The sequence below is a fragment of the Rhizobium sp. NZLR11 genome (assembly GCF_019685115.1).
In the GTDB taxonomy this organism is placed as follows: Bacteria; Pseudomonadota; Alphaproteobacteria; order Rhizobiales; family Rhizobiaceae; genus Rhizobium.
The window spans coordinates 57210-113627 of record NZ_JABDWD010000006.1; the positions used below are offsets into that span (position 1 = coordinate 57210).

Annotated in this window: 51 protein-coding genes and 1 pseudogene (2 of these 52 running past the window's edge); 30 read left to right on the forward strand and 22 right to left on the reverse strand. The window is 60.3% G+C overall.

The annotated features are described in order from the left end of the window. Positions 1-136 carry the 5' portion of a Tim44/TimA family putative adaptor protein gene (locus HJB83_RS12350; RefSeq protein ID WP_207582322.1) on the reverse strand. It extends 569 nt beyond the left edge of the window, so the window shows 136 of its 705 coding nt (coding positions 1-136); its start codon is at positions 134-136; its stop codon lies beyond the left edge, outside the window. Positions 137-267: 131 nt separating this feature from the next. Between HJB83_RS12350 and HJB83_RS12355 the strand changes: the two genes are divergently transcribed. Continuing rightward, a complete protein-coding gene (locus HJB83_RS12355; protein ID WP_311044053.1) occupies positions 268-774 on the forward strand; it encodes an FxsA family protein in 507 nt (168 codons plus the stop codon). Positions 775-875: 101 nt separating this feature from the next. After that, a complete protein-coding gene (gene secB / locus HJB83_RS12360) occupies positions 876-1358 on the forward strand; it encodes a protein-export chaperone SecB (protein ID WP_054185477.1) in 483 nt (160 codons plus the stop codon). 96 nt (positions 1359-1454) lie between these two features. Here secB and dnaQ read toward each other — a convergent pair whose 3' ends face one another. Genes dnaQ through HJB83_RS12385 form a run of 5 tightly spaced genes read right to left on the reverse strand, consistent with a single transcriptional unit; the run spans position 1455 to position 5085 of the window. Further along, entirely contained in the window at positions 1455-2177 is a 723-nt protein-coding gene (dnaQ, locus tag HJB83_RS12365) for a DNA polymerase III subunit epsilon (protein WP_221131586.1), read from the reverse strand. Further along, positions 2170-2781 carry a dephospho-CoA kinase gene (gene coaE, locus HJB83_RS12370; protein WP_207582319.1) on the reverse strand — a complete coding sequence of 204 codons (612 nt, stop codon included), beginning with the start codon at positions 2779-2781 and terminating at the stop codon, positions 2170-2172. Before coaE ends, dnaQ begins: the two co-directional genes overlap by 8 nt. Further along, positions 2781-3638, reverse strand: a complete 858-nt coding sequence (locus HJB83_RS12375) for a shikimate dehydrogenase (protein WP_221131587.1) — start codon at positions 3636-3638, stop codon at positions 2781-2783. Before HJB83_RS12375 ends, coaE begins: the two co-directional genes overlap by 1 nt. Beyond that, positions 3631-4230 (reverse strand): Maf-like protein, encoded by a 600-nt coding sequence (locus HJB83_RS12380; protein WP_207582317.1) that lies wholly within the window; start codon positions 4228-4230, stop codon positions 3631-3633. The genes HJB83_RS12375 and HJB83_RS12380 overlap by 8 nt, the downstream gene beginning before the upstream one ends. A gap of 33 nt (positions 4231-4263) precedes the next feature. Then, on the reverse strand, positions 4264-5085 hold the full coding sequence (locus HJB83_RS12385) for a pyruvate, water dikinase regulatory protein (RefSeq protein WP_207582316.1): 822 nt from the start codon (positions 5083-5085) through the stop codon (positions 4264-4266). Here HJB83_RS12385 and HJB83_RS12390 point away from each other — a divergent pair. From HJB83_RS12390 to HJB83_RS12430, 9 genes are all read left to right on the forward strand, one after another. Next, positions 5053-5412: a hypothetical protein gene (locus tag HJB83_RS12390; protein ID WP_259671328.1), complete on the forward strand. Its 360-nt coding sequence runs from the start codon at positions 5053-5055 to the stop codon at positions 5410-5412. The genes HJB83_RS12385 and HJB83_RS12390 overlap by 33 nt on opposite strands. A 73-nt stretch (positions 5413-5485) precedes the next feature. Next, positions 5486-6532: a uroporphyrinogen decarboxylase gene (hemE, locus tag HJB83_RS12395; RefSeq protein ID WP_207582315.1), complete on the forward strand. Its 1047-nt coding sequence runs from the start codon at positions 5486-5488 to the stop codon at positions 6530-6532. A 2-nt stretch (positions 6533-6534) separates the two neighbouring features. Next, positions 6535-7071, forward strand: coding sequence for a protoporphyrinogen oxidase HemJ (gene hemJ / locus HJB83_RS12400; RefSeq protein ID WP_207582314.1), 537 nt, complete (start codon positions 6535-6537; stop codon positions 7069-7071). A 197-nt stretch (positions 7072-7268) separates the two neighbouring features. Further along, on the forward strand, positions 7269-8534 hold the full coding sequence (rho, locus tag HJB83_RS12405; RefSeq protein WP_207582313.1) for a transcription termination factor Rho: 1266 nt from the start codon (positions 7269-7271) through the stop codon (positions 8532-8534). A gap of 188 nt (positions 8535-8722) precedes the next feature. Then, positions 8723-10033: a tRNA uridine-5-carboxymethylaminomethyl(34) synthesis GTPase MnmE gene (gene mnmE / locus HJB83_RS12410; protein WP_207582312.1), complete on the forward strand. Its 1311-nt coding sequence runs from the start codon at positions 8723-8725 to the stop codon at positions 10031-10033. 69 nt (positions 10034-10102) lie between these two features. Beyond that, positions 10103-11980 (forward strand): tRNA uridine-5-carboxymethylaminomethyl(34) synthesis enzyme MnmG, encoded by a 1878-nt coding sequence (gene mnmG / locus HJB83_RS12415; protein ID WP_207582311.1) that lies wholly within the window; start codon positions 10103-10105, stop codon positions 11978-11980. 23 nt (positions 11981-12003) lie between these two features. Then, positions 12004-12621, forward strand: coding sequence for a 16S rRNA (guanine(527)-N(7))-methyltransferase RsmG (locus HJB83_RS12420; RefSeq protein ID WP_221131588.1), 618 nt, complete (start codon positions 12004-12006; stop codon positions 12619-12621). Between the two features lie 19 nt (positions 12622-12640). Then, positions 12641-13435, forward strand: coding sequence for a ParA family protein (locus HJB83_RS12425; RefSeq protein ID WP_207584403.1), 795 nt, complete (start codon positions 12641-12643; stop codon positions 13433-13435). Positions 13436-13461: 26 nt separating this feature from the next. Continuing rightward, the gene (locus tag HJB83_RS12430) at positions 13462-14343 is read left to right on the forward strand and encodes a ParB/RepB/Spo0J family partition protein (protein ID WP_207582309.1); all 882 of its coding nucleotides are present in this window, start codon (positions 13462-13464) and stop codon (positions 14341-14343) included. Between the two features lie 31 nt (positions 14344-14374). Here the strand turns inward: HJB83_RS12430 and holA are convergent, their stop codons facing one another. Genes holA through leuS form a run of 3 tightly spaced genes read right to left on the reverse strand, consistent with a single transcriptional unit; the run spans position 14375 to position 18567 of the window. Continuing rightward, a complete protein-coding gene (gene holA, locus HJB83_RS12435) occupies positions 14375-15415 on the reverse strand; it encodes a DNA polymerase III subunit delta (RefSeq protein WP_207582308.1) in 1041 nt (346 codons plus the stop codon). Positions 15416-15425: 10 nt separating this feature from the next. Further along, the gene (gene lptE / locus HJB83_RS12440; protein WP_207582307.1) at positions 15426-15947 is read right to left on the reverse strand and encodes an LPS assembly lipoprotein LptE; all 522 of its coding nucleotides are present in this window, start codon (positions 15945-15947) and stop codon (positions 15426-15428) included. Next, the gene (gene leuS, locus HJB83_RS12445) at positions 15937-18567 is read right to left on the reverse strand and encodes a leucine--tRNA ligase (protein ID WP_221131589.1); all 2631 of its coding nucleotides are present in this window, start codon (positions 18565-18567) and stop codon (positions 15937-15939) included. The genes lptE and leuS overlap by 11 nt, the downstream gene beginning before the upstream one ends. A 201-nt stretch (positions 18568-18768) precedes the next feature. Between leuS and HJB83_RS12450 the strand changes: the two genes are divergently transcribed. From HJB83_RS12450 to HJB83_RS12460, 3 genes and pseudogenes are all read left to right on the forward strand, one after another. Beyond that, on the forward strand, positions 18769-19428 hold the full coding sequence (locus tag HJB83_RS12450) for a YggS family pyridoxal phosphate-dependent enzyme (RefSeq protein ID WP_221131590.1): 660 nt from the start codon (positions 18769-18771) through the stop codon (positions 19426-19428). A 112-nt stretch (positions 19429-19540) separates the two neighbouring features. Further along, complete coding sequence (locus tag HJB83_RS12455) at positions 19541-21451, forward strand: propionyl-CoA synthetase (protein ID WP_221131591.1); 1911 nt, start codon at positions 19541-19543, stop codon at positions 21449-21451. Continuing rightward, positions 21444-21542: pseudogene (locus tag HJB83_RS12460) on the forward strand (flagellin); the annotation flags it as partial. The gene HJB83_RS12455 and the pseudogene HJB83_RS12460, both read left to right, overlap by 8 nt. A 79-nt stretch (positions 21543-21621) precedes the next feature. On the opposite strand, the gene HJB83_RS12465 reads toward HJB83_RS12460, so the two are convergent. Next, a complete protein-coding gene (locus HJB83_RS12465) occupies positions 21622-22326 on the reverse strand; it encodes a DUF1013 domain-containing protein (protein ID WP_007632151.1) in 705 nt (234 codons plus the stop codon). A 229-nt stretch (positions 22327-22555) separates the two neighbouring features. Here HJB83_RS12465 and acs point away from each other — a divergent pair, with 229 nt between their 5' ends. After that, positions 22556-24511 carry an acetate--CoA ligase gene (gene acs, locus HJB83_RS12470; protein WP_221131592.1) on the forward strand — a complete coding sequence of 652 codons (1956 nt, stop codon included), beginning with the start codon at positions 22556-22558 and terminating at the stop codon, positions 24509-24511. A 185-nt stretch (positions 24512-24696) separates the two neighbouring features. On the opposite strand, the gene HJB83_RS12475 is transcribed toward acs, so the two are convergent. Further along, the gene (locus HJB83_RS12475) at positions 24697-24921 is read right to left on the reverse strand and encodes a DUF1674 domain-containing protein (RefSeq protein ID WP_207582303.1); all 225 of its coding nucleotides are present in this window, start codon (positions 24919-24921) and stop codon (positions 24697-24699) included. 110 nt (positions 24922-25031) lie between these two features. Here HJB83_RS12475 and htpX point away from each other — a divergent pair, with 110 nt between their 5' ends. The 4 genes from htpX (at position 25032) to purH (ending at position 30988) form a co-directional block, all read left to right on the forward strand. After that, positions 25032-25994, forward strand: coding sequence for a zinc metalloprotease HtpX (gene htpX, locus HJB83_RS12480; RefSeq protein ID WP_207582302.1), 963 nt, complete (start codon positions 25032-25034; stop codon positions 25992-25994). Next, positions 25985-27373 (forward strand): RsmB/NOP family class I SAM-dependent RNA methyltransferase, encoded by a 1389-nt coding sequence (locus HJB83_RS12485; RefSeq protein WP_207582301.1) that lies wholly within the window; start codon positions 25985-25987, stop codon positions 27371-27373. Before htpX ends, HJB83_RS12485 begins: the two co-directional genes overlap by 10 nt. A gap of 176 nt (positions 27374-27549) precedes the next feature. Then, positions 27550-29223, forward strand: a complete 1674-nt coding sequence (locus tag HJB83_RS12490) for a heparinase II/III family protein (RefSeq protein ID WP_207582300.1) — start codon at positions 27550-27552, stop codon at positions 29221-29223. Between the two features lie 151 nt (positions 29224-29374). Further along, positions 29375-30988, forward strand: coding sequence for a bifunctional phosphoribosylaminoimidazolecarboxamide formyltransferase/IMP cyclohydrolase (gene purH, locus HJB83_RS12495; protein ID WP_221131593.1), 1614 nt, complete (start codon positions 29375-29377; stop codon positions 30986-30988). Positions 30989-31062: 74 nt separating this feature from the next. Here the strand turns inward: purH and HJB83_RS12500 are convergent, their stop codons facing one another. Next, positions 31063-32451, reverse strand: coding sequence for an MFS transporter (locus HJB83_RS12500; RefSeq protein ID WP_221131594.1), 1389 nt, complete (start codon positions 32449-32451; stop codon positions 31063-31065). 24 nt (positions 32452-32475) lie between these two features. Continuing rightward, positions 32476-37251 (reverse strand): NAD-glutamate dehydrogenase, encoded by a 4776-nt coding sequence (locus tag HJB83_RS12505; protein WP_221131595.1) that lies wholly within the window; start codon positions 37249-37251, stop codon positions 32476-32478. A 275-nt stretch (positions 37252-37526) separates the two neighbouring features. On the opposite strand from HJB83_RS12505, the gene pdxY reads away from it, so the two are divergent. The 3 genes from pdxY (at position 37527) to HJB83_RS12520 (ending at position 40844) form a co-directional block, all read left to right on the forward strand. Continuing rightward, positions 37527-38402 carry a pyridoxal kinase PdxY gene (pdxY, locus tag HJB83_RS12510; RefSeq protein WP_207582296.1) on the forward strand — a complete coding sequence of 292 codons (876 nt, stop codon included), beginning with the start codon at positions 37527-37529 and terminating at the stop codon, positions 38400-38402. Between the two features lie 71 nt (positions 38403-38473). Then, complete coding sequence (locus HJB83_RS12515) at positions 38474-39115, forward strand: carbonic anhydrase (RefSeq protein ID WP_207582295.1); 642 nt, start codon at positions 38474-38476, stop codon at positions 39113-39115. A gap of 109 nt (positions 39116-39224) precedes the next feature. Next, a complete protein-coding gene (locus HJB83_RS12520) occupies positions 39225-40844 on the forward strand; it encodes a GGDEF domain-containing protein (protein ID WP_221131596.1) in 1620 nt (539 codons plus the stop codon). 51 nt (positions 40845-40895) lie between these two features. On the opposite strand, the gene HJB83_RS12525 is transcribed toward HJB83_RS12520, so the two are convergent. The 3 genes from HJB83_RS12525 to HJB83_RS34590 all read right to left on the reverse strand — a co-directional run bounded on the left by HJB83_RS12525 (position 40896) and on the right by HJB83_RS34590 (position 43347). Then, positions 40896-41717, reverse strand: a complete 822-nt coding sequence (locus HJB83_RS12525) for a lytic transglycosylase domain-containing protein (RefSeq protein ID WP_207582293.1) — start codon at positions 41715-41717, stop codon at positions 40896-40898. A 271-nt stretch (positions 41718-41988) separates the two neighbouring features. Then, positions 41989-43023, reverse strand: coding sequence for an aspartate-semialdehyde dehydrogenase (locus tag HJB83_RS12530; protein WP_207582292.1), 1035 nt, complete (start codon positions 43021-43023; stop codon positions 41989-41991). 111 nt (positions 43024-43134) lie between these two features. After that, positions 43135-43347, reverse strand: a complete 213-nt coding sequence (locus tag HJB83_RS34590; protein WP_221131597.1) for a hypothetical protein — start codon at positions 43345-43347, stop codon at positions 43135-43137. Between the two features lie 87 nt (positions 43348-43434). On the opposite strand from HJB83_RS34590, the gene HJB83_RS12540 reads away from it, so the two are divergent. The 5 genes from HJB83_RS12540 (at position 43435) to HJB83_RS12560 (ending at position 49890) form a co-directional block, all read left to right on the forward strand. Beyond that, on the forward strand, positions 43435-45189 hold the full coding sequence (locus HJB83_RS12540; protein WP_221131598.1) for an alkaline phosphatase: 1755 nt from the start codon (positions 43435-43437) through the stop codon (positions 45187-45189). A 201-nt stretch (positions 45190-45390) separates the two neighbouring features. Continuing rightward, a complete protein-coding gene (locus tag HJB83_RS12545) occupies positions 45391-45852 on the forward strand; it encodes a hypothetical protein (RefSeq protein WP_221131599.1) in 462 nt (153 codons plus the stop codon). Positions 45853-45858: 6 nt separating this feature from the next. After that, the gene (locus HJB83_RS12550; RefSeq protein ID WP_207582288.1) at positions 45859-46551 is read left to right on the forward strand and encodes an ABC transporter ATP-binding protein; all 693 of its coding nucleotides are present in this window, start codon (positions 45859-45861) and stop codon (positions 46549-46551) included. Then, on the forward strand, positions 46548-47816 hold the full coding sequence (locus HJB83_RS12555; RefSeq protein WP_221131600.1) for an ABC transporter permease: 1269 nt from the start codon (positions 46548-46550) through the stop codon (positions 47814-47816). The genes HJB83_RS12550 and HJB83_RS12555 overlap by 4 nt, the downstream gene beginning before the upstream one ends. 187 nt (positions 47817-48003) lie before the next feature. After that, entirely contained in the window at positions 48004-49890 is a 1887-nt protein-coding gene (locus HJB83_RS12560) for an MFS transporter (protein ID WP_207582286.1), read from the forward strand. 34 nt (positions 49891-49924) lie between these two features. On the opposite strand, the gene lpxE is transcribed toward HJB83_RS12560, so the two are convergent. Both lpxE and leuB read right to left on the reverse strand, forming a co-directional pair. Then, a complete protein-coding gene (lpxE, locus tag HJB83_RS12565; protein WP_207582285.1) occupies positions 49925-50677 on the reverse strand; it encodes a phosphatase PAP2 family protein in 753 nt (250 codons plus the stop codon). A gap of 278 nt (positions 50678-50955) precedes the next feature. Then, entirely contained in the window at positions 50956-52068 is a 1113-nt protein-coding gene (gene leuB, locus HJB83_RS12570) for a 3-isopropylmalate dehydrogenase (RefSeq protein ID WP_207582284.1), read from the reverse strand. A gap of 168 nt (positions 52069-52236) precedes the next feature. Between leuB and HJB83_RS12575 the strand changes: the two genes are divergently transcribed. Next, complete coding sequence (locus HJB83_RS12575) at positions 52237-53169, forward strand: pyridoxal-phosphate dependent enzyme (RefSeq protein ID WP_207582283.1); 933 nt, start codon at positions 52237-52239, stop codon at positions 53167-53169. A gap of 61 nt (positions 53170-53230) precedes the next feature. Here the strand turns inward: HJB83_RS12575 and leuD are convergent, their stop codons facing one another. From leuD to HJB83_RS12590, 3 genes are all read right to left on the reverse strand, one after another. After that, the gene (leuD, locus tag HJB83_RS12580) at positions 53231-53839 is read right to left on the reverse strand and encodes a 3-isopropylmalate dehydratase small subunit (RefSeq protein WP_164007297.1); all 609 of its coding nucleotides are present in this window, start codon (positions 53837-53839) and stop codon (positions 53231-53233) included. A 236-nt stretch (positions 53840-54075) separates the two neighbouring features. Continuing rightward, complete coding sequence (locus tag HJB83_RS12585; RefSeq protein WP_207582282.1) at positions 54076-54498, reverse strand: glyoxalase/bleomycin resistance/extradiol dioxygenase family protein; 423 nt, start codon at positions 54496-54498, stop codon at positions 54076-54078. Between the two features lie 109 nt (positions 54499-54607). Continuing rightward, positions 54608-54841, reverse strand: coding sequence for a hypothetical protein (locus HJB83_RS12590; protein ID WP_164007301.1), 234 nt, complete (start codon positions 54839-54841; stop codon positions 54608-54610). A 140-nt stretch (positions 54842-54981) separates the two neighbouring features. Here HJB83_RS12590 and HJB83_RS12595 point away from each other — a divergent pair, with 140 nt between their 5' ends. Both HJB83_RS12595 and HJB83_RS12600 read left to right on the forward strand, forming a co-directional pair. After that, complete coding sequence (locus tag HJB83_RS12595; RefSeq protein ID WP_221131601.1) at positions 54982-55887, forward strand: CoA ester lyase; 906 nt, start codon at positions 54982-54984, stop codon at positions 55885-55887. Next, the gene (locus HJB83_RS12600; RefSeq protein ID WP_207582280.1) at positions 55887-56093 is read left to right on the forward strand and encodes a DUF1737 domain-containing protein; all 207 of its coding nucleotides are present in this window, start codon (positions 55887-55889) and stop codon (positions 56091-56093) included. The genes HJB83_RS12595 and HJB83_RS12600 overlap by 1 nt, the downstream gene beginning before the upstream one ends. A 23-nt stretch (positions 56094-56116) precedes the next feature. Here the strand turns inward: HJB83_RS12600 and HJB83_RS12605 are convergent, their stop codons facing one another. Next, a protein-coding gene (locus HJB83_RS12605; protein ID WP_164007305.1) for a metallopeptidase family protein crosses the window boundary here: on the reverse strand, positions 56117-56418 show its 3' portion. 136 nt of this gene lie beyond the right edge of the window; 302 of the gene's 438 nt are visible here — the last part of the coding sequence; its start codon lies off the right edge, out of view — the gene reads right to left on this strand; it ends in the stop codon at positions 56117-56119.

Consider the following 56418-nt stretch of genomic DNA (forward strand, 5'->3'; position numbering starts at 1 on the left):
CCGCATCCCGCGGCGTATAGAGATCGCGCGGCGGCTTCTCATTTCCTGTGCGGCGCCCGAGCACGGCGCGGAGCTGAAAGAAAATCAGCACCGCCGCCACCAGGAAGAATAATGTGATGAAGTCGTTCGAACTCATATCGTATCGCAGCCACCGTTAACATCTCTGATTTGTACTCCCATATAGTCTGCCTATACAGATGATTCAAATGATGGCTGGCATCTTCGCCAGCGCCAAGAGGAGACCGGCAAGCCCGGGACATGACGACCATGCGTTTTTCGATCCTGCCAGCTTTCATTCTGCTGCTGCCACTCGCCGAAATTGCCGGTTTCGTCGTCGTCGGCCGGGCAATCGGATTGTGGCTGACGCTCGCGCTCGTGATGCTGGGCGTCGTTCTCGGGATGGTTCTGCTGCGCCGGCAGGGCATCGGTATTTTGCGCCGCATGTCGAGCGAAGGACGAAACGGGGTGATGCCGGGGCGCGACCTGTTGCGGCCGGCGATGAACGTCGTTGCCTCGCTGCTCTTGATCATTCCCGGCTTTCTCACCGATATCATCGCGATCCTCATTCTCATCCCGCCGGTGCGCGAGTTCCTCTGGCAGGCAATCGCCAAACGCTTCGTCGTCGTCAATGCCAAGGGCGGCTTTTCTGCCGGCCCGCAACCCGATTTCCGCGACCGCAAGCCGAACTCGAAGGTGGTCGATCTCGATGACGAGGACTATCATAGGGAGCCGGACCGCAACTCGCCGTGGTCCGGCAAACATCTCGGCGATTGAGGCGCTTCGACCGATCAACCGCGGCAAGCGCCCAGGGTTGTAAGCCCCTCCCTGAAATGTTAGATGGCGGCACCATTCCCATGCCCCTCGAGGAAAAGCCAATGGCAGACGATAACAACAGCAACGGTGCGGCCAGCCCCACCCTTTCGATCCTTGCGCAATATACCAAGGATCTCTCCTTCGAAAATCCGGGTGCGCCGCGTTCGCTGCAGGCCCGCGACAAGGCCCCGACGATCAACATCAATGTGAACGTCAACGCCAACCCGCTTTCGGATACGGATTTCGATGTCGTGCTGTCGCTGAATGCCGAAGCCAAGGACGGCGACAAGACGGTTTTCCATACCGAACTCGCCTATGGCGGCGTCTTCCGCGTTGCCGGCTTCCCGCAGGAACACATGCTGCCGGTTCTCTTCATCGAGTGCCCGCGCATGCTCTTCCCGTTTGCCCGCCAGATCATCGCCGACGTCACCCGCAACGGTGGTTTCCCGCCGCTGATGATCGACCCGATCGACTTCACGCAGATGTTTGCCCAGCGCGTTGCCGAAGAACAGGCCCGCGCCAAGGTAGAAGCGGTTCCGAACTGAGCGGATCTTTCATCTTGGAAATGTCGATGCCCGGGCTGGTCCCGGGCATTTTCAATTGAGGCTGGTTCAATTGAGGCCGGTTTAATTGAGGCCGGTTTAATTGAGGCTGGCGTATTTCGCCCAGATGCCTTTTTCACCAAGCTTGGCGACAAGCGCCTCATGCGCCTGCGCCTCGGATGGGCTCAGGCGGGGGCCAAGCGGGCGGGGCCGCTCAAGCACTCCGGCAATCACCACACCGTCTTCCTCCGCCCCATCGCCGCGGCCGTTCTGACCAGATGTAGCGCTCATGCTCAGGCCGAAAGCTGCCTGCCTGCCGCCGATCATCTCGATATAGACTTCGGCGAGCAGTTCGGAGTCGAGCAGCGCGCCGTGTTTGGTGCGGTGCGAATTATCGATGCCATAGCGCCGGCAGAGCGCGTCCAGCGAATTCGGCCCCATCGGATTCTTGCGCCGGGCCATCGACAGCGTATCGACGACCCGCTCCGGCAGGATCGGCGGCAAACCGATCCGCGCCAATTCGGCATTGATGAAACCCATATCGAAGGTGGCGTTGTGGGCAATCCACTTCGCATCGCCGAAGAAGGTAAGGATTTCTTCGGCGACCTCAGCGAAAGGCTTCTTGTCCTTCAGGAATTCATCGGTGATGCCGTGCACGGCGAGCGCATCCGGGTGAACCTTCTGATCGCCGGGATTGATGAAGATATGGATCACGTTGCCGGTCGGAAAATGGTTGAAGAGCTCGATCCCACCGATTTCGATGATACGGTCGGCGCGGTTGTCGAGACCGGTGGTTTCCGTATCGAAGATGATCTCACGCATTCCGGAAATCTCCCTTGGCAATCCGCGTTTTCAGGTCGGCGACGATATCGAGCACCCGTTTTTTCGTGACCGCGATCCTCTGGCTGCTGTCGATCAGATAATCCGCCCGGTGGCGTTTTTCCGTGTCCGGCGTCTGGCGTGAGAGAATCATCTCGAATTTTTCCTCGGTCATGCCTTCCCGCGCAAGCACCCTCTCGCGTTGAATCTGTGGATCGGCGCTGACGACGACGATGACATCCACTCTTTGCTCAGCGCCGGTTTCGAAGAGCAAAGGAATATCGAGCAATACCATCTCCGCGCCGGCAGCGCGCTGCCGCGCCAGAAATTCCGCCTCACGCTTGCGAACCAGCGGATGGACGATCGCTTCCAAGCGCTTGAAGCCATCCGGATCGAGAGCAAGCTGGCGGCCGAGTTCATGTCGGTCGACCGCTCCATCCTTCATCGTTCCAGGAAAAGCAGCATCCACCAGCGGTGCGGCCTCGCCGGTATAGAGATCGTGGACCACCGCATCAGAATCGTTCAACGGGATTCCCGCCTCGGCGAAGAGCTTTGCCGCCGTCGATTTTCCCATGGCGATGGAGCCGGTAAGACCAATCGTCAGCATCAGTGAGCTTCCATATCGGCGATGATGAGTGCACGCAGTGCCGCGTCGACGACGGGACGCCGGCCGAACCATTTCTCGAAGCCGGGCACGGCCTGATGCAGCAGCATGCCGAGACCATCGACGATGGAAAATCCCTGCTCTTCCGCCTGTGCCAGGATCGGTGTTTTCAAAGGGACATAGACGATGTCGGTCACGACGGCATCGTCTGAAAGCGGCGTGAAGTCGAGTTGTGGCGCCGGCTCGCCGTCCATGCCGAGCGAGGTGGTGTTGATGAAGAGGCCGGCACCCTTCATGACTTCGGCAAGTGCTGCGGCCGGGTGGGCATAAACCTTCGGGCCAAAACGATCTGCCAGTTCACGCGCCCGTTCGACGGTGCGGTTGACGACGTGGATCTCTCTGAAACCGCGGTCACGGACCGCCTGGATGATCGCCCGGCTGGCGCCGCCGGCGCCAAAGACGACCGCCGTCTCATGCCGGTCCCAGCCCGGATGGCGTTCGTCGAGATTGGCGATAAAGCCGCGACCATCGGTGTTCGTCGCGTGCAGGGCGCCATCCTCCAGCCAGAGCGTGTTTGCGGCGCCGAGCTCACGCGACAGCGCGTCGGGTTTATCGGCAAGCCGGAATGCCAGTTCCTTGTGGGGAATGGTGACATTGCCTCCGGCAAAGCCGGAACTGCCATCCTTCAGCGAACGGATGAAATCGGCAAAGGCCTCGGGGGCTACTTCATGCGCGCAGTAGCTGCCTGGCAGGCCGAGCGTCTTTAGCCAATATCCGTGGATCAACGGCGAGCGCGAATGCTTGATGGGAAAGCCCGTGACAAACGCTTTCGGCCCGAATGTTTCACGTGAATCACCCATCGATCGCTCCGAGGTCTCGCAATTTTTCCAGAAGCGGCAGCATCGGCAGGCCGAGAATGGTGAAATAATCCCCCTCGATCTTCTCGAACAGCTGAATGCCCTCCCCCTCCAACTGATAGGCGCCGACGCTGGAAAGCGCCCGTTCGCCGACCCGCGCCAGATGTCTGGCGATGAAATCCGCCGCCAAGGGCCGCATCGTCAGCTCCGCATGGGCGAGATGTTGCCATAGGACCGCGCCGTTGCTGACGATCGCGACAGCACTGTTCAACCGGTGGGTTAGGCCGGACAGGGCCTGAAGGTGGTTGGCGGCGTCGACCATATCAAGCGGCTTGTGGAAGACGCGGTCGCCGAGCGACATTGTCTGATCCGAGCCGATGATCAGTCTATCCGGAAAACGGCTGCTGACATCCTCGGCCTTGGCCTTGGCCAGGACGAGGGCCACCGCATCCGGCTTGGCGCCGGCTTCTTCCAACGGCGCTTCGACTGCCCGTTCATCGATGCTTGCGGCATGCGCCTCGAAGGATAGACCGGCATTTTCCATCAGCATCCGCCGAAAGGGGCTTGACGATGCAAGGATGAGTTTCTGCGTCATGGGTTCCTCGGAGTGCCGGCTGCCGGTCAGCGCTTAGCGCAGCTTTGGGCGCAGGGCAACGATGGCCGCGGCGGTTTCCTCGATTGAGCGGCGAGTGACGTCGATCAACGGCCAGTTATGGCGAGCGCAGAGCGAGCGGGCATATTTCAGCTCCTCGGAAATCGAAGCGCGATCGGTATAGTGTTCGCGATCGAAGCCATGCGTGGCGCCGAGTATGCGATTTTCCCGCACCTGGGAAATACGGTCGGTGGTGGCGATCAGGCAGACGATCAGCGGTTTGGTGGCGATGAACAGGCTCTCTGGCAACGGCACACCATAGACGATCGGAATGTTCGCCGTCTTGATGCCGCGGTTGGCGAGGTAAATACTGGTCGGTGTTTTCGAGGTGCGGCTGATGCCGATGATGACGACATCGGCATCGTTATAATCATCCGGCATCTGACCGTCATCATGATCCATGGTGAAATTCAACGCTTCGATACGCGCGAAGTAGCCGGCATTCATCACATGCTGGGCTCCGACCCGACGGCTTGATGGGGCACCGAGATAGATCTGGAACGCATTCATGACCGGCTCCAGCACATTCACCGAGGCAACGCCCATCTCGACGCAGCGCTCATCGATCAGGCTCGCAAGCTCCCGGTCGACGATCGTATAGAGCACGATGCCCGGTGCATCGTCGATCGCCTGCAGAACCGGCAGCAGCTGCTTGCGATTACGGATCAGCGGATAGACATGTTCGATCGGCTGGGCGGATCGGAACTGTGCCGATGCGGCGCGGCCGGCGGAGATCAGAGTCTCTCCCGTTGAGTCAGAAATCAGATGCAGATGAAAGAAGTTCGTTCTGTTCTCCACGTTATTTTCCGCTGCCTGTTGAAAAGACTGGATGAAACAGAGCTAAGGCGGCGAGGCAGTGTCGGGCAAGGGAAAACATGGCTGCTTATCCACATTTCGAATTTTGCGGATCGGTTTCTGCCGGCTTTGTGGAAAACGGGGAACAGCTGGATTTGTCGAGAACAGGTCCACAGTTTATCCACAAGCATCGGGAAAATCGTCCGTCCGCAAGGATCTGAAATCATTTTCAGATTCAGCTTCTCCCCGGACTTTTGGCCAAATGACAAAATCCTTCCGATGTTTTTTGCCCGCGCGCGACAAATGGCATCGGCGGTGGATGGATTTTAATCCTTGATAGACACCGACTCTAAGAAATAGAAACCTTTTAAAATATCTTTGATTTTTTATAGGGAAGAAGCGCTTGAACGACACGCGCCGAAAGATCATGAGGGTTCTCGAGGGCGAAAGCCTCTCCCCTCCTCCCCTCTGGCTGATGAGGCAGGCGGGACGTTATCTCCCGGAATATCGGGAGACGCGGGCAAAGGCAGGAAGTTTTCTCGATCTTTGCTATACGCCCGATTACGCCGTCGAAGTGACATTACAGCCGATACGCCGCTATGGCTTTGATGCGGCCATCCTGTTTTCCGATATCCTCGTCATCCCCGATGCAATGAAGCGGAATGTGCGGTTCACGGAGGGCCGTGGCCCGGAGATGGATCCGATCGATGAAGACGGTATCGGCAGGTTGAATGGGGAAGCGGTTGTCGATTATCTCAGCCCGGTTCTGGAGACGGTGCGACGGCTGCGAGAGGGGTTGCCAGCCGAAACCACCCTGCTCGGCTTCTGTGGCGCGCCCTGGACGGTTGCGACCTATATGATTGCTGGACACGGCACGCCGGATCAGGCCCCTGCCCGTCTCTTCGCCTACAGGCATCCCCGCGCCTTCGAACATCTGCTGATGCTGCTTGCCGACGTCTCGGCCGATTATCTCGTCGCTCAGATCGATGCCGGCGCCGACGCTGTGCAGATCTTCGATTCCTGGGCTGGCGTTCTCGGCGAGAGAGAGTTCGAGGCCTTCGCGATCAGGCCGGTTGCGCGAATGATCGCTTCGGTCAAATCCCAGCGACCGCACGCCCGCATCATCGCCTTTGCCAAAGGTGCCGGCTACCAGCTGAAGACATATCGGCAGAAAACGGGCGCGGATGCGATCGGTCTCGACTGGTCGGTGCCGTTGGCCTTTGCCGCCGAACTTCAAAAGGACGGACCGGTTCAGGGCAACCTCGATCCAATGCGCGTCGTTGCCGGCGGCCGGGCTCTGGAAGACGGTATCGACGATATTCTGCAACACCTCGGCCACGGGCCGCTGATCTTCAATCTCGGTCATGGCATCACACCGCAGGCCGACCCCGAGCATGTGCGCCGGCTGGTCGATCGCGTTCGGGGCGGCTGGATGCGAGGCGGGAAGTGATGATGGAAAAGCAGACCGATCGCAGGGCCGGCAGCTACGCCCGCCGGCGTGCGCATTTTGCGCTGGCCTTCTTCGCGCTGATGGCGGTCGGACTTTTTGCCTGGAACCCGGATAATCTCTATCTCTGGATCAAGGCGCTGCATATCATCGCGGTGATTTCCTGGATGGCCGGGTTGTTCTACATGCCGCGGCTGTTCATCTATCACACCGATGCCGAACCGGGTTCGGTGCAATCGGAAACCTTCAAGGTGATGGAACGCCGGCTGCTTCGAATCATCATGACGCCGGCGATGATGTTGACCTGGATTTTCGGCCTCTATCTCGCCTGGTCTGTCTATGGATTCCAGGGCGGCTGGCTGCATGCCAAGATCGGTCTCGTCGTGCTGCTGACCGGTGTTCATATGTTCTTCAGCCGCGCCGTCAGAGCCTTCGAACGGGACGAGAACCGCCGCTCCGCACGCTATTGGCGGTTCATGAACGAGGCACCGACACTGCTGATGATCGCAATTGTGATTCTCGTCGTGGTGAAGCCGTTCTGAGGCAAACTCGCCTCCCGGTTAAATTTGCTTCATTTTAAGCAGCCCTCTTGCGGCGGCGATTGCGAGTCGCTATTTTCCGCGCATCTCATCTACGTGGCATGTGTGTAGAGTTCAGTCGTTTGCGAGCCCTTCGCAGTACCGAATACGACCCAACATCGCCTTCCCCCTTCGAAATTGAAAAGAGTATTGGTCACTTCATGGCTGAAATGAAGCTTCAGGAACTCAAGAGCAAATCCCCGACGGATCTTCTGGCTTTCGCCGAATCGCTCGAGGTCGAGAATGCCAGCACGATGCGCAAACAGGAATTGATGTTTGCCATCCTCAAAATGCTTGCTAGCCAGGATGTCGAAATTATTGGTGAAGGCGTCGTCGAAGTGCTGCAGGATGGTTTCGGCTTCCTGCGTTCCCCTAATGCAAACTACCTGCCGGGTCCGGACGATATTTATATCTCTCCGTCGCAGATCCGCCGTTTCTCGCTGAAAACGGGCGATACGGTCGAAGGCCCGATCCGCGGGCCGAAGGAAGGCGAGCGCTATTTCGCGCTGCTCAAGGTCAACACCATCAATTTCGATGATCCCGAAAAAATCCGTCACAAGGTTCATTTCGACAATCTGACGCCGCTCTATCCGAACGAGCGCTTCAAGATGGAACTCGATATCCCCACCACGAAAGATCTGTCGCCGCGTGTGATCGACCTGGTGGCGCCGCTCGGCAAGGGTCAGCGCGGATTGATCGTCGCACCGCCGCGCACCGGTAAGACCGTGCTGCTGCAGAACATCGCCCATTCGATTACCGCAAACCATCCGGAATGCTATCTCATCGTTCTGCTGATCGATGAACGCCCCGAAGAAGTGACCGACATGCAGCGCTCCGTCCGCGGCGAGGTCATCTCCTCGACCTTCGACGAACCGGCTGTGCGTCACGTCCAGGTGGCCGAGATGGTCATCGAGAAAGCCAAGCGCCTTGTCGAACATGGACGCGACGTTGTCATCCTGCTCGACTCGATCACCCGTCTGGGCCGTGCCTACAACACCGTCGTTCCCTCCTCAGGCAAGGTGCTGACCGGCGGTGTGGACGCCAACGCACTCCAGCGGCCGAAGCGCTTCTTCGGCGCGGCGCGTAACATCGAGGAAGGCGGTTCGCTGACGATTATCGCAACGGCGCTGATCGATACCGGCAGCCGCATGGACGAAGTGATCTTCGAAGAATTCAAGGGTACCGGCAACTCCGAAATCGTCCTCGATCGCAAGGTCGCCGACAAGCGCATCTTCCCGGCGATGGACATCCTGAAGTCCGGCACGCGTAAGGAAGACCTGCTTGTTCCACGTCAGGATCTGCAGAAGATCTTCGTGCTCCGCCGCATTCTCGCGCCGATGGGCACGACAGATGCAATCGAATTCCTGATCGACAAACTCAAGCAGACGAAGACCAATTCCGACTTCTTCGACTCGATGAATACGTAGTCCTTAGCCGGATTCATCTAGAGCGCCTCCGATTGATGCGCCTTAGATGCATGGCGTTATCCTGGAACCGGCACACGCTTCCGGATGACATGCGTTCATGAGAGCTGGAGGCATTGTCATGATGTCGCCAGCTTTTTCTATTTGAGAGGATCGATTCAGATTCCAACCGACGGAACAGCGACAAGGCCATGGCGAACGATACGATATATGCGCTCTCGAGCGGTGCCCCACCGTCGGGCGTTTCGATCGTTCGCATCAGCGGCCCGTCGACTAGGGATCTGTTGACCGAGCTTGTCGGATCGGTTCCGGCAGGCCGATATGCGACCTACCGAACGATTCGGATTCGTAACAAACAGCCGATCGACAATGGCCTGGTGCTGTTTTTTCCTGGCCCGCACTCGTTCACCGGCGAGGACGTTGCCGAGTTGCAGATCCATGGCAGCAAGGCCGTGCTGGCGGCGCTATTTCACGCCCTTGCCGATGTTCCAGGTGTTCGCATGGCGGTCGAAGGTGAATTCTCGCGCCGGGCTTTTGAAAATGGCAAACTTGATCTGGTCGAGGTCGAAGGGCTTGCCGATCTGATCGGCGCCGAAACCGAGATGCAGCGACGCCTTGCGATCGAACAGAGCGCCGGCGGGCTTTCGGCTATTTACGATTCGTGGGCGGAACGATTAACCCGTGCCAGGGCGTTGGTCGAAGCGGAACTTGATTTTCCCGACGAGGACGACGTTCCCGGTTCGGTGTCCGATATGGTCTGGACCGATATGGAGACGCTTCGGCGCGATATTGAACATCACCTGGCAGCGGCTTCGGCCGGCGAGGTTATCAGGGATGGCTTCAAGGTCGTCATTGCCGGCGCCCCGAATGCGGGAAAATCCAGCCTGCTGAACGCTCTGGCGCGCCGCGACGTGGCGATCGTGACGGAGATGGCCGGAACTACGCGCGATGTCTTGCAGGTCGATCTCGACATTGGCGGCTACCTGATAAAGCTCTACGACACTGCGGGCCTGCGAGAGGCGGATGACAGGGTTGAAATAGAAGGCGTGCGCCGCGCCCGCCTTGCACTGCGCGACGCTGACCTCGTTCTGTTGCTCGTCGACATGGTCAACCCCGTCGTCCCTGATGACTTGGACCCGGCGTCTTCGCATGTTACGGTCGGCACGAAGAAGGATCTTATTGATACCTCGGATCATTACGATCTGCAGATCTCGACGGCGACAGGCGATGGCTTGCCGGAATTGCGGCGGTTGATTGGCAACATTGTTGCCGAGCGTTTTGGCGGTCTGTCCATGGCGATCCCCAGCCGCCAACGGCATAAGGATTCGCTGGCGAAATGTTTGTCGGCGGTAGAGGCAGCGATTTCGGAAACAAACGTGAGTCTTGAGCTACGTACCGAGCAGCTTCGAATTGCCGCCGAGTTTCTTGGCAGAATTACCGGCAGAGTGGATGTCGAACAGTTGCTCGGGGTGATCTTCTCGGAGTTTTGTATCGGCAAATGATTCACGTGAAACGCTGAGGCATATATGCGCGGTTTCACGTGAAGCGCCTGCCGGGTATGGAGTTGATATATGACTGACAATGTCTACGACGTGATTGTCATCGGCGGCGGCCACGCGGGGTCAGAGGCTGCCAATGCGGCTGCGCGCCTCGGCGCAAGAACCGCCTTGGTGACGCATAAACGCGACACGATCGGTATCATGTCATGTAATCCGGCGATCGGTGGGCTGGGCAAGGGCCATCTGGTTCGCGAGATCGACGCCATGGATGGCCTGATGGGGCGTGTCGCCGATGCCGCCGGCATTCAGTTCCGGATACTGAACAAGAAAAAGGGCGCAGCTGTCCGGGGACCGCGGACGCAAGCCGATCGAAAACTCTATCGTCTGGCCATGCTGGCGGCGATCGAAGCGACACCCGGTCTGGAGATCGTCGAGGGCGACGCGTTCGATCTGGATGTGGCCGATGGGCGGGTTACCGGCGTCATCATGAAGGACGGTCGGACCTTGAGGTCACCGGCGGTCGTTCTGACAACCGGCACTTTTCTTCGCGGTCTTATTCATATTGGTTTGGAGAAGACGCCGGCTGGTCGTGTCGGGGAAGCGCCGTCGATCGGGCTATCGGCGACATTGGCCAGGCTTGGATTGCGGTTGGGACGGTTGAAGACGGGCACACCGGCGCGGCTGGACGGAAAGACCATCGACTGGCAAGCTGTCGGTCGACAAGGTGCTGACGAGGAACTGGTTCCCTTCTCCTTGATGACCGACGCGATCACCACCGAGCAGGTCGAATGCGGGGTGACCAGAACCACTGAAGCGACACACCGGATCATTGTCGATAACATCATGCGATCGGCAATGTATTCCGGCCAGATCGAAGGCGTCGGGCCTCGCTATTGTCCTTCCATCGAGGACAAGTTGGTCAAATTCGGAGAGCGGGATGGACACCAGGTCTTCCTTGAGCCCGAAGGTTTGGACGACGATACCGTCTATCCAAATGGCATCTCGACATCCCTGCCAGCTGAAGTACAGGCTGCATTCATCAAGACAATCCCCGGCTTGGAAACAGCGAGAATCATTCAACCCGGTTATGCGATCGAATACGATCATGTCGATCCAAGGGAGTTGACGCCGTCGCTCGAGGTCAAGCGGCTGAGAGGCCTATTTCTCGCCGGTCAAATCAATGGCACTACCGGCTATGAAGAGGCGGCCGCACAAGGTTTGGCCGCCGGGTTAAATGCTGCACTGCGAAGCAGCGATTCGGATCCGTTTCATTTTAGCCGCACAAATTCCTATATCGGGGTGATGATCGATGACCTCACCTCTCGTGGCATTACGGAACCGTACCGAATGTTCACATCGCGCGCCGAATATCGGCTGACTTTGCGGGCTGACAATGCCGATGTGCGCTTGACACCTCTGGCGATGCAGCTTGGATGCGTGAGCAGCGAACGAAGGCAGCGATTCACCCGTTATCAAACCGACATCGATACAGGTCGGGCGCTGTTACAGTCGCTGACGGTTACACCGACCGAGGCGCGACACGCAGGTTTGAACATCAATCTCGACGGTCAGCGGCGAAGCGCCTATGACCTGCTCTCTTATCCGAATTATGATTTCGATGCCCTTCGAAATGTTTGGCCCGAGAAGTTCGGTACGATTGTGCCTAAGGTGGCGGAAGCATTGGAAATCGAAGCGGGCTATTCCGTTTATTTGGATCGTCAGGCCGCGGCGATTGCCGATCAGCAGCGCGATGAAGAACGGCACATACCGGCCGATTTCGACTATGCCTCGCTCTCTGGCCTCTCGAACGAGCTTAAGTCGAAGCTTGGTGCTGCCCGCCCGTTTAACATTGCCCAGGCTGCAATTGTTGAAGGCATGACCCCCGCGGCAATCGCATTGCTGCTCGTGCACTTACGTCGACGCCAGCCTTTCTCGCGTCATAGCGCCTGACGACAAGATTTGAGAGTCTTAGAATGGAATTAAACGGTTTGCGTGTTTCACGTGAAACACAGGAACGGCTGCAACATTTTGCGGCGCTCTTTCAAAAGTGGGCAAAGACCATCAATCTGGTGGCGCCGTCGACGCTCGGCGACCTCTGGGACAGGCACATTGCGGACAGCAGCCAGGTGTATCAGATCCATCCCAAGCCGACGACCTGGGTCGACCTCGGGAGCGGAGGTGGCTTTCCAGGCGTCATCACGGCGATCTTTCTGGCCGAACTTCGGGATGGTTGGGTGCATCTGGTCGAGAGCAATCATAAAAAGGCGGCCTTCCTCAGAACTGCGTTGCGCGAGACACATGCGCGCGGGAGCGTGCACAGCATTCGAATCGAAGATGCGCATGCTGAGATCGGCGGATGCGGGGCTATTTCAGCTCGGGCGCTTGCCGACCTCGACGGTCTCATGGGATATTCCGCCCCGTGGATGTTGGATAAGGAAGACTGCCGCGGTTTTTTTCATAAAGGCCGGGATTACCTGAGGGAAATCGACAAAGCACGTGGTCGGTGGGAATTCGATCTGTTAGAACATAGAAGCGCCGTCGAGCATGAATCTGTTGTATTGGAAATATCGAATCTCCGGCGCTTGGTTTAACAGATCGGATATTGCGGCAATGGCTGGCGAACGACACCGGATTATCACCATCGCAAATCAGAAGGGTGGGGTTGGCAAAACGACCACCGCAATCAATCTCGCAACAGCGCTTGCTGCTATTGGCGAGCGCGTCCTGATCATCGATCTCGATCCGCAGGGTAATGCCAGCACCGGCCTCGGGATCGACCGCCGCGATCGCAAGCTTTCCTCTTATGATCTGATGATCGGCGAGCGCGGAATCACTGAGGTGACGCTCGAGACAGCCGTTCCCAATCTGTCTATCGTTCCTTCGACGATGGATCTTCTCGGTGTCGAGATGGAGATCTCCCAGCAGAGCGATCGGGTGTTCAAGTTGCGCAAGGCCCTGTCTTCGCCCGAGGCACAGGCGTTTTCGTATATTCTTCTCGATTGCCCGCCCTCGTTCAATCTGCTGACGATGAATGCCATGGCGGCCGCGCATTCGGTGTTGGTGCCGCTGCAATGCGAATTCTTTGCTTTGGAGGGATTAAGCCAGTTGCTTGAGACTGTCAGCCAGGTTCGGCGGACGGTTAACCCACGCCTGGATATTCAGGGAATCGTCTTGACGATGTTCGATGCGCGCAACAATCTTGCCCAGCAAGTGGTCAATGATGTACGCACTCATCTCGGGGAAAAGGTTTACCACACGTTAATTCCGCGCAACGTGCGGGTTTCCGAGGCGCCCTCTTACGGCAAGCCGGCTATTCTCTATGATCTGAAATGCGCGGGCAGCCAGGCCTATTTGCAACTTGCCTCGGAGGTCATCCAGCGCGAGCGCCAGAGACTGGCGGCGTGATTATCATTTCAGAGGTAATTTAGGTCATGAATGACGATGTATCGAAAAGGCGATTGGGCCGCGGCCTTGCGGCTCTGATTGGCGAAATGGATCAGCCTGTCCCGGTTGAAGCTGACCGGACGATCAGTGCCGACAGGATGATCCCGATCGAATTCGTCAGTCGTAACCCCCGCAATCCTCGTCGTTTCTTCGATGATACTGAACTGCACGATCTTGCCAGTTCCATTCGTCAACACGGCATCGTTCAGCCAATTGTCGTACGGACGATGGACCGCGATCGCTATGAAATCATCGCTGGCGAGCGACGCTGGCGTGCTGCCCAGCTTGCCGGGCTGATTGACATTCCCGTCATTGTCCGCGACGTGGATGACAAGACGGCGCTAGAGATCGCCATTGTCGAAAACGTACAGCGCGCGGATCTCAATGCTCTCGAAGAGGCGTTGGGCTATGAGCAACTTATTGCTGAGTATGGCTATACGCAGAACGACCTTGGCGAGATTATCGGCAAGAGCCGCAGCCACGTGGCAAATTCGTTGCGCCTGTTGAAGCTGCCCGATCCGGTTCGCGACCTTCTTGCAGCCGGCAGCTTGTCGGCTGGGCATGCACGGGCGCTGGTTTCGACGCCTGACCCGACAGGTCTAGCCCGTACGATCGTTGCCAAGGGCATGTCTGTGCGCGACGCGGAAAAGCTGGCGCAGAATAATATCAAGGCGCAATCGGAGCCGCAACTGGCCGTCTCTCGGCGAGATCAGAAGGATTCTGACACGCTGGCCTTGGAGCGGACCCTTTCCGATGCACTCGGCCTCGATGTTGCGATTAATCACAAGACCAGCGGCGGCCAGATCAAAATTTCCTATAAGTCGCTAGAGCAACTCGAAGAAGTCTGCCGTTTGCTTGAGAGACGCTAATGCACGCCGCACAAAATTCCTGGATAGCGCGTTAGGCAGATTTACGCCCGGATTGAAGGGTGGTGGAGAGAAGCGTTTGCATCGCAACGCTATCCTCCAGAACCTGTCGCCGTCGGCTCTGCAAGATCGCGGCCTGCAGACGATTGGATTCACGAGCGATGCTTTCCGCTGTCCATTGGCGTAGCGCCTGTTCGATGATCGGCTTGCGGCGGAAATGCAGGTGACGACCCATGGTCTGCATGATCTGGGGCGCCTGCAGGCGCTTTTCTTCCATTTCGGCGCGCATCGTATCGAGAAGCTGAAACTGTTTCAGGCATGCCTGGAGCACGAGAAAGATCGCGGTTTTCGAGCTGCTGATCTTCTGCATGGCGTGCATAAAACCGTTGAGATCGCCACTCAGGATAGCGTCGACCGCATCGTCAACGGAGATCGCACTGGCATCACCGATTATTTCGGTAACGTGATGTTCCTCGACCGTATCGAACCCGCGACAATAAAGGGCAAGCTTGCGCACCTCGTTGCGTGACGCGATGCGGTCACCGCCGATCAATGCGATCAGCGCCTGGCGCGCAGCCGGGGTGATGCCGAGCTTCTCCGCGCCGAGTTCAACGTCGATCAGGGCATTCAGGGCACGGCTGTCATCGGCGTAAGACGGGATCGTCATGATCGATCGCGCGGCCTCGGCCGTCTTGCGCAGCAAGGAGCCCTTCTTCAAGTCACCAGCCTCGACAATCAGATGGGCGGCTTCAAGTGGCTTTTCAGCCAGCAACGCTAAGGGATCGACAAGATATTTTTCATTGGCGGCGCCGCGGATCCAGATCAGCTTCTCACCGCCAAACAGCCCGATAGACTGAGCTTCGTCGAGCAGCCGTCCCGGATCCTTCTGCAGGTCGCCGATATCGAGCTTGGTCAGCGAGAAGGGATCATCGAGGGCGACACCGGTCTTGCCGGCAAGCAGAGCAGCACGCTCAGAGACGAGGCCGCGGTCGGGGCCATAGATGACGAATATCCGATAGTTCCGCACCGATTTCTGCAGGAAGGTCTCGAATTCGTGGGATTTTAACTCTGCCACATCACCGCCCTCAGCGGCTGAGCGCAGCGGCGATATCGGCTCCCACGAATTCCGCCACCTGATCCGCCGCGCGGTTCTGGGCATCACGGATTGCCCGCTGCTTGGCAAACTCCTGGTCAGGGAAATCCACCAGCGCCGTGGTTGCACGGCTGCCAGCCTTGATGACGTGATTATCGGTCGCTGCGCGCAGCGTATAGGTGACGCTGACGGTCACACGACCGGCTCGCGAGGTATCGGCCGAATCCCGAAGCAGAGTATCGGCGACAGACGAAGTTGTATGCATCTCGACCTGAAATTCCGGCTTTTCAGGTTCGCCGGCCCCACGCGAGGCTATAAAAATCAAGCGATTGCGGACTTGCTGCTCGACCCGGCTGCCTGCCGGGGAAAAGCCGACCGAGGAAAGCTTTTCGGTGAGACCGGAATTTTCCGAGTAGAGCGGCCGAACCTGGCAGGCAGAGAGAAAAGCCGTGGAGGCCAGGATCATGGCGATGCCGGCATTGCGGACCAGCTTGTAAGCGATATCAGACGACAATGTTTACAATCCTTTGGGGAACCACGATGATCTTCTTCGGTGCCTGTCCGTTGAGCGCGTTTTTCACCGCATCCAGCTCCAGCACGGCGTCGGTGACGGCATTCTGATCTGCGTCGCGAGAAATTGTCAATTCAGCGCGTTTCTTGCCGTTGATCTGTACGGGCAGGACGACATCATTTTCGATGACGAGCGTCTCGTCGTATCGCGGCCAGTCGGTTCGGGCAAGCAGCCCTTCATTGCCGAGTGCCGTCCAGCATTCCTCAGCCAGATGCGGCGTCATCGGCGCGACCAGCTGGATCAGGATCTCGGCGGCATCACGCACTGCTGCGCGATAGGTGACATCACCCTCGCCCGTCGCAACCCTGGTCATCGGCGCGGCCAGCGCGTTCACCAGTTCATAAATTCGGGCGACCGCCTTGTTGAACCAGAGCTTGTCATAATCGTTTTCGACAGCCTTCAGCGTCTTGTGAGCGGCCTGCGAAATCGACAGCGCTTCCCCCTCGGTTGCCGGCGCAGGGGCGACGGTCGAGAGTGCCTCCGCGGCTTCAGAAATCAACCGCCACAGACGTTGGGTGAAACGGTGGGCGCCTTCGACGCCGGCCTCGGACCAGATGACATCACGCTCCGGAGGGGAGTCGGACAGAACGAAGAAACGGGCGGTATCGGCGCCATAGGAGGCGATGATATCGTCGGGGTCGACGACGTTCTTCTTCGATTTCGACATCTTCTCGATCGAGCCGATCGCGACTTCTTCGTTGCTCGTCAGGAGAAAAGCCCGGCGTTTGCCGTCAAGCTCGTCGATGCGGATATCGGCCGGTGCCACCCACTCGCGGCCGGCGCCGGCGTCACGGCTATAGGTTTCATGGACCACCATACCCTGGGTGAAGAGACCCTTGAAGGGTTCGGTGGCGGCAACATGGCCGGTCTCGCGCATGGCGCGGGTGAAGAAGCGGGAATAGAGCAGGTGCAGAATCGCGTGCTCGATGCCGCCGATATACTGGTCGACCGGCAGCCAGCGGTTAGCCGCCTCAGGATCGGTCGGTTTTCCCTCCCAGGGCGCGGTAAAACGGGTGAAATACCAGCTCGAATCGACGAACGTATCCATCGTATCCGTCTCGCGGCGGGCGTCCTTGCCGCAGGTCGGGCAGGAGACGTGCCGCCAGGTTGGATGACGGTCGAGAGGATTGCCCGGCTGGTCGAAGGTGACGTCGTCGGGCAGCTTGACCGGCAGGTCCTTCTTCGGTACCGGCACGACGCCGCAATCATCGCAGTGGATGACCGGGATCGGGCAGCCCCAATAACGCTGCCGGGAAATGCCCCAGTCGCGCAGACGGAAATTGACCTTGCGCTCGCCCTGCGGCGTATTGCCCAGCGAAGCGGCCGACAGCCGGTCGGCAACAATATTGAAGGCTTCCTCAGTCGTCTTGCCGTCGAGGAAGCGCGAATTGATCATCACACCCTCGCCGTCATAGGCGGTGTCGCCGACGGAAAAGCTTGCCGCATCGCCATCCCTCGGCATGACGACAGGCACGACCGGCAGGCCATATTTCCGAGCAAAATCAAGGTCGCGCTGGTCGCCCGCGGGGCAGCCGAAGATCGCGCCCGTGCCATAATCCATCAGGACGAAATTGGCGATGTAGATTGGCACCTCCCAGGAGGGATCAAGCGGATGCCGGACGCGGATACCGGTATCCATGCCCTTCTTCTCGGCGGTCTCGAGGGCGGCGAGCGACGTGCCGGCGCGGCGGCACTCCTCGCAGAAGGCTTCGATCTCCGCGTTCTTAGCGGCGGCATCCTTTGCCAATGGATGATCGGCGGCAATTGACAGGAAGGAGGCGCCGAAGAGCGTGTCCGGCCGAGTCGTATAGACGGTGACTTCGCTTTCGCCGGCAGGTGCCGTTTCCGGCACGATCTCCCAGCGGATCGTCAAGCCTTCCGAGCGGCCAATCCAGTTCTTCTGCATCAGGCGCACTTTTTCCGGCCATTGGTCGAGCGTATCCAGCGCGTCCAGCAGGTCCTGGCTGAAATCGGTGATCTTGAAGAACCATTGCGTCAATTCGCGTTGTTCGACCAGTGCGCCGGAGCGCCAGCCGCGGCCATCGATCACCTGCTCGTTGGCGAGCACGGTATTGTCGACGGGGTCCCAGTTGACCTTCGACTGCTTGCGGTAGACCAGGCCCTTCTCCAGGAAATCCAGGAAGAGATGCTGCTGGTGCTGGTAATATTCGACATCGCAGGTGGCGAATTCGCGGCTCCAATCCAGCGACAGCCCCATGGCCTTCAGCTGCGCCTTCATCGAGCCGATATTCTGGTAGGTCCAGGAGGCCGGATGCACGCCGCGCTCCATGGCGGCATTTTCCGCCGGCATGCCGAAGGCGTCCCAGCCCATCGGATGCAATACGTTGTAGCCGCGGGCGCGTTTATAGCGGGCAACGACGTCGCCCATGGCGTAATTGCGGACATGGCCCATATGGATGCGCCCCGACGGATAGGGGAACATTTCGAGGACGTAATATTTTTCGCGCGGATCGGAATTGTCGGTCTCGAAGACCTTGTCTTCATTCCATTTCTGCTGCCAGCGGGGCTCGGCGTCGCGCGGATTATAACGTTCGGTGGCCATGGTATTCGAAATTCCGGAAAATCAGGGGAGGTTGGTCGAGACCTTCACCATGAAACCACCGTAGCGTCAAGTTTTGCAGGCGCTGCAAGCGGCCGATCTTCATCCCGGCTGGGGGATTTCGCGGGAGCGGGTCTTGGCAAGCACAGATTGGCCGGTTAGTTCATTGCCAATCCTTTCATGCTGGTATGTCGAGGCAGAACGATGGAACTTCAAGAGCGCTTGAACGACGTGCGGTCGCGGATTGCGACTGGGGAACGCCAGGCGGGTCGTCCGGCTGGTTCCGTCCAGCTCGTCGCGGTGTCGAAGACCTTCGAGGCGGAGGCGATCGGCCCGGCCATCGAAGCCGGACAGCTTGTCTTCGGCGAGAACCGGGTGCAGGAAAGCCAGGGCAAATGGCCGGCGCTGAAGGCCGAGCGGCCGGATATCGTGCTGCACCTGATCGGACCTCTGCAGTCGAACAAGGCGGCGGATGCGGTGGCGCTCTTCGATGTCATCGAGACGGTGGACCGGGCAAAGATCGCCCGCGCGCTTGCCGAGGAAATGAAGCGGCAGGGCAAGACGACGCGGCTCTACGTCCAGGTCAATACCGGGCTCGAACCGCAGAAGGCCGGTATCGCTCCTGACGACACGCCAGCTTTCGTCACCCTCTGCCGCGAAGAGCTCGGTCTTTCCATCGAGGGTTTGATGTGCATTCCGCCGGTCGAGGAAAATCCCGGGCCGCATTTCGCCTTGCTGGCAAAGCTCGCGCTCAAATGCGGGGTCGAAAAACTGTCCATGGGCATGTCGGGCGACTATGAGACGGCGATCGCCTTCGGCGCCACCAGCGTGCGCGTCGGATCGGCGATTTTCGGCGTGCGCTAAAGCAGGCCGGCCCGCCCTAAACTCATCCTGTTCCGATACGCTGCTTTGGTCGGGCTTCCCGTCCCGCCCTCCCCCGCTTAGATTGAGGCTTGCATGTCCTGGGGAGGAGCAGATGCAGAACGGCTATGATCAGGCCTATGCGGCTTGGAAACGCGATCCCGAAGCCTTCTGGCGCGAAGCAGCCGACGATATCGACTGGTTCAAACCGCCTGAACAGGTATTTTCATCCGACGAAGGCGTCTATGGCCGTTGGTTCTCAGGGGCCGAAACCAATACCTGCCACAATTGCCTGGACCGGCATATGGCGGCCGGGCGCGGCGGCGAGACGGCGGTGATCTTCGACAGTGCGATGACCGGCGAGAAGCGCCGTTTCAGCTACGACGAAGTCCTTGACGAGGTGAAGGCCATCGCCGCGACACTGATCGACCTCGGCATCGGTAAAGGCGATCGTGTCATCCTCTATATGCCGATGGTCCCACAGGCCGTGTTTTCGATGCTTGCCTGCGCCCGCATCGGTGCCGTTCACTCGGTCGTCTTCGGTGGCTTTGCCGCCAGCGAGCTTGCGGCCCGTATCGATGATTGCGGTGCGAAGCTGGTGATCACCGCGAGTTGTGGGCTCGAGCCTGGCCGCATCGTTGCCTACAAGCCTCTGGTCGACCAGGCGATCGCGATCGCGCATTCGAAGCCGGAGCGCTGTCTGGTGCTGCAGCGGCCGGAGCTTCGGGCAGATCTCGCCGGAGGTCGCGACCAGGATTTCGAGGCGGCGGTGGCGCGGCATCGCGGCGCCGAGATCGACTGTGTTCCGGTCACGGCGACCGACCCGCTCTACATCCTCTATACCTCGGGTACCACCGGGCAGCCGAAGGGCGTCGTGCGCGACAATGGCGGCCATCTGGTCGCGCTCAATTGGTCGATGCGAAATATCTACGGCTTGAAGCCGGGCGAGGTCTTCTGGACGGCTTCGGATATCGGCTGGGTCGTCGGACATTCCTATATTGTCTATGCCCCGCTGATATCGGGCGTAACCACGGTGATCTACGAGGGAAAACCGGTCGGCACGCCGGATGCCGGGGCATTCTGGCGCATCGTTTCGGAGCACAAGGTGCGTGTTCTCTTCACCGCGCCAACGGCATTCCGCGCCATCCGGCGGGAAGACGGTGACGGTGAACTGATGCGCCGATATGCGATGCCGGATTTACGGGCGCTGTTTCTTGCCGGCGAGAGGGCGGACCCGGAGACGCTGAAATGGGCGGAGCGCATGCTCGCCATACCCGTCATCGATCACTGGTGGCAGACGGAGACCGGCTGGCCGATCGCAGCCAATCCGCTCGGCCTCGGCGCCCTTCCCGTCAAGCACGGTTCGCCAGCGCTGCCGATGCCCGGCTATGACATTGCGGTGCTCGACGATGCCGGCCATTCGATCGAGGCGCGGACGCTCGGCAATATCGTCGTGAAGCTGCCCTTGCCGCCCGGCTGCCTGCCGACCCTCTGGAATGCCGACGAGCGTTTCCGATCGGCCTATCTCGACGAGTTTCCGGGTTACTACAAGACGGCCGACGCCGGTTATATCGACGAGGATGGCTATCTCTTCATCATGTCGCGCACCGACGACATCATCAATTGCGCCGGTCATCGGCTCTCGACCGGGGCGATGGAGGAAGTCTGCGCCCGCCATCCCGATGTCGCCGAATGCGCGGTGATCGGTGTGATCGATACGTTGAAGGGTCAGGTGCCGTGCGGTTTCCTGGTGCTGAAACGGAATGTTTCCCGCGACACGACGGCAATCGAATCAGAGGTCGTGGGGATGATTCGCGATTCGATCGGACCTGTCGCCGCCTTCAAGATGGCCATCATCGTCAACCGTTTGCCGAAGACCCGCTCCGGCAAAATCCTGCGCGGCACGATGCAGAAGATCGCTGATGGCATACCCTGGAAAATGCCTGCAACCATCGATGATCCAATGGTTTTAGAGGAAATTTCCGAGGCGCTGCGCCAGCGCGGTCTAGGTTCCCTGCCGATGTGAATCGTTGCAGACGCAGCAGCAGCTTGCCATCCAGTCACTCTCAATCGCCAACAGCTCGGCGCAGAACATCTTCACCCTGTTCCGCAGCTAATTCGAAACAGGCAATCCGCAACAAAAAACCCCGCCGGTCAGCTCATACCGGCGGGGTTTTTCATGAGATCGTCGATGCCTCAGTACTGATCGTCGTCTTCGTCCTTCGGCGCCGAGCGCAGCGAACTCAGCTTGCGGAAGACGGCATCGGCGTCGATTTCCTTTTCCTTTTCCTCCTCGCGCTCGTAGCTCGGGGTCAGGCGCTCGGTTTCCTGAGCCGATTGCAGCGTCGCGCCGAGCTCGGCGGCGGTCGGCAACGGACGGCCCTTGGAAGCCTTTTCCACTTCCATGTCGAGATCGATCTGGCTGCAGAGGCCGAGCGTTACCGGATCCATCGGCGCCAGATTGGCGGAGTTCCAGTGGGTGCGCTCGCGGATCTGCTCGATGGTCGATTTCGTGGTGCCGACGAGGCGGGAAATCTGCGCGTCCTTAAGCTCCGGATGGTTGCGAACGAGCCAGAGAATAGCGTTCGGGCGGTCCTGACGCTTGGACACCGGCGTATAACGCGGGCCACGGCGCTTGGATTCCGGCACCCGCACCTTCGGTTCGGAAAGCTTCAGCTTGTGGTTCGGATTGGCTTCGGCGCGGGCGATCTCGTCGCGGGACAGCTGTCCGGTCGAGATCGGGTCGAGGCCCTTGATACCCTGCGCCGCTTCGCCATCGGCGATTGCCTTGACTTCGAGCGGATGCAGTTTGCAGAACTGCGCGATCTGATCGAAAGACAGTGCCGTATTGTCGACGAGCCAGATGGCTGTCGCCTTCGGCATGAGCAGTGTTTGAGCCATGGATATAGTCCTTCTATCGTCCGCGCCGGTCGCGGTCCGTGGATTGTCACCACAATGTCCGGGAAATATGCCGCTATATAACCGCACTGTCGCAGAATTGCAATTCTTCCGAAATCAAATGACCTTTGTCTAATTGCCGTGGCGATCCGAGCTGCTATGAATTGCCGTGATTTGAATCCGGGCCCTAAAACTCACCTGGCCCGTCGCATGTCCCATGAGGAGGAGTTGCATGTCGGAGAAGATCTATCCGGTCACGAAGCCGGTGAAGGCGCGCGCCCTGATCGATAAGGAAAAGTACCTGAAATGGTACGAGGAAAGCGTCGAGAACCCCGACAAATTCTGGGGCAAACACGGCAAACGGATCGACTGGTTCAAGCCCTATACCAAGGTCAAGAACACGTCCTTCACCGGCAAGGTCTCGATCAAGTGGTTCGAGGACGGTCAGACCAACGTCTCCTACAATTGCATCGACCGCCATTTGAAGACCAATGGCGATCAGGTGGCGATCATCTGGGAAGGCGACAATCCTTATATCGACAAGAAGGTCACCTATAACGAACTCTACGAGCACGTCTGCCGGATGGCGAACGTGTTGAAGAAGCACGGTGTCAAGAAGGGCGATCGCGTCACAATCTACATGCCGATGATCCCGGAATCGGCCTATGCGATGCTTGCCTGCGCCCGCATCGGCGCGGTGCATTCGGTGGTCTTCGGCGGCTTCTCGCCCGAGGCGCTGGCCGGACGCATCGTCGACTGCGAATCCACCTTCGTCATTACCTGCGACGAAGGTCTGCGCGGCGGCAAGCCGGTGCCGCTGAAGGACAATACCGATACGGCGATCCATATCGCGGCCCGCCAGCATGTGCATGTCAGCAAGGTGTTGGTGGTGCGCCGCACCGGCGGCAAGACCGGCTGGGCGCCCGGCCGCGATCTCTGGCATCATCAGGAGATCGCGACGGTGAAGGCGGAATGCCCGCCGGTGAAGATGAAGGCGGAAGATCCGCTGTTCATTCTCTATACCTCAGGCTCGACCGGCAAGCCGAAGGGCGTGCTGCACACGACGGGCGGTTACCTCGTCTATGCGGCGATGACGCATGAATACGTCTTCGATTACCATGACGGCGATGTCTACTGGTGCACGGCCGATGTCGGCTGGGTCACTGGCCACTCCTATATCGTCTATGGGCCGCTCGCCAATTGCGCGACGACGCTGATGTTCGAGGGCGTGCCGAATTTTCCGGACCAAGGCCGTTTCTGGGAAGTCATCGACAAGCACAAGGTCAATATCTTCTATACGGCGCCGACGGCGATCCGTTCGTTGATGGGCGCCGGCGACGAGTTCGTCACCCGTTCCTCGCGAGCGTCGCTGCGCCTGCTTGGCACCGTCGGCGAGCCGATCAACCCGGAAGCCTGGGAATGGTATTACAATGTCGTCGGCGACAAGCGCTGCCCGGTCATCGATACCTGGTGGCAGACGGAAACCGGCGGCCACATGATCACGCCGCTGCCTGGCGCCACCGATCTGAAACCCGGCTCGGCGACGGTGCCGTTCTTCGGCGTCAAACCGCAGCTGGTCGACAATGAGGGCAAGGTGCTGGAAGGCGCTGCCGACGGCAATCTCTGCATCACCGATAGCTGGCCCGGCCAGATGCGCACGGTCTATGGCGATCATGATCGCTTCATCCAGACCTATTTCTCCACCTACAAGGGCAAGTATTTCACCGGTGACGGCTGCCGGCGCGATGCCGATGGCTATTACTGGATCACCGGTCGTGTCGACGATGTGCTCAACGTCTCCGGCCACCGGCTCGGCACCGCCGAGGTGGAATCGGCACTTGTCTCGCACAATCTGGTTTCGGAAGCCGCGGTCGTCGGTTATCCGCATGCGATCAAGGGCCAGGGGATCTATTGCTATGTGACGCTGATGGCCGGCCATGAGGGTACGGATGCGCTGCGCCAGGATCTGGCGAAACACGTGCGCGCCGAAATCGGCCCGATCGCGCAGCCGGACAAGATCCAGTTCGCGCCCGGCCTGCCGAAGACCCGCTCCGGCAAGATCATGCGCCGTATCCTGCGCAAGATCGCCGAAGACGATTTCGGTGCTCTCGGCGATACCTCGACGCTCGCCGATCCAGCCGTCGTCGACGATCTGATCGCCAACCGGCAAAACAAGGCGACCGCCTGAGATATCGAGCCGTTCCGGCCCAGGTTGCTGGGACGGCTCACCTTACTTCCACAATTGGATGCGTGGCCAGCCGTTCAAGAGAAAGTCGCCGGCAAGACTACGTTAGCCGGATTCTCGGCAAATGAACCAGCATTTCGCCGAGCGCATGCGCGCATCCAGGTCCCGACCGAGGCGAGAAAATTTACCTAGAAATCGATTGCCCGGCCATTGATCTCATAATCGCCGAAGCGGGCCGGCTCGGCTCCGCCGCGGCCGCCGGTCTCCGGCGGCAGCTCCGGCGGCTTCTGGTTCTTTCGCCGCTCCTCGGCTTCGGCGAGCGCACGTTCGGCAGCCGGGGACAGCATCCTGCGCGGCGGCTCCGATCCCTCGGCCGTCGGCGTTTCGCTATTGTCGTTATCGGCGTCCTGCATGGCATCTCCTGCCGGAAAATATTGAAAATGGCTGGCGAATAACCAAATCATAATGCGCCGGCGGCGGGATTGAAAGCTTGTGACGGCGAAATCGGAGATGGAGATCCGCAATGAACCTCGTTCGCACTGCCATGTTGCTTGCCTTCATGACGGCGCTTTTCATGTTTGTCGGCTTTCTGATCGGCGGTCGCGCAGGCATGATGATCGCATTCGTCATCGCCGCCGGGATGAACTTCTTTTCCTATTGGAATTCCGACCGCATGGTGCTTTCGGCCTATCGCGCCCAGGAAGTCGATGAACGCAACGCGCCGGAATTCTTTGCGATCGTGCGGGATCTCGCCCGCAATGCCGGCCTGCCGATGCCGAAGGTCTATCTCTACGACAGCCCGCAGCCGAATGCCTTCGCCACCGGCCGCAATCCCGACAACGCAGCCGTCGCCGCTTCCACCGGCCTGCTCAGCGCTTTGTCTGCCGAGGAGGTCGCGGCCGTGATGGCGCATGAGCTGGCCCACATCCAGAACCGCGACACGCTGACGATGACGATCACGGCAACGCTTGCCGGGGCGATCTCGATGCTTGGCAATTTTGCTTTCTTCTTCGGCGGCAACCGTGAAAACAACAACAATCCCCTTGGATTCGTCGGAGTTCTCCTTGCTATGATCGTGGCGCCGCTTGCCGCCATGCTGGTGCAGATGGCGATCAGCCGGACGCGTGAATATTCGGCGGACCGCCGGGGCGCCGAAATCTGCGGCAATCCGCTCTGGCTGGCTTCGGCGCTCGGCAAGATTGCCCGCGGCGCTGCCCATGTGCCGAACGCGGATGCCGAGCGCAACCCGGCGACGGCGCATATGTTCATCATCAATCCGCTCTCCGGCGAGCGTATGGACAATCTGTTTTCCACCCATCCAAACACGGAAAACCGCATCGCTGCGCTACAGGACATGGCGCAGGGCGGCATGAACGTCTCGACGCCGCCGGTTCGGGCTGCTAATCCGTCGCGCAAATCGCGCTCTGTTCCGGATACGGGTCTTGGTCGCGGTGGTTCGCAACCGCCAAAAGGTCCATGGTCTTGAATTCAGACGGCACAAAGAAACCATTCCGCAAGCATAAGCCGTCCACCGAGCGATCTGCGCCGGCCAAACCCGGAATGCAGGCGCGGGCTGCGGCGGCAAAAATTCTTGCGGCCGTCGTCGATCGCAGACTACCGCTCGACGGCGCTCTCGATCATGAACACGGCAATCCGGCCTACCGGGCGCTCGGCGAAAACGACCGGGCGCTTGTCCGCGCCATCCTGAACACGACGCTGCGCCATCTGCCGCGCATCGATGCCGCGATTGCAGCGCTGCTGGAATCGCCGCTGCCGGAAGGGGCGCGGGCGCTACACCATGTCCTTGCAATCGGGGCGGCGCAGATCCTCTATCTCGACGTGCCGGATCATTCGGCTGTCGATCTTGCCGTCGAGCAGGCCAATCAGGATCCGCGTAACCGGCGTTTTGCCAAGCTGGTCAATGCCATTCTCCGCCGGCTCGGCCGCGAGAAGGAGCAGGTGCTCGACGAGATTGGCCAGGTCGCGCCGATGCCGGCCTGGTTCATCGCCAGGCTGGAAAAAGCCTATGGCCGGGACGCGGCGCTGGCGATTTCGGAATCTCAGCTCCAGCCGGCAGCGATCGACCTGACCGTCAAGTCCGACCCCGAAGGCTGGGCAAAGCGGCTGCACGGCGCTGTCCTGCCGACTGGCAGCGTGCGGCTTGCCGCCTTCGATGGCGGCATTCCTTCGCTCCAAGGCTTCGACGAGGGCGCGTGGTGGGTGCAGGATGCGGCTGCAAGCATCCCGGCTCAGCTTTTCGGCGATCTCTCGGACAAACGGACCGCCGATCTCTGCGCCGCGCCGGGGGGCAAGACGGCGCAGCTCGTCCTTGCCGGCGGCGCAGTCACCGCCCTCGACCAATCGGAAAGCCGGCTGAGACGGCTGCGATCGAATCTCGACCGACTCGGTTTAAAGGCGGAGACGATCGCAGCGGATCTGACGACGTTCGAGCCGGCAGAGCGTTTCGATGCGATCCTGCTCGATGCCCCCTGCTCGTCCACCGGTACGACACGCCGGCACCCCGACGTGCTTTGGACCAAGGGAGCTGAGGATATCGCCAGGCTGGCGGCGCTGCAGGAACGGCTGCTGCGTCATGCGCTGACCCTGCTGAAGCCGGGCGGCACGCTGGTTTTTTCGAATTGTTCGCTCGATCCTGTCGAGGGTGAGGACGTCGTTGCCCGTGTTCTTGCCGACACCGGTGCGGTCCAGCGTGTTCCGATCGATCCCGGTAGTTGGCCGGGCCTTGAAGCGGCGATCACGCCGCTCGGTGAATTCCGCACGCTTCCGACCATGCTGAAAATGCCCGATGGCGTCGCCTCCGGCCTTGACGGCTTCTATGCCGCCGTGCTGCGGCGCGTGGCCTGATTGCGGGCTTGGGTGCCCGGTGTCAGGCAGGTCCCGTCCAAAAACCGCAGCGATCCCAGCTAAGAACGCATGAATTTGCGTATATTCTAACCTTGTCACGAATTAATTCATTGCGGACGATGAAATCGGCCACTTTTCACCTATTCTTAACCACGAGGGTCAATAGACAATAGAATATGCAGTCCGGTCGGCGTTTTGCGAGCATGTATGTTCGGGAGGCTTGGCGGCGCGCCTTGCGCCGCATCGCGTTGCTGCGCCTGAAGCTCCTCCGCCATTCGATCAACGCGCCCGAGCGTCTCATCGTCGCGCCGACCGATCTCCGCAGCATCGATTCGCATGTGGCCGACGAAATCCTCAACGGACGGTTTCTCCTGGCCGGGCGGATGTTGGAAACGAGTGGAAAGTCACCCTTCACCTTCACCCTGCCCTCGCGCCCCTTCGCCATCCGCCTTCACAGCTTCGGCTGGCTCCGGCACATGCGGGCGAACAAGACGGAGCGCAGCTCGGCTGCAGCCCGTGCGATCGTCGACAGCTGGCTCTCCATCCATGCCGGCCGCATGGAGGGGATTGCATGGGAGACCGACGTCACCGCCCAGCGCGTCATCGCCTGGCTGTCGCATTCGCCGGTGGTGTTGCAGAATGCCGACCGCGGCTTTTATCGCCGCTTCATGAAGTCGCTGGCGTTCCAGGTGAGGTTCCTGCACCGCATGGCGCCGTATACGCTTGGCGGTCTGGAGCTGTTTCGGCTGCGTATCGCGCTCGCCATGGCCTCGGTTGCCATGCCTGCCCGCGCATCCACGCTCAGAAAGGCGGCGCAGGCGCTCGACCGCGAATTCGATAGCCAGATTCTGCCGGATGGCGGCCATATCTCGCGCAATCCGCGCGTCGGCCTGGAATTGCTGCTCGATCTGCTGCCGCTAAGGCAAACCTATGTCAATCTCGGCCACGACCTGCCACAGAAGCTGATTTCCGGCATCGACCGCATATACCCGGCATTGCGGTTCTTTCGCCATCAGGACGGGGATCTGGCGCTGTTCAACGGGGCGACCTCAACGTTGGCAAACGAGCTGATCTCCGTACTGCGCTATGACGAGACCGCCGGCCAGCCGTTCAAGGCCTTGCCGCATTCCCGCTATCAGCGGCTTTCCGGGGGAAAGACAGTAATCATTGCCGATGCCGGCACGCCGCCTTCGGGAGGCGCACTTCGGACCGTACATGCCGGCAGCCTCTCCTTCGAAATGTCGTCCGGCCGTCACCGTTTCATCGTCAATTCCGGTTCGCCGAAATTTAACGGGCACCGTTATGTCCAGATGGCGCGCACGACGGCGGCGCATTCGACGGTTATCCTCAACGACACCTCGTCCAGCCGTTTTTCGCCCTCGCCGTTCCTCAATCACGCGATCACCGAGCCGGTGAGAACAGTCACCGTCGAGCGTTCCGAAACGGAGGATGGGCGCGACGGCATCAAGCTTAGCCATGACGGTTATCTCAGAGCGTTCGGGTTGTTGCATGAGCGTGAGCTGACACTCAATGCCGCAGGCTCGATCGTCACCGGCCGCGACCGGCTCGTCGTCCGGGAAGGATATGAGCATGACGAGCCGCTGAAGGCTGTCGCCCGTTTTCATATCCATCCGTCGATCGTCCTACATCAGGGTGACGGCGAGTCCGTACTGCTGACGGCGCCAGACGGTGAAAGCTGGCTGTTTTCCGCACCCGGCAATGAAGTGCTAATTGCCGAGGACATCTTCTTTGCCGACAGCTCTGGCATTTGCGGTTCGGACCAGATCGAAATCGACTTCGATCTTGCCGAGAAGACGGAAATCCGTTGGTTTTTGTCCCGTAAGGGATAGCACCTGTTTGCGCGGCGACGAAGCTGTGCTAACGCGGCCTCAGAATGCGAGCGTCCTGGAGCAGGATGGTCTTGGGCCCACGTCGGCCTGAAATCCGAATCCTGCTCTTAATTAAGCGGATGTCTCCCGAAGCCCGAATGGAGAAGGTTTCATGGCCGTCATTTCCAAGAAAATCCCCGCCCCCGACAAGATCGAAATCAAGACCGCCCTCCTCTCCGTCTTCGACAAGACCGGGATCGTCGAACTGGCCCGAGCACTGTCTGCCAGAGGCGTGCGACTGCTCTCGACCGGCGGCACCTTCAAAGCGATCGCTGCTGCCGGCCTTGCGGTCATCGATGTCTCCGAAATCACCGGTTTTCCCGAGATCATGGACGGGCGGGTCAAGACGCTGCATCCGACGGTGCATGGCGGCCTGCTGGCGATCCGCGACGATAGCGAACACCAGGAGGCGATGAAACAGCATGGCATCGAGGCCATCGACCTCGCCGTCATCAACCTCTATCCCTTCGAAGAAGTGCGCGCCGCCGGCGGTGATTATCCGACAACCGTCGAGAATATCGATATTGGCGGGCCGGCGATGATCCGGGCATCGGCCAAGAATCATGCCTATGTGACGATCCTGACCGATCCGGCGGATTATGCCGAGTTCACAGAGCAGCTTTCCGCAGATGAGGGCAAGACCGCCTATGCCTTCCGCCAGCGCATGGCCGCCAAGGCCTATGCCCGCACTGCGGCCTATGACGCGATGATTTCCAACTGGTTCGCAGAAGTGCTGTCGATCGACACGCCTCGCCACCGCATTATCGGCGGCGCGCTGAAGGAGGAGATGCGTTACGGCGAAAATCCGCACCAGAAGGCGGCCTTCTACGTCACCGGCGAGAAGCGCCCGGGTGTTTCGACGGCTGCCCTCCTTCAGGGCAAGCAGCTCTCCTACAACAATATCAACGATACCGATGCCGCCTATGAGCTGGTCGCCGAATTCCTGCCTCAGAAGGCGGCTTGCGCCATCATCAAGCATGCCAATCCCTGCGGCGTCGCCACCGGATCAAGCCTGGTCGAGGCCTATCGGCGGGCACTCGCCTGCGATAGCGTTTCCGCCTTCGGCGGCATCATCGCGCTCAATCGGACGCTGGATGCCGAAACGGCCGAGGAGATAGTCAAGCTCTTCACCGAAGTGATCATCGCGCCTGATGTCACGGAGGAAGCGAAGGCGATCGTCGCCCGCAAGCCGAACCTGCGGCTGCTGTCTGCCGGCGGCCTGCCCGATCCGCGCGCCGCGGGCCTGACAGCAAAGACCGTTTCCGGCGGCCTGCTGGTCCAGAGCCGCGACAACGGCATGGTCGAGGATCTGGAGCTCAAGGTCGTCACCAGGCGGGCGCCGACGGCGCAGGAGCTTGATGATATGAAGTTCGCCTTCAAGATCGGCAAACATGTGAAATCGAACGCCGTGGTCTATGCCAAGGACGGCCAGACGGCCGGTATCGGCGCCGGCCAGATGAGCCGTGTCGATTCCGCCCGCATCGCCGCGCTCAAAGCCGAAGAGGCGGCCAAGGCGCTCGGCCTTGCCGTGCCGATGACGCATGGTTCGGCCGTCGCCTCCGAAGCCTTCCTGCCGTTTGCCGATGGTCTTCTGTCGATGATCGCTGCAGGCGCGACGGCGGTTATCCAGCCGGGCGGCTCGATGCGCGACCAGGAGGTCATCGATGCCGCCGACGAACATGGCATTGCGATGGTCTTTACCGGCATGCGCCATTTCCGGCACTGAATGCGTGGCGGAAATGCTCTATCTCTTTGTTTTTACCCAATTCCGGATGTAAAATCATCCCGTCCCAGGTATTGCTAGGCCCGATCGGCCGGATAGGGCGTGCGGACGAGCAGCACCAGGCCGCCGGCGAGAAACAGGATCAGCGTTGCCATTCCAAGCCGCGGTGATCCACTCATATAGGTGACCAGCGAGAAGAGCAGCGTCGCCATGAAACTCGTGGCGCGCCCCGAAAGCGCGTAGATGCCGAAATAGCGACCGGCTTCCTCCGGGCTGACGCTACGGGCGAGATAGGAGCGCGAGGAGGCCTGCACCGGCCCGAAGGCAAACCCGATCAACAGACCATAGAGGATATAGGCCTTTTCCGCCGCAGTGCCGAAGAGGCCGCCGGAATCCGCCGTCGGCAGCGGCATCAGTCCGAACAGGGTATAACCCGGCCCTGTCGAGATGATGCCGATGGTGGCGAGGAGCAGCATGGTGAGGCTGATGACGACGGTCACCTTCGACCCGACACTCTTGTCGATACGCCCGGCAATCAGGCAGCCGAAAATCGCGACGACGTTGAGGATGATGCCGTAGATGCCGATCTCGATCGTTGCCCAGCCGAACATGCCGGCCGCGAAGATGCCGCCGAGGATCAGCAGCCCGTTGACGCCGTCCTGGTAGATCATCCGGGCGATGAGGAATTTGAGGATGCCGCGGCGCTCCTTCAGTTCACCAAGCGTGTTTCTCAGCTCTCGCAGGCCCGAACGGACGGCGGTGCCGAAGGGAAGACCCCTGCCGACATCCGGCGTGAAGAAGAACATCGGCAGGATGAAGATCAGATACCAGACGGCCGAGATCGGCCCGGTGATGCGTGCATCCTCTCCGGTCCGAGGATCGAGACCAAATAGCGGATCGAGGCCTAGGATGGTCTTGCCGGTCTCGGGGCTTGCCGCCAGCAACGTGACGACGGCGATGAGCACGATGATGCCGCCGAGATAACCAAGCCCCCAGGCGGTGTTGGAGAGCTTGCCGACCTCGTGCTTGGCGACCAGGCGCGGCATCATCGAATCGTTGAAGACGATCGAAAACTCGGCCGAGATCGAGGCGAGGATCATGAAAATCGCGGGATAAATAACAGCCGAGCCGGGGGCTGCGAACCACAGGCAGAAAAGGCTGGCGATCTTGATGATCGCAAAGAAGCCGATCCAGGGTTTGCGTGCGCCTGACTGGTCGGCGATCGAGCCGAGAATGGGCGAGAGCAGGGCGATGATCACCGATGAGATCGTCGCCATGTTGCTCCACGTCGTCTGCGCGGAAACGGGGTCATCGGTCAGGCGAGAAACGAAATAGGGTCCGAAGATGAAGGTAGTGACCACGGTAAAGAAGGGCTGGGCTGCCCAATCGAAGAACATCCACCCCCAGATGCCCTTCTCCGTGGCCTTCGGGGGCTGCGTTCCTGTCCAGTCAATGCGATTCAACATCCGCTCCTTTTTCAGCGGACTGTCTCACCTCACCCGGTCGCGCGCAAGATCGGTCAGGATACCTGCAGCAACGGTAATACGCGCAAGGTTAGGATCGCCGCTGTCGCTGAGGCTCGAAAGCTCTTCGACGATGCGGTTGATGCGGATACGATCCTGCGCATGCCAAGCCTGAACCGGAAGCTTCTCCTTGCCGTGATCGGACAGGGCCGAGATGACGATGTCGCGTCTTGCGCTGGCGATCTGGTCGATGCTGCGGGCAAGCGCCAGGTTCTCGTAATGGTCGGAAGTGAGGATCCGCCCGCCCGCTGCCAGCAGCCGGGCAATGCGGAAAGTCTGCGACACTGCGAAGTAGTTTTCGGCGGCCCGCACCAAGGTCTCGCCGGTGCGCTCGGCAATCTGCATGATCTCCGGCACCAGCGCAAAACTTTGGAGATTGGCGATCTCGGCTGCGAGTTTTTCGGGCACGCCTGCCTGACTATACTCCGCCTGCCGGGCGGCGGCATCGCCGGCCGATTGTTCGGCAAAGGCAGGCCTCAGCTTCTTCAAGGCAGCCTGGAGCCGGCTAATCACCTCCGCCATATCGGCCTTGGTCATGCCGGTCTTCAAGAGCAGGCGTGTCAAGACGGTAAAGCTATGGCTTATTTCCTCGTAGATGCGGTTCTGCATCTCGCCCGATATCCGGCCGTCGAGCGCATCCGTTTCGGCCCAGAGCCTGTTCAGGTCGAAACCGTCGCGGGCAACGATCGCCGCGCGCACCACCTCCGGTGCCGAGGCCGCCGTCGCGTCCATCATGGCGACGGTGAAGCTCGGCCCGCCGCGGTTGATCGCCTCGTTGGCAAGCACGGTCGCGACAATTTCGCGCTTCAGCCGGTGGCCGGCGATATCGCCGGCATTCGACTTCTGCATCTTGACCGGGAAATAATTCAAAAGCGTCGCGGTAAAATAGGGATCGTCCGGCAGATCGCTGGCGGCCAGCGCATCGAAGAGCACGATCTTGGCGTAGGATACCAACACGCCGATTTCCGGCCGCGTCAGCGGCTTGCCGGCGGCATAGCGTTCAGCAAGGCTCTGCTCGTCCGGCAAAGTCTCGACCTTGCGGTTCAGCTGGCCGGCGGCCTCGAGCACGCTCATGAAACGGCCGAGTTCGAGACCGTTTGCCGTGCCCTTGCGTTCCGTCAGCGAGATCGCCAGCGACTGCAGGTAGTTGTTGCGTAGCACCAGGATCGCCACTTCGCTGGTCATCGAGGACAGAAGCTGGTCGCGTTTTGCCCGCGTCATGCGCCCGTTATGCATGGCGGCTGCCAGCGCGATCTTGATGTTGACCTCGACGTCCGAGGTGTTGACGCCGGCCGAGTTGTCGATGGCGTCGGAATTGCAGCGCCCGCCCTTGAGACCATAGGCGATGCGGCCCTTCTGGGTGACACCGAGGTTTGCGCCCTCGCCGATCACCTTGGCGCGCACTTCGGCCGCCGTGACGCGGATCGGGTCGTTGGCGCGGTCGCCAACTTCGGCGTCGGTTTCGGGCGCCGCTTTCACATAGGTGCCGATGCCGCCGAACCAGAGCAGGTCGACCGGGCTCTTCAAGATCGCCGTGATGATTTCGAAGGGCGTCGCCACGGCCTTGTCGAGGCCGATCGCGGCAACCGCTTCCGGGGTCAGAGTGACCGATTTCGCCGCGCGGGAGATGATCATCGCACCTTTGGAGAGCACGGTTTTGTCGAAATCCTGCCAGCTTGACCGCGGCAGGTCGAAGAGACGCTGGCGCTCGGCCAGCGTCTTTTCCATATCGGGATCGGGATCGATGATGATGTCGCGGTGGTCGAAGGCGGATATGAGGCGGATCTTCGGAGAGAGCAGCATGCCATTGCCGAAGACGTCGCCGGACATGTCGCCGACGCCGGCAACGGTGAAGGGCGTCGTCTGGATGTCGATGTCCATTTCGCGGAAATGGCGCTTGACGGTTTCCCAGGCGCCGCGGGCAGTGATGCCCATCTTCTTGTGGTCGTAACCGGCCGAGCCGCCGGAGGCGAAGGCATCGTCCAGCCAGAAGCCGGCTTCTTGGGCCAGCGCATTGGCGGTATCGGAGAAGGTTGCGGTGCCCTTGTCGGCGGCGACGACGAAATAGGGATCGTCACCATCGAGCCGAACGGTGTCCTTCGGCGGCACAATCTCGGCGCTCGATATATTATCGGTGATCGACAGCAGCGTGCGGATATAGGTCTTGTAAGCCTCGCGGCCGGCATTGAAGATCTCGTCGCGGCTGCCGCCGATGGGGAGCTTCTTCGGATAGAAGCCGCCCTTGGCGCCGACCGGCACGATGACCGCGTTCTTCACCTGCTGGGCCTTGACGAGGCCGAGCACCTCGGTGCGATAATCCTCGGCACGATCCGACCAGCGCAGGCCACCGCGCGCCACCTTGCCAAAGCGCAGGTGCACGCCTTCGACTTCGACGCCATAGACGAACATTTCGCGGAAGGGTTTCGGCTGCGGCAGGCCGTCGACCAGGTGCGGATCAAGCTTGAAGGCCAGCATCGACTTTGGGGAGCCGTCTGGATTCTTCTGGAAATAATTGGTGCGAAGCGTCGCATCGACGATATTGACGTAACGGCGCAGGATACGGTCGTCGTCAAGACTCGGCACGTCGGTAAGCTCGGCCTCGATCGCCTGGTGCAGGTCGGCAAGCTTCTTGAGGCGGGCCTTCTCGGAAAGCGTGGTATCGAGCGTGTCGTGGAACAGCCGGAAGATGGCGGCGGCGACAGCAGGATATTTGTCGAGCGTGGTTGCGATGTAATCCTGCGAATAGGCAATGCCGGCCTGGCGGAGATAACGTGCATAGGCGCGCAGCACGTTCGTCTCGCGCGCTGAAAGCCCGGCCGAAAGGATCAGCCGATTGAAGCTGTCATTGTCGATCGTGCCGGCGAAGGCGGCGACGAAGGCTTCTTCGAGGGCAGCGCCGTAGCGCTGCAGGTCTATGTCGCCGCCATTGCGGGCCTCGAGCTCCATATCGTGCAGCACGACGAGTTTCGTTTCTCCATCGGCGGCCGGCACCCCAATGTCGAAGGTGCGTTCGCTGACGACATTGAAGCCGAGATTTTCCAGAAGCGGTACGCGGCGCGACAGCGCCAGCTGGCCGCCGGCGTGGAAGATTTTCAGCGAGAGGATGCGGCCCCGTTCTTCCGGACGATGGTAGAACTGGATGCGAAGCGGCTCGCCAGCGGCGCAGGCGCCGATATCGGCGAGGTCGGCAACGGTTTCCTCCGGAGTGAAGGAATCCTGGAAGGCCTGGTCGACCGATATCTTCGGCGCCTTGGCCCCGGCCAGCGCCTCGAAACGGTCGTCCCAACGAGCGGTGATTTCGCGGATCACCTGCTCGAGCTTTGCCTGCGGAATACGCGGCGTCTTGCCGCCGGAGCGGCCGATGATGAAATGCACGCGCGCCACGCCGCCTTCCGGGAAAGCCGGATAATAGGCGGAGACACGACCGTCATAGACAGTCTTCAGATAGGTGCCGATCCGCTCGCGGACGATCGAGTCGTATTCCTCGCGCGGCACGTAGATGATCACCGAGACGAAGCGGTCGAAATGGTCGATGCGCGGCAGGACGCGCACGCGCGGACGGTCGGCCAAGTCATTGATCTGTTCGGCAAAATTTGCAAGCAACGTGGTGTCGATCTGGAAAAGGTCGTCGCGCGGATAAGATTCCAGCGTGTTGTCGAGCATGCGGCCGGAATGGCTCATCGGGTCGAAGCCGAAATGCTCCTTCACCTTTTCGATCTTGGAACGCAGCAGCGGGATTTCAGAGGCGAGCGACGTATAGGCCGTCGAAGTGAAGAGCCCGACGATGCGCAGTTCGCCGGTGACGTTGCCCGCAGCGTCGAAACGTTTGACGCCGACATAATCCATATAGGCCCGGCGATGGACGATCGATTTCACATTTGCCTTGGTGACGATGAGGAAATCGGGGCCGTCGAGGAAGGCCAGGATCTCAGGCGTCGTCGTCACGGCGTCCTTGCCGGTGCGCAACACCAGCACATCCGGGTTGGAGAGCATGCCGAGGCCAGCACCCTTGTCGCGTTCGACCCTGGCATCGGAACCTTTGCCGGAATAGACATATTCACGCATCCCGAGGAAAGTGAAATTCTCATCGCGCAGCCATGTCAGGAAGGCGATTGCCTCATCGCGATCAGCCTTCTTCCGGGTGGTGCCGTTGGCTGAGAGCTCGGCGATCACCCCGTCGATCTTGGAAAGCATCGGCTTCCAGTCGGACACCGACAGGCGGACCTGCTCGAGCACGGTTTCGACACGTTTGACGAGATCTGCGGCCTGGGCGAAGTTGAGCGGCGCAATGTGGAGCTGGATATGGCTGACGCGGTTGGCCGGGTCGCTCGGATGATCGGCGGAATAAATCGCCGGCGCCTTACCCTTTTCCATGATCAGGATGGGATGCACGGCCATGAACAGGTCGCGATAGGTGCTCGTCACTTCACCCATGACCGATTCAAACAGAAAAGGCATGTTCCGGTCGGTGACCGATAGCACCGAAACGGCAATGCCATCTGGCGTCACATCGGCAATGGTGTCGATGCCGACACGAGGCGCCTTGCCATTCCAGGCGGCAAGTTCCTTTGCCGAATGCACGGCGGAGAGCGCCAGCATCTCAGGCGTATAGAGTTCGAGATCGTCATTGCTGGCCCGGCCGAAGAGTATTTCCGGATCGAGATGCGCCTCGCCCGTCGCCTTGGCGATCTTGCGTGCGCTTTCGATCTGCTTTTCCCGTTTCGGATTGTTTCTGGCAGCCATGGATCGCCTCCCGCAATGGACTGATTTTCTGCAAGCTAACAGAAGATTCTTCGAAAAAATCTCTAAAATGGAGGCCCGAACGATTGTCTTGATGCTTTTTTGACCCTCAAAATAGGAAATGAAGAGGGATTTTTTCGCTTTCCTGGCCAAAACGAACGGGGAAGCCTCTTTTTAGTTTTCGTTTCGCCTACATTTCCATGCCCACGTGAAGAATGGTTGACAGCGCGCCGTCAAAAAGATCATCAAAACGCGATCATCATTCGGACCTCGGTATCATGTCGGAAAATGCAGCGGGCGCAGTCATTGTCATCTCCAGTCATGTGGTGCGCGGTTCGGTCGGCAACCGGGCGGCGGTCTTTGCACTGGAGACGCTCGGTCATCCTGTCTGGGCGCTGCCGACCATCGTGCTTCCCTGGCATCCCGGCCACGGCCGCTCGACGCGGCTGACATTTGCGGAAGCGGATTTCGACGCGGCGATCGACGATCTAATCCGCGCGCCCTGGATCGGCGAAGTCAGGGCGGTGCTTTCGGGCTATTTCGGCAATGCCGCCCAGGCGCGTTCCGTCGCCCGGCTGATCGCTGCGCTCCGGCAAGATAATCAGGAACTGCTTTATGTCTGCGATCCCGTCATGGGCGATCTCGGCGGCCTCTACGTGCCGGAAGCGACCGCAGAGGCTATTCGCGATCATCTCATCCCGCTCGCCTCGCTGGCGACGCCGAACCGCTACGAACTCGCATGGCTTTCGGGGGCAGCGCTTGAAGACAATAGCGCGATCATGGAGGCGGCGCTGGCGCTCGGACCATCGCGCATGCTCGTCACCTCGGCCGTGCCGATGATGGCGGGCGGTACCGGCAATCTCTATCTTTCCGGCCGTCACGCGCTTCTTGCCGAGCACCGCGTCGTCGAAAATCCGCCGAATGGGCTCGGCGACCTGCTTGCTGCCGTCTTCCTGTCGCGCCTGCTTTCCGGCCTCGAGGACGAAAAAGCGCTTCAGCTTGCCACCGCCAGCGTCTTCGAGGTGCTTGCGCGCGCCGTCAAGCGCGGCAGCAACGAATTGATGTTGGCAAGCGATGCTTCCAGCCTTTCGACGCCGATGGCCATGGTGCAGATGCGCCGGCTCGTGCATCCGGCGCAGCGGCGGAAAAAATGACACATCGGCCAATGCGTTCATTTTGCAGTGCAGCAGTTGATCTTGTCTTCCGCGCGCGCTAATCCAGAAGCATGCAGCGTTTTCCAAATCCTCTTCTGGACGGCTATCGCAACTTTATGAGCGGACGTTATGCCGACGCCCGCGACAGGTATCGGCAGCTTGCCGAAAACGGTCAGAGTCCCCATACGCTGGTCATTGCCTGTTCGGATTCACGTGCGGCACCGGAGCTGATCTTCGATGCCGGCCCGGGCGAGCTCTTCGTCATTCGCAACGTTGCCAACATGGTGCCGCCTTACGAGCCGGACGGTCACTTCCATTCGACGTCGGCCGCGCTCGAATTTGCCGTGCAGGCGCTGAAGGTCTCGGATATCGTCGTGATGGGCCATGGCCGCTGCGGCGGAATCCGTGCAGCGCTCGATCCGAACGCCGAGCCGCTGTCGCCCGGCGATTTCATCGGCCGCTGGATGTCGCTGGTCAAGCCCGCCGCCGAGCAGATCCAGAGCAACGATGTGATGACGGCGGCCGAGCGGCAGACGGCGCTGGAGCGTGTCTCGATCCGCAATTCGATCGACAATCTCAGAAGCTTTCCCGACATCAAGGCGCTCGAGGAAGCAGGAAAAATGCACCTCCATGGCGCATGGTTCGATATCTCCACAGGCGAACTCTGGGTGATGGATGCTGAGACTCGTGACTTCATTCGTCCAGAAATCTAGGGCCAGAAATCTAGGGATCCGCCGCTTTATCAGTTTATTAAGAATTGCTGCTAAGATGCCGTCAATTGGTCGCGCACGACCGACGTTTTGATCACCGTGGCGATTGGCGATGAAGTTCGAAACCATCAAAAGGGTTATCCTGGCCGCCATCATGCTGCCCTTCGTCTTCATGCTCATTGAAGGCGTCGTGGTCATAAGGTCTTCGCTCAGACAATACAGGGATCTCGAAAAGGACAGGCAGTTCGCCGACGTGCTTGCCCGCGGCGGGTCGATCGCCGCCACGGAGATCCTGAGTGAAATTGGCGCCACCCGCCTCTACCTCGCACGTCCCAACAACGCGACTGCCGCCGACATGCAGCGAAGCCGGGTGACGCTCGATCGCGAGCGCTTGGCCTTCTATGCCACACTGCCCTCCCGCGATGCGCTCGACCCAGGGCTGGCCGGCGAATTATCGATTCTCAGCCTTGCCTATAGCCGCATCGTTGCCGCCCGCAACGCCGTCGACCAGGGCCTTTACGCCGGCAGCGATCCCGGTTCTATCTACTGGTATGCAGCTCTCAAGCAGCTTGCCGTCGTCGACACGCTTTCACCACTGATCAGCGATCCGGTGCTGCTTGAGAAATCCAACCAGCTGATGGGTATTCTGCTGACCTATTACGGCGAAAGACTGATTACCGGCGTCGGCACTCGCTACCTCGATCACCGCGTTTCCGCGCGGTTTCCGGTGGAGCTGTTCGTACAGGGCAAGGTCATGCTCGGTGAGGGCATGGACCACATGGTCTTTCATTCCACGGCGCCGATCTTGCGCGACATCGTTGCCTATCTTGCCCGTAGCGACCAGGTGAAGGCGAATGCGATCACCGATGCGATCCTTGCCGGATCGCAGCCGACGCGCGTAGTGCGCGACGTCTGGGCTACTGCGCAGAGCGAACGCATGATCTTCCTGCAGGAGAAGATGGTCGAGGCCGCAAAAGATATTCATGAGACCGGCGAAAACTTGTCGACGCGCGCGCATATACATCTGACGCTGATCCTGGGGCTGTGTGCCGGCCTGTTGCTTCTCGCCACATTGGTGATGACGCTGGCGGCAAGGGGCCTGCGCCTGATCGACCGGCTGACGCGGGATCGCGAGACACTGGTCAGCGAGTTGCGCAACGCCGCCCAGACCGATCTTCTGACTGGCTTGTACAACAGGCGCGGCTTCGAGGTCGCCGCATCGGCGCTTCTGACGCAGGCCGAGCACGGGTCGCGCTGGATCTCCGTCGTCCTCTTCGACCTCGATCATTTCAAGAAGGTCAACGATATCAACGGGCATGATGCCGGCGATGCCGTGCTCCGGCAGGTCGCGGGCGTCGCGCGTCAAAATTTTCGCTCCTTCGATCTGCTGGTGCGCCATGGCGGCGAGGAGTTTTTGGCGCTTCTGCCGGATTCGACGCCTGACGATGCTGCAATCATTGCCGAGCGCGTGCGGCTGGCGATCGAAGCGGCGGAAATATCCTTGGAGAGCGGCGATGTTCTCAAGGTGACGGCGAGTTTCGGATGCGCCGGCCGGGCAAATGAAGCCGCCAACCGGAACTTCGAGGATCTGGTCAAGCGCGCTGACCTGGCGCTCTATGCCGCCAAGGCCTCCGGCCGCAACTGCGTCGTTTCGGGACCGATCGTGCAGGCGCCGGCGAAGGAGGAGCGACGCAAGAAGGCGTCGGGCGGCGGTTTTGATACCCGAACATGAAAAACGCCGCATGTCGCAGCGGCGTTTTCGGGTAACGTTGTCGATGAAGGCCTATTTGCCGTCGATCTGCTGGCCGATATAGGCGATCGCCTGCTGGTAGACGCTGGCGGCGTTCCAGCCTTGGATGGCGACGAAATTCGGCTCTCCGGGCTGATAGCCGGCGCCGGCGCTCCAGCCATGGCCTTTGAGGAAATTCGCAGTCGAGGCCAGGGCATCGGCGCGGGAACCGACCATGTCGACGCGGCCGTCGCCGTCGCCATCGGCGCCGAAGCGTACGACATTGCGCGGCAGAAACTGCGTCTGGCCGATTTCACCGTGGGCAGCACCCTTGGCCTGCGGGCTCAGATAGCCCTCGGAGACGAGCTGGAGCGCGGCATAGAGCTGGTCGGTGAAATAGTCCGAACGACGGCAGTCATAGGCAAGGGTCGAAACAGCCGACAGCGTATGCTGGTTGCCCATATAGCTGCCAAAACCGGTCTCCATGCCCCAGATCGCGATCAGCGGGCCGGACGGAACGCCGAAACGGCGTTCGATCGAGGCAAAAAGTGCCTGGTTGGCGGCCTTCATGCTGCGGCCGCGGGAAATGACGGTGGCGCCGCCGCGCTTCTGCATGAACGCGTCGAAGGAGAGTTTGAAGCTCTTCTGGCCGCGGTCGGCGGCGATCGTCGGTTTGTTGTAATTGACGTTGGCGAAGGCGCGGTCGAGGACTGAGCGGCTGACGCCGTTTGCCGCCGCTTCCTGCTTGAAGTCGGCGACCCATGCGCTGAAACCGCTGCTATTGTTGCCGCATTGGGCGCCCTGGGCCGCTGCCGGCAGCGCGTGGAGGACGCCGGCTGCCATAGATGCGGCCAGAAGGAATGTTGTCATGCGCATGAGAAACCCCGCTCCGGTCTGCTGAAGCGCGCCGCGGCCATCAGAACCATGCGACGCGCCTTAAATCTTTGTTCTGTTCATGCCTTTGTCCCAAAACCGCTATCGGTTTCGGGCGGCATAGCTTGGCTTGACGCCAGGCAGAATGCCAGCCGACGGCGATCTTGTCACGATCACCTTTCAGTAAGCGCTTATGGATAAGGGCGCTTACTGTTCGGCAAAAAGCCCTGCCTTCATCAGCAGGGCTTTAGCATATTATGGTTTACAAATGGTATCAGGCGGCCTGCTTGCGCGGTTTGACAAGGCCACGATTGACGAGCAGCTCAGCAATCTGGATGGCGTTCAATGCCGCACCCTTGCGCAGATTGTCGGAGACCACCCAGATGTTGAGGCCGTTTTCGACCGTCGCATCTTCGCGGATGCGCGAGATGTAGGTCGCGTCCTCGCCGGCGGACTCATAAGGCGTGATGTAGCCGCCGTCCTCGCGCTTGTCGATGACGAGGCAGCCCGGCGCATCGCGCAGGATGTCACGGGCCTGGTCGGCGGTGATCTCGTTTTCGAACTCGATATTGACCGATTCCGAATGGCCGATGAAAACCGGCACGCGCACTGCCGTGCAGGTCACCTTGATCTTCGGGTCGAGCATCTTCTTCGTCTCGGCCAGCACCTTCCACTCTTCCTTGGTGTAGCCGTCTTCCATGAAGCTATCGATGTGCGGAATGACGTTGAAGGCGATACGCTTGGTGAACTTCTTATTTTCGATCGGATCGGCGACAAAAACGGCGCGTGTCTGATTGAAGAGCTCGTCCATGCCGTCCTTGCCGGCGCCGGAGACCGACTGGTAGGTCGAGATAACGACACGCTTGATCTTGGCGAAGTCATGCAGCGGCTTCAACGCCACCACCAGCTGGGCAGTCGAGCAATTCGGATTGGCGATGATGTTGCGCTTGGTGAACAGGCTGATGGCATCCGGGTTCACTTCCGGCACGATCAGCGGCACGTCGGCGTCGTAACGCCAGGCCGAGGAATTGTCGATGACAACGCAGCCCTGCTGGCCGATCTTCGGCGAGAACTTCTTGGAGATCTCACCGCCGGCCGACATCAGGCAGATGTCGGTATCGGAGAAATCGTAATTCTCCATATTGGATACCTTCAGCGTCCGGTCACCGTAGGAAACTTCGGTACCCTGCGAACGCGAGGAGGCAAGCGCCACGACCTCATCGGCGGGGAAGCCCCGCTCGGAGAGGATGTTGAGAATCTCCCGGCCGACGTTTCCGGTCGCTCCCGCAACTGCTACTTTGAAACCCATTTCTCAAGCTCTCTTTCTCTTCTCTCCTCTTTTCCGGTGAGGGGAAAGGCGCGACGGATCGCGTCTTCCTGTCCCCAGCCGAGCCGGGGAGAGAGCGGCAGGCCAGAGACGTCAGACGGTTTTCGTCGTCGTTTTGGCCTTGGTTTTGGCAGAAACCGGAACGGCAATGTCCACCCCGGCAAACTGTGCCCGGTCATTGCGGTCGGCAATGGCGTGTTCGTCGTGAACCATGGAGATTCCTTTTCCGTTGTTGCTCTTAGAAGGTTTTCCACAGGAGTCAAGGTTTTTGCGCTCAGAGCCGGACGGCGAAAGCGGCGGCCACAATGGTGCGACATTTTGTCATGCCGCTGTCATCCTCGAGAGATATCCCGGCCCGGTTGTTACTGTCTGCAACGAAAACGGGGGTTTTCCATGCGTACGCTTCTTGCCGCTTTTGCGGCCACCACCATCCTTGCGGGCGCCGCTCAGGCGACGACGGTCTATCCGCTTGATCGCGCGACGATTCTTGCCGGTTCGCCATTCGATTTCAAGGTAGAACTCAACAAGCAGGTCAAGCCCGAAGACGTGAAGATCACGGTCAACGGTCAGGACTACAAAACCGTCCTCGGGGGCGAGGCACAGTTCGTCGAGCTGGAAAAGGGCAAGGATGACAAGGCTCTCGGCTCCGCTCTCCTGCTGCGCGGCCTGAAGATTTCCGCTCCAGGCGCCTACAAGGTCGAGGTCGCTGCCGGCGACGAAACGAAATCCGTCACCTGGAACGTTTACGAAACCGCTGGTCAGCCAAAGGCTAAGAACATCATCTTCCTGCTCGGCGATGGTCTTTCCGTCGCGCATCGCACCGCCGCCCGCATCATGTCCAAGGGCATGACCGAAGGTAAGGCGAATGGCCGTCTGAACATGGACGATCTTGATCGCATGGCCTTTGTCGGCACCTCGGCGACGAATGCCGTTGCCACCGACTCCGCCAACACCATGTCGGCCTACATGACGGGCCACAAGACGGCCGTCAACGCGATCGGCGTTTACGCGGACCGTACGCCGGCCTCGCTGGACGACCCGCGTGTCGAAACCTTCGCGGAAGCCGTTCGCCGCATGACCAAGAAGTCGATCGGCATCGTCGCAACCGCCGAAGTCGAAGACGCCACGCCGGCTGCTGTTGTTTCCCATACCCGTAACCGCAATGACAAGGCCGACGTCGTCGGCATGCTGCTCGACGTCAAGCCTGAAGTCCTGCTCGGCGGCGGCTCGGCCTATTTCCTCGGCAAGGAGGTCGCCGGTTCCAAGCGCAAGGACAACCAGGACTACATCAAGCTGTTTCAGGATGCCGGTTACAAGCTTGCGACCGACAAGAACGAGCTCGCAGCCAATGCGTCGGCCGAAGGCAATCTCCTCGGGCTCTTCCACACCGGCAATATGGACGTGACGCTCGACCGCGAGTTCCTGAAGAAGGGCACCGTCGACAAGTTCCCGAACCAGCCGGGTCTCGTCGCCATGACCAAGGTTGCGATCGACCGCCTCTCCAAGAATCCTGATGGTTTCTTCCTGATGGTCGAAGGTTCCTCGATCGACAAGATGTCGCATCCGCTCGATTGGGATCGCGCCGTCGTCGAAACCATCGAATTCGACCAGGCGATCGGCGTCGCCCGCGAATTCCAGAAGGCTCATCCCGATACGCTGATTGTCGTCACCGGTGACCATACGCATGGTGTCTCGATCATCGGCACCGTCGATGATGAGAAGCCCGGCACCGAAATGCGCGAAAAGGTCGGGACCTATGCCGAGGCTGGTTTCCCGAACTACAAGGACGAAAACGGCGACGGATACCCTGATAAGATCGACGTCAGCCGCCGCTTGTTTCTAAGTGCCAATAACGGCCCTGACCACTACGAAACCTTCCGTCCGAAGCTCGACGGTCCCTTCGTTCCGGCCGTCCAGAACGAAAAGAAGGAATATGTCGCCAACGAACAGTACAAGGATGTTCCCGGCGCGGTCTTCGTTCAGGGCAATCTACCGAAGAGCAGCGAGAGCGGCGTCCATGCGGTCGACGACGTCGTCCTGCAGTCGGCCGGCCCGGGCTCGGAAGAGTTCCATGGCTACCTCGAACAGAGCGACGTCTATCGCGTGCTCGCCGACACCTTCGCTCTCGGCGCCAAGCAGACGAACTGATCGCAAGCCGATCCGGCAAGGCCGCTTGGCGGCCTTGCCTTTCTTGTCGATTATTATCCGGCCGGCTACAGCGCCGCGCGTCTTTTCAGATGCGCAAAGGACGCTGTAACACTTTGAATCTACGCATCGTGCTTTCTGAAAATCGATTCCGATTTTCAGGCCGATGCGCTAACGGCCGGGATTTGCTTCCTGGAGGTCGCTATGGATATATTCTCTTCGCTGCATCTCAGCCGCCGCCGGCTGATCGGCGCCGCCGTTGCGCTTCCTTTTACCGCTTCCGTCGTTCGCGCTGCCGATCCCTCGCTCTCCTTCGACGAGCTCTATGGCAAGTTCGGGGTACTCGGCCTTGAATTCTCCGACAAGGTGAAGCGCCTCGCCGGGCAGGAAATCAGCATGAAGGGCTTCATGGCGCCGCCGCTGAAGGCCGAGGCGCAGTTCTTCGTGTTGACCGAAGTGCCGATGTCGCTCTGCCCCTTCTGCTCCTCGGATGCGGACTGGCCGGATAATATCGTCGTCGTCTATCTCTTGGAGAAACAGACCTTCGTGCAGCCGCGCCAGACGATCGAGGTGCGCGGCACGCTGGAATACGGCTCCTGGACGGATCCGGACACCGGCTTCGTCAGCCTGTTGCGTATCCGCCAGGCCGAATATTTTTCTGTCTGATCCGATATGCTCGCTCTTGATATCGAAAACCTTGACGTCACCTTCTCGGGCCTGTCCTCGCCGGCGCTGGCAATCGGTCGTCTTTCGATCGATGCCGGCAGCAGGGTCGCCATCACAGGTGCGTCCGGCTCCGGCAAGAGCACCTTCGTCAATATCGTTGCCGGGCTGGAGCGAACACGCCGGGGCCGCATCCGCTGGAACGGCGAGGATATCGCCAGTTTTTCCGAGAGCCGGCGCGATCGGTTCCGCGCCGCCAATATCGGCCTGGTCATGCAGGAGTTCTATCTCTTCCCCGGCCTGTCGGCGGTGGAAAACGTGCTTTTGCCGGCGCGGCTTGCTTGGGCCGCCACCCCCGCCGTCATCGAGCGGGCGCATGCGCTTTTGAGTTCGGTCGATCTTTCCCGCCCAGGCCAGAAGATCGAAACCATGTCGCGCGGCGAGATGCAGCGCGTGGCGATCGCCCGGGCGCTGCTGCGCAAGCCCGGCGTCATCATCGCTGACGAGCCGACAGCGAGCCTTGATGCCGAAAGCGGCGAGACGGTCGGCGATCTCATCCTCGATCTTGCCGCGGCCGAAGGCAGCACGCTGATCATCGTTTCGCATGATCTGCGCCTGGCCAGCCGCCTCGACCGGCGCATCACCTTCGGCTCCGGCCGGATCAGCGACGATTCCGCTGCAGCGGCGGGAGAGGCTGTATGATCCGCTTCATCCTTGCCGATCTTCGCCGCCTCTGGGCGGGGTCGCTGGTGGTCGTGCTGCTGGTGGCGCTGGCGACGGCGCTCGGCGTTTGCGTCGTGCTGCAGGAGCGGGCGCTTCGTCTCGGCAGCGCGCGCGCCGCCGACAAGTTCGATCTCGTCATCGGCGCAGGCGGCAGCGAGACGCAGCTGGTGCTGTCCTCCGTCTTCCTGCAGCCCTCGCCTTTGCCGCTGATGCCGGGTGACGTGCTGGTCAGGCTCGCCGCCGATCCCCGTGTCGACTGGGCAGTCCCGATCGGCTTCGGTGATTCCTTCTCCGGCTATCCGATCGTCGGCACGACGGTGATGCTGGCGGACAAGCTGTCCGGCGGCTTTGCCGAGGGTACGGTTTTCGCGCGCGAGGGGGAGGCAGTGATCGGCTCCGCCGTCAAGCTTTCGCTCGAGGCTGAGATCAAGCCGATGCACGGTTCGGTGGAAGAGGGCGGCGAGACCCATACCGAACTCGTTTATCATATCGTCGGCCGCTTGCGGCCGACAGGCACCGCCTGGGACCGGGCCATTCTGGTTCCGATCCAGGCTGTCTGGCATATCCATGGTCTGGGGGCGAGCGAGCATGAAAGCGCCGGGGCGACCGGACACGATCATGAGCATGCCGGCGCCGATCCCCACCAGCATGAGCATCACGGCGAGATCGACCCGGATGCCGTACTTGACGAGAAATGGGCTGCAGATGCTCCGGGCCTTCCCGCCATTATGGTAAAACCGAAGACGATCGCCGATGCCTACAAGCTGCGGCAGGACTATCGCAGCGGCAATACCGTCGCCGTCTTCCCCGGCGAGGTGCTGACCAATCTCTACGCCACGCTCGGCGACGCCAAGCAGATCCTCGTCGCGGTCGCTGCCGGCGCCCAAGCTCTCGTCGCAGCCTCGCTGGTGCTGGTCACGGTCATCCATATCGGCCAGCGCCGCCGCCAGATCGGCGCGCTGAGGGCCTTCGGCGCTCCGCGCGGCGCGATTTTCGGCATCGTCTGGTTGGAGTTCTTCTTCGTGGTGGCAGTCGGCATCGGGCTCGGATTTGCACTTGGGTTTGCCGCGGCGCTGACCTTGTCCGCCATGGTCTCGCAGACGAGCGGGATGGCCATGCCGGTCGGCTTCGTCCGTGACGACGCCGGGCTTGCGGCGGTGCTGCTCGTCTTTGCCACAATTCTTGCCGCGCTGCCGGCAGTGCTCGCCTACCGGCAATCGCCGGCGCAAGCGCTGAGGGCGTAACCTGGGCCGGAGGATCGCGTCGCTGGCTGCCAAAGCTCGCCCCCGTTAGACTAAAGTCATAATCCCAAAGCCTCTCTCTTTTTGATCTGTCGTTTCTGGCACACTCTCGCCAGGCGTGTCGCGGCCAGGGGTCTGCTTTGAGGAGAGTAGGTCGCGCGCGTTTTCATCACTCTGTGGAGGACAGACAATGGCAAATGTCGCAAGCATCGACGGCGCGAAGGCCGGTCCGATGACGAGGGAGGAGAAGAAGGTCATCTTCGCTTCTTCGCTCGGCACCGTTTTCGAATGGTATGATTTCTATCTCTATGGTTCCCTCGCCACCTATATCGGCGCGACCTATTTCACCCAATATCCCGAGGCGACGCGCAACATCTTCACGCTGCTCGCCTTTGCCGCCGGCTTCCTGGTGCGTCCCTTCGGCGCGCTGGTGTTCGGCCGTCTCGGCGATCTGGTCGGCCGCAAATATACCTTCCTGGTGACGATCCTGATCATGGGTCTGTCGACCTTCCTCGTCGGTATCCTGCCGGGTGCCGCCACCATCGGCATCGCGGCGCCGATCATCCTGATCGGGCTGCGCCTGCTCCAGGGTCTGGCGCTTGGCGGTGAATATGGCGGTGCTGCCACCTATGTCGCCGAACATGCGCCGAACGGGCGTCGCGGTTATTTCACGTCATGGATCCAGACGACGGCGACGCTCGGCCTGTTCCTGTCGCTGATCATCATCGTCCTGGTGCAATATCTGATGGGCGCGGTTCAATTCGCTGCCTGGGGCTGGCGCATTCCGTTCCTGGTATCGGTCGTTCTGCTCGGCGTTTCGGTCTGGATCCGCTTGAAGATGAACGAATCGCCGGCGTTTCAGAAGATGAAGGCGGAAGGCAAGGGCTCCAAGGCGCCGCTAACCGAAGCCTTCGGGACATGGAAAAATGCCAAGATCGCGATCATCGCGCTTCTCGGCGCCACCATGGGCCAGGCGGTCGTCTGGTACGGCGGCCAGTTCTATGCACTGTTCTTCCTGCAGAACGTCCTGAAGGTAGACCTGCAGTCGGCCAATATCATGGTCGCCATCGCGCTCTTCCTCGCGACGCCATTCTTCGTCATCTTCGGTGGCCTCTCCGACAAGATCGGCCGCAAGCCGATCATAATGGCGGGCCTTCTCATCGCGGCGGTGACCTATAATCCGCTGTTCAAGGCGATGACCTGGACGGCGAACCCGGCGCTTGCCGAAGCACAGGCCTCGATCCGGGCAACGGTTACGGCCGATCCGACGGATTGTAAATTCCAGTTCAATCCGACCGGCACGTCGAAGTTCACCAATTCCTGCGACGTGGCGACGGCATTCCTGACGAAAAACTCGGTGCCTTATGATGTCGTTCCCGGCCCCGCCGGTCAGCCGGCAACGGTGAAGGTCGGCAACGGGACGATTACGAGCTTCGACGTCGTCGCCGCCGGCGACAAGGCCAAGGGCATGACCGCCGCCTTCGAGAAGGGCGTCAACATCGCGCTCCACGATGCCGGCTATCCGCTGAAGCGCGGCGCCGTCAAGGTGCCGGATGCCAAGCTCGATGCCTTCATCGCGGCCAATCCGGAACTGTCGCTCAACGCCGATACCGTGCGCGCCGGCGAGAAGGAAACTGTACCGGCGGCGAAGCTGGTCGAGACCAAGCTGCTGACGGCGGATGAGGCCAATGGCGTCACCGACATGGCGGTCTACAACGTCGCCAATGGCGGCAGCTTCGCCATGACCGCCGACCCTGCCCGGGTCAATTGGACCGGTACGATCGCCATATTGTTCGTGCTCGTCCTCTATGTGACGATGGTCTACGGACCGATCGCCGCTCTGTTGGTCGAGCTCTTCCCGACCCGCATCCGTTATACCGGCATGTCGCTGCCCTATCACATCGGCAACGGCTGGTTCGGCGGCTTGCTGCCGGCGACGGCCTTCGCGATGAGCGCAGCTGCGGGCGATATCTATTACGGTCTCTGGTACCCGATCGTCTTTGCGTCGATCACGCTGGTGATCGGCCTGCTCTTCCTGCCGGAAACGAAGAACAGAGATATCCACGCAATGGATTGATCTGCGTTCAAACTTGACGAAAAAGGCCCGGCCCTCACAAGGCGCCGGGCTTTCCTATGTCAGGGAACAGTTGCTTCGACAGCGGCCATCCATCCGGCGCCAGTTTGAAGAGCAGGCCGCAGCGAGCAAAGACGATCGCCGTCAGCAGCGAGAACCAGGCGCCGAAGGCAAGGCCGGCGATGACGTCGCTCGGATAATGGGCGCCGACCATGACACGCGTCATGCCAAGCCAGATGGCGCCGGCGATGAAGACAATGCGGTAGCGCGGAAACAGCAGGGCAAATGCGGCGAAGAAGGCACCGACCGTGGTGGAATGGCCGGACGGGAAACTTTCGAAAGCGGCGTGGCCTGAAAAAGGCGTGAAGGAAAACATGCCGTAGTCGTGAAAATGATCGGGACGCGCCCTGCCGATTGCCCGCTTCAGCAGATTGGCGAGAAGCCCGGAGAAGACGACTGTGGCAAAGAGGTAGGCGCCGATCCAGCTGACATATAGCGCCTGTGCCTTGGAGCGCGCCGTCTTCACAAGCTTGTAGCCCGCCCGGCCCTGAAAGAACAGCAGGATGCTGGTGTAGATCAGCCAGGCGGAATCGCCGAAACCGGTCATCAACTCGCCGAGATGCTTCACTGGCGCGGGCACTTCGCTGGCGCCGATCGGCGCATCGAAGAGCAGCATGGAGAGGATCACGGCATTGAGCGTGATAAAGAGGCAGGCCTGCCAACGCAGAGGCGGCATGCCGACGCCGCTCCGGCGCCAGCGCCTGTCCAGGGAAGCCCAAAATGCCCGCATTGCCGTCGTCCGTTCGAATTTTGCCCTACAGCGCCGCCCGTCTCTTCAGACATGCAAAGGACCCTGTCGAACTTTGAATTGGCGCATAATCCATTGCGAAAATCGCTTCCGATTTGGGGTTAGCGCTCGCTGAAATCCGGCGCAAAAATACACGAGATTGTGGCCGAGAATAGTCCGTTTCGGAGAATTCGACCGAGCGGCTTGCGACTCCTCGGCCGTGGATTAAAAAGCCCTTCGCATCCGGGATGCGAAGGGCTGGAACTGTTTCACGTGAAATATCAGGCGGAAAGCGTCTTGAACTCGCCGAGAATCGCATCGCCCATCTCGACGGTGCCGACCTGCCTTGCGCCATCGGCCATGATGTCGCCGGTGCGGATGCCCTTGTCGAGCACGTTGGCGATCGCCTTTTCCAGGTCGTCGGCTTCCTTCACCAGGTTGAAAGAGTAACGCAGGCACATGGCGAAGGAGGCGATCATCGCGATCGGATTGGCGATGCCCTTGCCGGCAATGTCGGGGGCCGAGCCGTGCACCGGCTCGTAGAGCGCCTTGCGCTTGCCGGTCTTGCCATCAGGCGCACCGAGCGAGGCCGACGGCAGCATCCCGAGCGAGCCGGTCAGCATGGCGGCGACGTCGGAGAGCATGTCGCCGAAGAGATTGTCGGTGACGATGACGTCGAACTGCTTGGGCTGGCGTACCAGCTGCATGCCGCCGGCATCGGCCAGCATGTGTTCGAGCTGGACGTCGGAATATTTCGCCTTGTGCGTCTCGGTCACCACCTGGTTCCAGAGCACGCCAGACTTCATGACGTTGCGCTTTTCCATCGAGCAGACGCGGTTCTGCCGCGTGCGTGCCATTTCGAAGGCGACGCCGGAGATGCGCTCGATCTCGTAAGTGTCGTAGACCTGCGTGTCGATGCCGCGCTTCTGGCCGTTGCCGAGATCGATGATCTCCTTCGGCTCGCCGAAATAGACGCCGCCCGTCAGCTCGCGGATGATCAGAATATCGAGGCCTTCGACCAGTTCCGGCTTCAGCGACGAGGCCGAGGCAAGAGCCGGATAGCAGATGGCGGGGCGCAGGTTCGCAAACAGCTGCAGATCCTTGCGCAGCCGCAACAGGCCGGCTTCCGGGCGCACTTCGTAAGGCACGCTATCCCATTTCGGGCCGCCGACGGCACCGAAGAGAACGGCATCGGCGGCAAGCGCTTTCTGCATGTCGGCTTCCGAGATCGCCGCGCCGTGGGCATCATAGGCAGAGCCGCCGACAAGGCCTTCGTCGGTGACGAAACCGCCATCCATCGCCTCGTTCATATAGGCGATGATCTTGCGGACCTCGCCCATGGCCTCGGGACCGATGCCGTCACCCGGCAGCAGGAAAAGATTGCGCACAGTCATGAAACCCTCCTGGGAAAAACAAGTTGCGGTTTCTTAGACCCCGGAAATGGGCATTTCAAGCGAGAGAAGGGATGAATCGGTACGCTTCGCTTTGAGCTGCGACGGTTGCTCCTGTGCCCGCAAAAGGATTAGAACCGGTCAGCCACCTTTATGTCCCCGGATGTTCCCATGCCTTCAGCACCCCTCCATCTCGATACGCCCTTGGTTCAGACAGCACCAGGCTACAGCGCCAGCGGCAAACCGCTCTGGCTGAAGCTCGATGCGCTGCAGCCTTCCGGCAGCTTCAAGCTGCGCGGCGTCGGCCGGCTTTGCCAGTACGAGGTGGAAAATGGTGCGCGCGAGATCTTCTGTGCGTCCGGCGGTAATGCCGGCATTGCCGCCGCCTATGCCGGCCGGGCGCTCGGTGTGCCGGTCACCATCGTCGTGCCGGAGACGACGGCCGCCGATGTGCAACAGACGATTGCCGCAACGGGCGCGAAAGTGCTCGTTCATGGTTCGGTTTTCGACGAGGCCAATGCCCATGCGGTCGAACTCGCCCGCAGCCGCAAGGCGACCTATGTTCACCCCTTCGACCATCCGCTTCTGTGGGATGGCCATGCGACGCTGATCGACGAGGTGGTGGCGAAGGGTGCGAAATTCGATTGCGTCGTCACCAGCGTCGGCGGTGGTGGGCTGCTTGCCGGCATTGTCGAGGGGTTGAAGCGCAACGGGCTTTCCGATGTGCCGGTGATCGCCGTCGAAACCGAAGGGGCGGCCTCGCTGAATGCCAGCCTCGAAGCGAATGAGCGTATCACTCTTGCCGCCATAACCTCGATTGCCACTTCGCTCGGCGCGCGGCAGGTGGCGCAGCATGTCTTTGACCTGCCGAAGCAGCATCCGATCGAAAGCATTGTCGTCAGCGACGCCGATGCCGTTGCCGCCTGCCTGAAATTTGCCGATGCGCAGCGCATTCTGGTCGAGCCGGCCTGCGGTGCGGCACTGGCCGTTGCCGATGTGCATGCCGGGCTGCTCGCGCGCTTTAACAATCCGCTCATCGAAGTCTGCGGCGGCATCGGCGTGTCGCTCGAAAAGCTTAAGGGCTGGAAAGAGAAGTTTCTCTGATCTGAGATCAAAGAAAAAGCCGGGCGAAGCCCGGCTTGATCGATAATTTATTGGAGAGCACTTAGGCCGCCCAAGGGTGCGAAGCGGCGTTCTTCTTTTCGAAGCTGTCGATCGCCCTGCCCTTTTCCAGGGTCAGGCCGATATCGTCGAGGCCGTTCAGCAGGCAGTGGCGCTTGAATTCGTCGAGATCGAACTTGATCAAGCCACCATCGGGGCCGGTGATCTCCAGGTTCTCAAGGTCGATGGACAGGATGGCATTGGAGCCGCGCGAGGCGTCGTCCATCAGCTTGTCGAGATTTTCCTGGCTGACCATGATCGGCAGGATGCCGTTCTTGAAGCAATTGTTGTAGAAAATGTCGGCGAAGCTGGTCGAGATGACGCAGCGGATGCCGAAATCGAGGAGCGCCCAGGGCGCGTGCTCGCGCGAGGAGCCGCAGCCGAAATTGTCGCCGGCAACCAGGATCTTGGCATCACGGTAGGCCGGCTTGTTCAGCACGAAATCGGGGTTTTCGGAGCCGTCCTCGTTGTAGCGGGCTTCGGCGAAAAGGCCGGTGCCGAGGCCGGTGCGCTTGATCGTCTTCAGATAATCCTTCGGAATGATCATGTCGGTGTCGACGTTGACGACCGGCAGGGGCGCTGCAACGCCCGTGAGCTTCACGAATTTATCCATGACCCATGCTCCATTTCAGCAAATCTACTTCCTGATTTTGCATCTAGTCCAGTTTTCCGCCGAAATGAAGGAGAATCTTTCTAAAGCGTGTCACGATCTTTCAGATGGCTTGTCACGCTTTAGGTCTTTGCTTCCCGCATGTCGTCATCGCAAAAACCGCTGCACACTTTTGCGCGACATGCTTTAGATGGCGGCCACGCGACGTTTCGCGCGGCCTGCCCTCTGCGTACGTGCCGTTACTTGGTCGGTGCGTTCAGGCCCCAGAGGACGCCGAACGGGTCGCGAAGCTGGCCGTAGCGGTCGCCCCAGAACATCAGTTCGACCGGCATGACGACCTCGGCACCGGCGGCGACAGCGCGCTCCCACCAGAAATCGATATCGTCGATAACCAGCTGGATGGCGAAGCCTTCATGGCCTTTGAAGGGATGGCCGTATTCGGGATAGGCATCCGACAGCATGAGGGAACTGCCGTTGATGTAGAGATGCACATGCATCGTCCGGCCGCTCTCGTCGACCGGCACGATATAGGCTTCTTCGGCGCCGAAGGCTTTTTTGTAGAATTCCGCGGCTTTGACCGCGCCACCGACCGTCAGATAGGGAAGTAGGCCATTCTTGACCGGCGGCATCTTGACCGGATTGTTTTCCGTCGTCGCATCCATGCTCGTCCTCCATTCGTTGTGAAGCGCCGGCAGAATGCCCGGCTGCTTCAAAGACGTATGATGGAAGCATGATGCGACAATGTCGGTCGGCTTTTTTAGCGAGAGCTGCTCAGAGATCGATAATCGTGCCGCGGCCGTCGTTCCAGATGCGCATCTCCGGCTTACCGTTGTTTGCCTTGGCGCGGACTGGAGCGGGCTTCATCTTCATCGAAAGCGCGCGTCCGACCATGAGCACGGTCAGGATGCCGCCGACGGCAAGCGTCACCGAGAAGGTGAAAAGCAGCATGGCCACGAAAACGGTGGCGCCGGCAAGCATGAAGAAGATGGAGCGAATGTTCTGCATGGGTTTGAGACCTTTCTTCGGAAAGGAATGTGGTCCTTCTTTTTCCTCTCTGCAAGGCAAGCATGGCTTTTTGTTGTTCTGCGCGTCGTTCCGGGGCGGGCTGCTTGCTTCGGCCTTCAAAGCTTGGCACTAATTCAGCCATGAGCCGAAACCCAGCGACCCGCTCCGTCCGCCTGCGCCGTTCGGTGCTGAGTGTGCCCGCCATCAATCTGCGTGCCCTCGAAAAGACCCATGCGGTCGATTGCGATGCGGTGATCTTCGATCTCGAAGATTCCGTGGCGCCGGAAAAGAAGGGGCAAGCGCGGGAAAACCTGAGGCGCTTCTTTTCGGATCGGCCGCTCGAAAACAAGGAGCGGATTATCCGCATCAACAGCCTGTCATCGGATTTCGGGCCGGCGGACATGGAGCTGGTGACGGCGCTTGGTCCCGATGCTGTGCTGCTGCCGAAGGTCGACGAGCCGCAGGATATCACTGATATCAGCGACTTTCTCTTCGAAGCGGATGCAGCGGAAGATCTGCGCATCTGGGCGATGATCGAGACGCCGCGCGGCATCCTGAATGCAGCGGCAATCGCGGAAGCGGGACGCACGACGGGCTCGCGGCTCGATTGCCTCGTCGTCGGGCTCAACGACCTGCGCAGGGAAACGGGCGTGCTGGCCCAGCCGGGGCGGACCTATCTCGTGCCATGGCTGATGCAGGTCGTCCTGGCGGTCAGCGCTTACGGGCTCGATGCAATCGACAGCGTCTTCAACGATTTCAGGGACGAACAGGGTTTCGATGCCGAATGCCTGCAGGGCCGGGCCATGGGTTTTGCCGGCAAGATGCTGATCCACCCCACCCAGATCGAGCCTGCCAACCGCCATTTCGGCCCGGATCCGGCGGCCATTGCGGAAGCAGAGGCGATCATATCAGCCTTTGCCGACCCCGCTTCCGATGGTTTGAACGTCATCAATTCAGGTGGGCGGATGATCGAGCGGCTGCATCTTGTCCAAGCCGAAGCTCTGGTTCATAAAGCTCGCCTGATTTCTGCAAGAAAGCCCGCCTGATGAAACTCTACCGCTTCCTGACCGGTCCCGACGATGCTTCCTTCTGCCACAAGGTCACCGCCGCCCTCAACAAGGGCTGGTCACTGGAGGGCTCGCCGACATATGCCTTCAATGCCGCGACCGGCGCGATGCAGTGCGGCCAGGCCGTCGTCAAGACTGTCGAAGGCAAGGATTACCATCCCGAGGTGAAGCTCTCCGAGCAATAGCTCGTTCTGCCGGACACCCGGCTTCAGCGATCGGCGGCTTCCTCGGCGCTTTCCTCGATCCGCTCCATATCATCGTCGCTCAGCCCGAAATGGTGGCCGATTTCGTGGATCAGGACGTGGGTGATGATGTCGCCGAGCGTCTCGTCATTCTCAGCCCAGTAATCGAGAATAGGCCGCCGATAGAGGCGGATGCGGTTGGGCATCTCGCCGGTTTCCACTGTGAAACGTTCGGAAATGCCCCTGCCCTCGAAAAGACCAAGCAGATCGAAAGGGGTTTCCAGCGCCATGTCCTCGAACACGTCGTCATCGGGGAAATCTTCGATCT

What these genes read in the sequence shown, in the direction of transcription:
- HJB83_RS12590 (WP_164007301.1), bottom strand. Translation starts at nt 54,841, where the DNA reads ATGCAGAACATTCGCTCCATCTTCTTCATGCTTGCCGGCGCCACCGTT.
- HJB83_RS12450 (WP_221131590.1), top strand. Translation starts at nt 18,769, where the DNA reads ATGGAACTTCAAGAGCGCTTGAACGACGTGCGGTCGCGGATTGCGACT.
- HJB83_RS12490 (WP_207582300.1), top strand. Translation starts at nt 27,550, where the DNA reads ATGCAGTCCGGTCGGCGTTTTGCGAGCATGTATGTTCGGGAGGCTTGG.
- HJB83_RS12525 (WP_207582293.1), bottom strand. Translation starts at nt 41,717, where the DNA reads ATGCGCATGACAACATTCCTTCTGGCCGCATCTATGGCAGCCGGCGTC.
- leuS (WP_221131589.1), bottom strand. Translation starts at nt 18,567, where the DNA reads ATGGCCACCGAACGTTATAATCCGCGCGACGCCGAGCCCCGCTGGCAG.
- HJB83_RS12520 (WP_221131596.1), top strand. Translation starts at nt 39,225, where the DNA reads ATGAAGTTCGAAACCATCAAAAGGGTTATCCTGGCCGCCATCATGCTG.
- HJB83_RS12550 (WP_207582288.1), top strand. Translation starts at nt 45,859, where the DNA reads ATGCTCGCTCTTGATATCGAAAACCTTGACGTCACCTTCTCGGGCCTG.
- acs (WP_221131592.1), top strand. Translation starts at nt 22,556, where the DNA reads ATGTCGGAGAAGATCTATCCGGTCACGAAGCCGGTGAAGGCGCGCGCC.
- leuB (WP_207582284.1), bottom strand. Translation starts at nt 52,068, where the DNA reads ATGACTGTGCGCAATCTTTTCCTGCTGCCGGGTGACGGCATCGGTCCC.
- HJB83_RS12475 (WP_207582303.1), bottom strand. Translation starts at nt 24,921, where the DNA reads ATGCAGGACGCCGATAACGACAATAGCGAAACGCCGACGGCCGAGGGA.
- HJB83_RS12500 (WP_221131594.1), bottom strand. Translation starts at nt 32,451, where the DNA reads ATGTTGAATCGCATTGACTGGACAGGAACGCAGCCCCCGAAGGCCACG.
- HJB83_RS12575 (WP_207582283.1), top strand. Translation starts at nt 52,237, where the DNA reads ATGCCTTCAGCACCCCTCCATCTCGATACGCCCTTGGTTCAGACAGCA.
- HJB83_RS12560 (WP_207582286.1), top strand. Translation starts at nt 48,004, where the DNA reads ATGGCAAATGTCGCAAGCATCGACGGCGCGAAGGCCGGTCCGATGACG.
- HJB83_RS12420 (WP_221131588.1), top strand. Translation starts at nt 12,004, where the DNA reads ATGGAATTAAACGGTTTGCGTGTTTCACGTGAAACACAGGAACGGCTG.
- leuD (WP_164007297.1), bottom strand. Translation starts at nt 53,839, where the DNA reads ATGGATAAATTCGTGAAGCTCACGGGCGTTGCAGCGCCCCTGCCGGTC.
- lpxE (WP_207582285.1), bottom strand. Translation starts at nt 50,677, where the DNA reads ATGCGGGCATTTTGGGCTTCCCTGGACAGGCGCTGGCGCCGGAGCGGC.
- HJB83_RS12355 (WP_311044053.1), top strand. Translation starts at nt 268, where the DNA reads ATGCGTTTTTCGATCCTGCCAGCTTTCATTCTGCTGCTGCCACTCGCC.
- purH (WP_221131593.1), top strand. Translation starts at nt 29,375, where the DNA reads ATGGCCGTCATTTCCAAGAAAATCCCCGCCCCCGACAAGATCGAAATC.
- HJB83_RS12430 (WP_207582309.1), top strand. Translation starts at nt 13,462, where the DNA reads ATGAATGACGATGTATCGAAAAGGCGATTGGGCCGCGGCCTTGCGGCT.
- HJB83_RS12455 (WP_221131591.1), top strand. Translation starts at nt 19,541, where the DNA reads ATGCAGAACGGCTATGATCAGGCCTATGCGGCTTGGAAACGCGATCCC.
- HJB83_RS12485 (WP_207582301.1), top strand. Translation starts at nt 25,985, where the DNA reads ATGGTCTTGAATTCAGACGGCACAAAGAAACCATTCCGCAAGCATAAG.
- HJB83_RS12425 (WP_207584403.1), top strand. Translation starts at nt 12,641, where the DNA reads ATGGCTGGCGAACGACACCGGATTATCACCATCGCAAATCAGAAGGGT.
- rho (WP_207582313.1), top strand. Translation starts at nt 7,269, where the DNA reads ATGGCTGAAATGAAGCTTCAGGAACTCAAGAGCAAATCCCCGACGGAT.
- hemJ (WP_207582314.1), top strand. Translation starts at nt 6,535, where the DNA reads ATGGAAAAGCAGACCGATCGCAGGGCCGGCAGCTACGCCCGCCGGCGT.
- HJB83_RS12600 (WP_207582280.1), top strand. Translation starts at nt 55,887, where the DNA reads ATGAAACTCTACCGCTTCCTGACCGGTCCCGACGATGCTTCCTTCTGC.
- secB (WP_054185477.1), top strand. Translation starts at nt 876, where the DNA reads ATGGCAGACGATAACAACAGCAACGGTGCGGCCAGCCCCACCCTTTCG.
- HJB83_RS12530 (WP_207582292.1), bottom strand. Translation starts at nt 43,023, where the DNA reads ATGGGTTTCAAAGTAGCAGTTGCGGGAGCGACCGGAAACGTCGGCCGG.
- coaE (WP_207582319.1), bottom strand. Translation starts at nt 2,781, where the DNA reads ATGCTGACGATTGGTCTTACCGGCTCCATCGCCATGGGAAAATCGACG.
- mnmE (WP_207582312.1), top strand. Translation starts at nt 8,723, where the DNA reads ATGGCGAACGATACGATATATGCGCTCTCGAGCGGTGCCCCACCGTCG.
- HJB83_RS12390 (WP_259671328.1), top strand. Translation starts at nt 5,053, where the DNA reads ATGCAGATGAAAGAAGTTCGTTCTGTTCTCCACGTTATTTTCCGCTGC.
- HJB83_RS12585 (WP_207582282.1), bottom strand. Translation starts at nt 54,498, where the DNA reads ATGGATGCGACGACGGAAAACAATCCGGTCAAGATGCCGCCGGTCAAG.
- HJB83_RS12515 (WP_207582295.1), top strand. Translation starts at nt 38,474, where the DNA reads ATGCAGCGTTTTCCAAATCCTCTTCTGGACGGCTATCGCAACTTTATG.
- HJB83_RS12505 (WP_221131595.1), bottom strand. Translation starts at nt 37,251, where the DNA reads ATGGCTGCCAGAAACAATCCGAAACGGGAAAAGCAGATCGAAAGCGCA.
- HJB83_RS12595 (WP_221131601.1), top strand. Translation starts at nt 54,982, where the DNA reads ATGAGCCGAAACCCAGCGACCCGCTCCGTCCGCCTGCGCCGTTCGGTG.
- dnaQ (WP_221131586.1), bottom strand. Translation starts at nt 2,177, where the DNA reads ATGCGTGAGATCATCTTCGATACGGAAACCACCGGTCTCGACAACCGC.
- HJB83_RS12375 (WP_221131587.1), bottom strand. Translation starts at nt 3,638, where the DNA reads ATGGGTGATTCACGTGAAACATTCGGGCCGAAAGCGTTTGTCACGGGC.
- htpX (WP_207582302.1), top strand. Translation starts at nt 25,032, where the DNA reads ATGAACCTCGTTCGCACTGCCATGTTGCTTGCCTTCATGACGGCGCTT.
- HJB83_RS12465 (WP_007632151.1), bottom strand. Translation starts at nt 22,326, where the DNA reads ATGGCTCAAACACTGCTCATGCCGAAGGCGACAGCCATCTGGCTCGTC.
- mnmG (WP_207582311.1), top strand. Translation starts at nt 10,103, where the DNA reads ATGACTGACAATGTCTACGACGTGATTGTCATCGGCGGCGGCCACGCG.
- HJB83_RS12540 (WP_221131598.1), top strand. Translation starts at nt 43,435, where the DNA reads ATGCGTACGCTTCTTGCCGCTTTTGCGGCCACCACCATCCTTGCGGGC.
- HJB83_RS12380 (WP_207582317.1), bottom strand. Translation starts at nt 4,230, where the DNA reads ATGACGCAGAAACTCATCCTTGCATCGTCAAGCCCCTTTCGGCGGATG.
- HJB83_RS12545 (WP_221131599.1), top strand. Translation starts at nt 45,391, where the DNA reads ATGGATATATTCTCTTCGCTGCATCTCAGCCGCCGCCGGCTGATCGGC.
- HJB83_RS12555 (WP_221131600.1), top strand. Translation starts at nt 46,548, where the DNA reads ATGATCCGCTTCATCCTTGCCGATCTTCGCCGCCTCTGGGCGGGGTCG.
- pdxY (WP_207582296.1), top strand. Translation starts at nt 37,527, where the DNA reads ATGTCGGAAAATGCAGCGGGCGCAGTCATTGTCATCTCCAGTCATGTG.